This is a genomic window from Mesorhizobium sp., assembly GCF_024509055.1.
GTDB lineage: Bacteria > Pseudomonadota > Alphaproteobacteria > Rhizobiales > Rhizobiaceae > Mesorhizobium.
In genome coordinates this window covers 1-41,050 of the sequence record NZ_JANINM010000235.1, presented here as the reverse complement: position 1 = coordinate 41,050, position 41,050 = coordinate 1, and the positions used below count along the sequence as shown (strand labels likewise).

46 protein-coding genes and 1 pseudogene are annotated in these 41,050 nt (G+C 64.7%); 26 read left to right on the top strand and 21 right to left on the bottom strand.

Features of this window, described 5'->3' with window-relative positions:
- Window positions 1-140 precede the first annotated feature (140 nt).
- The 5 genes from Q0L57_RS11655 to Q0L57_RS11635 form a co-directional block, all read right to left on the bottom strand.
- The gene (locus tag Q0L57_RS11655; protein ID WP_296742756.1) at window positions 141-641 is read right to left on the bottom strand and encodes a porin; all 501 of its coding nucleotides are present in this window, start codon (window positions 639-641) and stop codon (window positions 141-143) included.
- Window positions 642-659: 18 nt separating this feature from the next.
- Window positions 660-1,160, bottom strand: a complete 501-nt coding sequence (locus Q0L57_RS11650; protein WP_296742754.1) for a porin — start codon at window positions 1,158-1,160, stop codon at window positions 660-662.
- A 341-nt stretch (window positions 1,161-1,501) separates the two neighbouring features.
- A complete protein-coding gene (locus Q0L57_RS11645) occupies window positions 1,502-1,756 on the bottom strand; it encodes a DUF2934 domain-containing protein (RefSeq protein WP_296742753.1) in 255 nt (84 codons plus the stop codon).
- 136 nt (window positions 1,757-1,892) lie between these two features.
- Window positions 1,893-2,102 carry a hypothetical protein gene (locus Q0L57_RS11640; protein WP_296742752.1) on the bottom strand — a complete coding sequence of 70 codons (210 nt, stop codon included), beginning with the start codon at window positions 2,100-2,102 and terminating at the stop codon, window positions 1,893-1,895.
- A gap of 127 nt (window positions 2,103-2,229) precedes the next feature.
- Complete coding sequence (locus Q0L57_RS11635; protein WP_296742749.1) at window positions 2,230-2,529, bottom strand: DUF1236 domain-containing protein; 300 nt, start codon at window positions 2,527-2,529, stop codon at window positions 2,230-2,232.
- Window positions 2,530-2,734: 205 nt separating this feature from the next.
- Between Q0L57_RS11635 and Q0L57_RS11630 the strand changes: the two genes are divergently transcribed.
- Window positions 2,735-3,073, top strand: coding sequence for a DUF982 domain-containing protein (locus Q0L57_RS11630; RefSeq protein ID WP_296742746.1), 339 nt, complete (start codon window positions 2,735-2,737; stop codon window positions 3,071-3,073).
- A 534-nt stretch (window positions 3,074-3,607) separates the two neighbouring features.
- Here Q0L57_RS11630 and Q0L57_RS11625 read toward each other — a convergent pair.
- The gene (locus Q0L57_RS11625; RefSeq protein WP_296742744.1) at window positions 3,608-3,829 is read right to left on the bottom strand and encodes a hypothetical protein; all 222 of its coding nucleotides are present in this window, start codon (window positions 3,827-3,829) and stop codon (window positions 3,608-3,610) included.
- A gap of 366 nt (window positions 3,830-4,195) precedes the next feature.
- Between Q0L57_RS11625 and Q0L57_RS11620 the strand changes: the two genes are divergently transcribed.
- The 3 genes from Q0L57_RS11620 (at window position 4,196) to Q0L57_RS11610 (ending at window position 6,691) form a co-directional block, all read left to right on the top strand.
- Window positions 4,196-5,017 carry a DUF1236 domain-containing protein gene (locus Q0L57_RS11620; protein ID WP_296742742.1) on the top strand — a complete coding sequence of 274 codons (822 nt, stop codon included), beginning with the start codon at window positions 4,196-4,198 and terminating at the stop codon, window positions 5,015-5,017.
- A 304-nt stretch (window positions 5,018-5,321) separates the two neighbouring features.
- The gene (locus Q0L57_RS11615) at window positions 5,322-5,612 is read left to right on the top strand and encodes a hypothetical protein (protein ID WP_296742741.1); all 291 of its coding nucleotides are present in this window, start codon (window positions 5,322-5,324) and stop codon (window positions 5,610-5,612) included.
- Between the two features lie 809 nt (window positions 5,613-6,421).
- Window positions 6,422-6,691: an exopolysaccharide production repressor protein gene (locus tag Q0L57_RS11610; RefSeq protein WP_296742739.1), complete on the top strand. Its 270-nt coding sequence runs from the start codon at window positions 6,422-6,424 to the stop codon at window positions 6,689-6,691.
- A 176-nt stretch (window positions 6,692-6,867) separates the two neighbouring features.
- Here the strand turns inward: Q0L57_RS11610 and Q0L57_RS11605 are convergent, their stop codons facing one another.
- From Q0L57_RS11605 to Q0L57_RS11585, 5 genes are all read right to left on the bottom strand, one after another.
- Window positions 6,868-7,275: a hypothetical protein gene (locus tag Q0L57_RS11605; RefSeq protein WP_296742737.1), complete on the bottom strand. Its 408-nt coding sequence runs from the start codon at window positions 7,273-7,275 to the stop codon at window positions 6,868-6,870.
- A gap of 403 nt (window positions 7,276-7,678) precedes the next feature.
- Complete coding sequence (locus Q0L57_RS11600; protein WP_296742736.1) at window positions 7,679-8,425, bottom strand: hypothetical protein; 747 nt, start codon at window positions 8,423-8,425, stop codon at window positions 7,679-7,681.
- A gap of 655 nt (window positions 8,426-9,080) precedes the next feature.
- A complete protein-coding gene (locus tag Q0L57_RS11595; RefSeq protein ID WP_296742734.1) occupies window positions 9,081-9,509 on the bottom strand; it encodes a TadE/TadG family type IV pilus assembly protein in 429 nt (142 codons plus the stop codon).
- A gap of 73 nt (window positions 9,510-9,582) precedes the next feature.
- Complete coding sequence (locus Q0L57_RS11590; RefSeq protein ID WP_296742732.1) at window positions 9,583-10,032, bottom strand: TadE/TadG family type IV pilus assembly protein; 450 nt, start codon at window positions 10,030-10,032, stop codon at window positions 9,583-9,585.
- Window positions 10,029-11,219, bottom strand: coding sequence for a pilus assembly protein TadG-related protein (locus Q0L57_RS11585; protein ID WP_296742758.1), 1,191 nt, complete (start codon window positions 11,217-11,219; stop codon window positions 10,029-10,031). Before Q0L57_RS11585 ends, Q0L57_RS11590 begins: the two co-directional genes overlap by 4 nt.
- Window positions 11,220-11,546: 327 nt before the next feature.
- Here Q0L57_RS11585 and Q0L57_RS11580 point away from each other — a divergent pair, with 327 nt between their 5' ends.
- A complete protein-coding gene (locus Q0L57_RS11580) occupies window positions 11,547-12,764 on the top strand; it encodes a pilus assembly protein TadG-related protein (protein ID WP_296742731.1) in 1,218 nt (405 codons plus the stop codon).
- Window positions 12,765-12,794: 30 nt separating this feature from the next.
- On the opposite strand, the gene Q0L57_RS11575 is transcribed toward Q0L57_RS11580, so the two are convergent.
- Together Q0L57_RS11575 and Q0L57_RS11570 are read right to left on the bottom strand one after the other, a co-directional pair.
- Entirely contained in the window at window positions 12,795-13,031 is a 237-nt protein-coding gene (locus tag Q0L57_RS11575) for a hypothetical protein (protein ID WP_296742729.1), read from the bottom strand.
- Window positions 13,032-13,060: 29 nt separating this feature from the next.
- Entirely contained in the window at window positions 13,061-13,372 is a 312-nt protein-coding gene (locus tag Q0L57_RS11570) for a hypothetical protein (RefSeq protein ID WP_296742727.1), read from the bottom strand.
- A 303-nt stretch (window positions 13,373-13,675) separates the two neighbouring features.
- Here Q0L57_RS11570 and Q0L57_RS11565 point away from each other — a divergent pair, with 303 nt between their 5' ends.
- On the top strand, window positions 13,676-13,960 hold the full coding sequence (locus Q0L57_RS11565; RefSeq protein WP_296742725.1) for a hypothetical protein: 285 nt from the start codon (window positions 13,676-13,678) through the stop codon (window positions 13,958-13,960).
- A 151-nt stretch (window positions 13,961-14,111) separates the two neighbouring features.
- Here Q0L57_RS11565 and Q0L57_RS11560 read toward each other — a convergent pair whose 3' ends face one another.
- Entirely contained in the window at window positions 14,112-14,303 is a 192-nt protein-coding gene (locus Q0L57_RS11560; RefSeq protein WP_296742723.1) for a hypothetical protein, read from the bottom strand.
- Between the two features lie 390 nt (window positions 14,304-14,693).
- Between Q0L57_RS11560 and Q0L57_RS11555 the strand changes: the two genes are divergently transcribed.
- On the top strand, window positions 14,694-14,891 hold the full coding sequence (locus tag Q0L57_RS11555; RefSeq protein ID WP_296742721.1) for a hypothetical protein: 198 nt from the start codon (window positions 14,694-14,696) through the stop codon (window positions 14,889-14,891).
- 75 nt (window positions 14,892-14,966) lie between these two features.
- Here Q0L57_RS11555 and Q0L57_RS11550 read toward each other — a convergent pair whose 3' ends face one another.
- Window positions 14,967-15,173: a hypothetical protein gene (locus Q0L57_RS11550; protein WP_296742719.1), complete on the bottom strand. Its 207-nt coding sequence runs from the start codon at window positions 15,171-15,173 to the stop codon at window positions 14,967-14,969.
- Window positions 15,174-15,566: 393 nt separating this feature from the next.
- Here Q0L57_RS11550 and Q0L57_RS11545 point away from each other — a divergent pair, with 393 nt between their 5' ends.
- The 3 genes from Q0L57_RS11545 (at window position 15,567) to Q0L57_RS11535 (ending at window position 18,051) form a co-directional block, all read left to right on the top strand.
- Window positions 15,567-15,947: a cupin domain-containing protein gene (locus tag Q0L57_RS11545; protein WP_296742717.1), complete on the top strand. Its 381-nt coding sequence runs from the start codon at window positions 15,567-15,569 to the stop codon at window positions 15,945-15,947.
- Window positions 15,948-16,124: 177 nt separating this feature from the next.
- Entirely contained in the window at window positions 16,125-17,384 is a 1,260-nt protein-coding gene (gene dinB / locus Q0L57_RS11540; protein ID WP_296742716.1) for a DNA polymerase IV, read from the top strand.
- Window positions 17,385-17,613: 229 nt separating this feature from the next.
- Window positions 17,614-18,051 carry a hypothetical protein gene (locus Q0L57_RS11535; RefSeq protein ID WP_296742714.1) on the top strand — a complete coding sequence of 146 codons (438 nt, stop codon included), beginning with the start codon at window positions 17,614-17,616 and terminating at the stop codon, window positions 18,049-18,051.
- Window positions 18,052-18,086: 35 nt separating this feature from the next.
- Here Q0L57_RS11535 and Q0L57_RS11530 read toward each other — a convergent pair whose 3' ends face one another.
- Window positions 18,087-18,782, bottom strand: a complete 696-nt coding sequence (locus Q0L57_RS11530) for an MBL fold metallo-hydrolase (protein ID WP_296742713.1) — start codon at window positions 18,780-18,782, stop codon at window positions 18,087-18,089.
- A gap of 72 nt (window positions 18,783-18,854) precedes the next feature.
- Here Q0L57_RS11530 and Q0L57_RS11525 point away from each other — a divergent pair, with 72 nt between their 5' ends.
- Window positions 18,855-19,403 carry a TetR/AcrR family transcriptional regulator gene (locus tag Q0L57_RS11525; protein ID WP_296742711.1) on the top strand — a complete coding sequence of 183 codons (549 nt, stop codon included), beginning with the start codon at window positions 18,855-18,857 and terminating at the stop codon, window positions 19,401-19,403.
- Window positions 19,404-19,694: 291 nt separating this feature from the next.
- On the top strand, window positions 19,695-20,138 hold the full coding sequence (locus Q0L57_RS11520; protein WP_296742708.1) for an SRPBCC family protein: 444 nt from the start codon (window positions 19,695-19,697) through the stop codon (window positions 20,136-20,138).
- A 281-nt stretch (window positions 20,139-20,419) separates the two neighbouring features.
- Here Q0L57_RS11520 and Q0L57_RS11515 read toward each other — a convergent pair whose 3' ends face one another.
- Window positions 20,420-22,492: a phospholipase D-like domain-containing protein gene (locus Q0L57_RS11515; RefSeq protein ID WP_296742707.1), complete on the bottom strand. Its 2,073-nt coding sequence runs from the start codon at window positions 22,490-22,492 to the stop codon at window positions 20,420-20,422.
- 420 nt (window positions 22,493-22,912) lie between these two features.
- Between Q0L57_RS11515 and Q0L57_RS11510 the strand changes: the two genes are divergently transcribed.
- A complete protein-coding gene (locus tag Q0L57_RS11510; RefSeq protein WP_296742704.1) occupies window positions 22,913-23,614 on the top strand; it encodes an SDR family oxidoreductase in 702 nt (233 codons plus the stop codon).
- A gap of 81 nt (window positions 23,615-23,695) precedes the next feature.
- Here Q0L57_RS11510 and Q0L57_RS11505 read toward each other — a convergent pair whose 3' ends face one another.
- Window positions 23,696-23,848 (bottom strand): hypothetical protein, encoded by a 153-nt coding sequence (locus Q0L57_RS11505; protein ID WP_296742702.1) that lies wholly within the window; start codon window positions 23,846-23,848, stop codon window positions 23,696-23,698.
- A gap of 249 nt (window positions 23,849-24,097) precedes the next feature.
- Between Q0L57_RS11505 and Q0L57_RS11500 the strand changes: the two genes are divergently transcribed.
- Window positions 24,098-24,295 (top strand): hypothetical protein, encoded by a 198-nt coding sequence (locus tag Q0L57_RS11500; RefSeq protein ID WP_296742699.1) that lies wholly within the window; start codon window positions 24,098-24,100, stop codon window positions 24,293-24,295.
- 200 nt (window positions 24,296-24,495) lie between these two features.
- Here Q0L57_RS11500 and Q0L57_RS11495 read toward each other — a convergent pair whose 3' ends face one another.
- A complete protein-coding gene (locus Q0L57_RS11495) occupies window positions 24,496-24,957 on the bottom strand; it encodes a hypothetical protein (protein ID WP_296742697.1) in 462 nt (153 codons plus the stop codon).
- 440 nt (window positions 24,958-25,397) lie between these two features.
- On the opposite strand from Q0L57_RS11495, the gene Q0L57_RS11490 reads away from it, so the two are divergent.
- From Q0L57_RS11490 to Q0L57_RS11455, 8 genes are all read left to right on the top strand, one after another.
- The gene (locus tag Q0L57_RS11490; RefSeq protein ID WP_296742695.1) at window positions 25,398-25,733 is read left to right on the top strand and encodes a hypothetical protein; all 336 of its coding nucleotides are present in this window, start codon (window positions 25,398-25,400) and stop codon (window positions 25,731-25,733) included.
- 298 nt (window positions 25,734-26,031) lie between these two features.
- Window positions 26,032-27,342 (top strand): NRAMP family divalent metal transporter, encoded by a 1,311-nt coding sequence (locus Q0L57_RS11485; RefSeq protein WP_296742693.1) that lies wholly within the window; start codon window positions 26,032-26,034, stop codon window positions 27,340-27,342.
- An 88-nt stretch (window positions 27,343-27,430) separates the two neighbouring features.
- A complete protein-coding gene (locus tag Q0L57_RS11480; protein ID WP_296742692.1) occupies window positions 27,431-28,222 on the top strand; it encodes a pyrroline-5-carboxylate reductase dimerization domain-containing protein in 792 nt (263 codons plus the stop codon).
- Between the two features lie 85 nt (window positions 28,223-28,307).
- Window positions 28,308-28,838 (top strand): Imm52 family immunity protein, encoded by a 531-nt coding sequence (locus tag Q0L57_RS11475; RefSeq protein WP_296742690.1) that lies wholly within the window; start codon window positions 28,308-28,310, stop codon window positions 28,836-28,838.
- Between the two features lie 371 nt (window positions 28,839-29,209).
- Window positions 29,210-30,673, top strand: a complete 1,464-nt coding sequence (locus Q0L57_RS11470; protein WP_296742688.1) for a family 16 glycosylhydrolase — start codon at window positions 29,210-29,212, stop codon at window positions 30,671-30,673.
- 32 nt (window positions 30,674-30,705) lie between these two features.
- A complete protein-coding gene (locus tag Q0L57_RS11465; RefSeq protein WP_296742686.1) occupies window positions 30,706-32,448 on the top strand; it encodes a type I secretion system permease/ATPase in 1,743 nt (580 codons plus the stop codon).
- 3 nt (window positions 32,449-32,451) lie between these two features.
- Window positions 32,452-33,765, top strand: coding sequence for an HlyD family type I secretion periplasmic adaptor subunit (locus Q0L57_RS11460; protein ID WP_296742684.1), 1,314 nt, complete (start codon window positions 32,452-32,454; stop codon window positions 33,763-33,765).
- A gap of 171 nt (window positions 33,766-33,936) precedes the next feature.
- Window positions 33,937-34,158, top strand: coding sequence for a hypothetical protein (locus Q0L57_RS11455; RefSeq protein WP_296742682.1), 222 nt, complete (start codon window positions 33,937-33,939; stop codon window positions 34,156-34,158).
- A 131-nt stretch (window positions 34,159-34,289) separates the two neighbouring features.
- On the opposite strand, the gene Q0L57_RS11450 is transcribed toward Q0L57_RS11455, so the two are convergent.
- Window positions 34,290-35,246, bottom strand: coding sequence for a magnesium transporter CorA family protein (locus tag Q0L57_RS11450; RefSeq protein ID WP_296742679.1), 957 nt, complete (start codon window positions 35,244-35,246; stop codon window positions 34,290-34,292).
- A 214-nt stretch (window positions 35,247-35,460) separates the two neighbouring features.
- Between Q0L57_RS11450 and Q0L57_RS11445 the strand changes: the two genes are divergently transcribed.
- Complete coding sequence (locus tag Q0L57_RS11445) at window positions 35,461-35,958, top strand: hypothetical protein (protein ID WP_296742677.1); 498 nt, start codon at window positions 35,461-35,463, stop codon at window positions 35,956-35,958.
- Window positions 35,959-36,228: 270 nt separating this feature from the next.
- On the opposite strand, the gene Q0L57_RS11440 is transcribed toward Q0L57_RS11445, so the two are convergent.
- Complete coding sequence (locus tag Q0L57_RS11440) at window positions 36,229-38,865, bottom strand: caspase family protein (RefSeq protein ID WP_296742676.1); 2,637 nt, start codon at window positions 38,863-38,865, stop codon at window positions 36,229-36,231.
- A gap of 499 nt (window positions 38,866-39,364) precedes the next feature.
- Here Q0L57_RS11440 and Q0L57_RS11435 point away from each other — a divergent pair, with 499 nt between their 5' ends.
- The 3 genes and pseudogenes from Q0L57_RS11435 to Q0L57_RS11425 all read left to right on the top strand — a co-directional run.
- Complete coding sequence (locus tag Q0L57_RS11435) at window positions 39,365-39,919, top strand: isoprenylcysteine carboxylmethyltransferase family protein (protein WP_296742674.1); 555 nt, start codon at window positions 39,365-39,367, stop codon at window positions 39,917-39,919.
- A 107-nt stretch (window positions 39,920-40,026) separates the two neighbouring features.
- Window positions 40,027-40,497, top strand: a complete 471-nt coding sequence (locus Q0L57_RS11430; RefSeq protein WP_296742673.1) for an RDD family protein — start codon at window positions 40,027-40,029, stop codon at window positions 40,495-40,497.
- Between the two features lie 148 nt (window positions 40,498-40,645).
- Window positions 40,646-41,050, top strand: a pseudogene (locus Q0L57_RS11425) (arginyltransferase); the annotation flags it as partial.

Below are 41,050 nucleotides of genomic sequence, written 5' to 3'. Positions count from 1 at the left end.
GCGGGACAGCGCCCCCCTCTGTCCTGCCGGACATCTCCCCCACGAGGGGGGAGATTAGCTGTACCGGCGCCGGCGCGCGCTCTGCAATGTTAGCGACTGGCGGGCAGAAGGAACGCGGCGCGGACGGTCGCGCGACCTGTCTACCAGTTGAACTGCAGCCCCGCATTGCCGCCGACGGCCTTTCCGGCAAAGGCGATGCCCAGCGTTCCCTCGAGCCGGTCGCCGGGGCCTTCGGTCAGCATGGCGGCTCCCGTCAGGCCGACGGCGTTGGCCTGGCCGGCATTGCCCCAGTTGATCCGCAGGCCGAAATGCTCGCCCTGGACAAGGTCTGGAGCGGCAAGGGCCGCGGCGATCGAGGCGTTCTGGAAGGCGCGCGTGATGCGGCCGTCGATGTCGTCGATCTGGCTCTTGAGCGCGGTCTCCCCGGTGACGGTGGTGGTGCCGCCATTGCCGTCGCTGACTTCCTGCTTGGTTATGCCGGTTTCGGCGTTGACGCAGGTATCGGTGCCGGGAATGTAATAATAGTTGGCGCCGTAGATGGAACATACCCTGGCGTAGGAGATCACCGCGGCCGCCGGCCCCGGCAGACCGCAGATCGCGCCGAGCAGCGCGCAGGCTAGGACATATCTCGCTTTGAACATGGCTCCCCCCGGCAGCTCTTACCAGGTGAGCTGCAGGCCGGCGTTGCCGCCGACGGTGCTGTCCGAGAAGGCGACGCCGGCGGCGCCCGCCAGCCGGCCCTTGCCGCCGGGGAAGAAGCCCTCGCCCAGCACGGCCGCGCCGGTGACGCCCATGGCGTTGGCCTGGCCGGCATTGCCCCAGTTGACCCGCACGCCGAAATGCTCGCCCTGCACCAGATTGGGGCCAGCCAGCGCCGAGGCCACCGAGGCGCTCTCGAAGGCGCGCTCGACGCGGTTGTCGATATCGTCCACCTGGCTCGCCAGCGCGGTCTTGCCGTACACGGTGCCATCGGCGCTGGGCGTCCTGGTCTCGCCGGTGTTGGCGTTGATGCAGGTATCGGTCCCCGGGCTGTAGTAATACTGCACGCCATAGAGCGTGCAGACCTTGACATACTCGACCGGCGCCGCCAGCGCCGAGCCTGAAAAGCCGCCAGCCGCGACCAGAAACGCAAACGAAACGATACGGTTGACGCCCCGCATTTTGTCCCTCCGGAATTTGGTGGTTAAGAACCCCCCTGCCGCGAGAGGCGCATGCGCCGGCGCGGCGAGTCAACGCACGCGCGCCGGCAATACCTGACTTTTACTGGGTGCATTCAAATAGCGCCGGAAGCGTTGCAGCAACGCCACATCGAATGACTTGCCAGCAAAGCAAGCCGCCCGGCACACCAAAGAAATATTTTAGAACATTCTAATGCTGGACGGAGATGAAATGCGCCAGCGGCGGCGGGCACCACCAGCCCCGCGCGCGTGCGCGTCGCGCCAGCCGCGGCCTGCGGCCAGACGCATTTCTTTGCGATCAAGCGGAACTCCGCCGAAGGATCTCAGCCCTTGGTTTTCGGCTTGGCGGCCTTGGCTGGTTTCTCGGCCTTGGCGGGCTTCTCCGCCTTTGCGGCCTTGGGCTTCTCTGCCTTGGCGGCAGCGACTTTCTTGGTGGCCTTGGCCTTCGGCTTCTTCTCGGCGTCGATCTCGGCAGTCGCCTGGTCCCAATGGTCCATATGCGCGCCTTCGGGCCGGCCGGCCTGTTCCCATATTTCATGCGCCCGCCGGCGAATGCGTTCCTGCCTGTCGTCCGTCACTGTCGCCTCCTAAGGTTGGGACCGATCCCCCGAAGAGCAAACATTAGCGGAATTTTCAGGCGGCGTCTCGGGGTGCCGGACGCGCGTTTTGAGCGGCCGGAGCGATGCCGGGAGAGGCAGGATGCGGCAACCTCTCTCAGTGAGCGTCCGAGACGACAGCCACTCCCAGATGCGCCGCCTTCTTGGCGATAAGTCCGGCCAGATCGGCATCGGAGCGGTCGGTTCCGCAGCGCTCGCGCAGCAGCGCGATCGCCTGCGTCATCGACAGCAGGCCGGTCCTGTGCTCGGCCAGCAGCCTATCGACATGCTGGGTTATATTGGGTGTTTCGACATGCGGATGATGCATGGCCGCGCCTCCTTCCGGGCGCCTTCTGCGTGCCGTCCGCAGTATATCACGCTTTACATGGACGGCACGCAGATAAGCCGACACCCTCCCGCCCACGGGCGGGAGGATCAGGCTCGCAAGCGCTGGCTTACTGGATCACCTGGATGACCCGACGCGTACCGGGATCGATCAGCACGGTGTGGTCGTTCACGACCGCGTAGCGGTACTTGACGTCCGGCACCTGCTGCAATTCGACGGTATCCGGCACCGTCGAGCCAACGCCGAGCTCGAGGCCGAGCACGTTGACCGAGGCGATCGGATGCTTGTGCACATATTCCTTCACGACTGTCTGCTGCTCGGGAGTGACGATCACTTCGTCAGCGGCCGCGAAACCAACGCCGGCGATCAGAGCCAGACCGGCGAGAGCGGGAATGAGAGTGGTCTTCATTGTAAGTCTCCTGTTTTGTTTTGCGAGCTCCGCCCTGCCTCCGCACAGCGGAAACAACGACAGGTCGAACTTGCGAGCTCCCGGGGCAAACGTCCGCGCCGTACACTTGTTCCGTCAGCATCGCCTAATTGATATTGCCCTGTGGGCGGAACACTTGCCGCGGCTTTGCATTGAAAGACTTTCGCAATGCAGAAAGAGTCCGCACATGAAGGAAGGTTTCGTCAGGAGCGATATCGAGCTCCGCGCCCCGGTGGCGATCGCCGTCGGCGCCGGTTTCAGGCGCGAGATCGCCTCGCTCGCCCAAATGCAGAATTTCCTCAAGGAGTGGCCGCGAGCCACGCGGGGCCAGCTCTATGGCGTTGCCTTGCGCACCTGCGAGGCCGCCCGCGCCGGCCGGATGGAGCCCGACGCGGCACGGCGCGCCTTCCTCAGCTTCGCCGTGGGCGCCGGCATCGCATGGACCGGGGTCGACCCGGTGGCAGCGTTGCGCGACGCCAGGATCAGACGCGTCAGAACCAGGCGCGACGGCCTGGTCCAGCACTGAAAAGATTCTCCGAACCTGAAAACGACAAAGCCCCCCGCGATGCGAGGGGCTTCGATCCCAGGCGGCCAATGGGCCGCAACGCTATGCAGATGAGATCAGCCGGATCTCAACGATTGATCCAACCCACAGCCTGACGTCGCCAACTGCGTTGCGCGCCCTGCCCCGGCGAGCCAGTCAACCATTGTCGACGTGAAGGACGGACTGTCGTCAGATCGGCCTCGTCGGCGCGCCGTCGACCCAAAGGTCGTCAGGCAGGCGGCTTCTGCTGCGACACCGGAACAGCCGCCGTCACCGTGCTCAGCTTCTGGCGCATGGCCAGCGCTGGCTTTTCGTAGACCTTCTTCATCCGAACGCCCCCTGTTGCCGGTTTCCCGTCGCGCAAGATCGGGCGGCGATCGAACCGTTGTCAATCGGCCAGCCCCCGGTCGCCAGGCTTGCGGACGCCGGTGTGTGGCCGATGCGCAACTTTCTTCGCCGCCGCCCGGAAGCGGGTACGGCGAAGGAGTGGGTATCGGATGACGGAGGAGGCCGCTGTCAGTTCAGCGACGATTCGCCGAGCGGTTCGGTGAGGAAGGACGCGGCGATCAAATCGTCCGCGTCAATGCGTAGGGAGCCCTCGCCGCCCCCCATGATGGCCGCGACCTTCTGGAAGGTCTTCATTTCGTGCTCGGTGATCCTGGCATCCTGCATCCTGGCTCTCAGATCGGCGACACGCATCCCGAGCGAACGGGATGTTCCGATTTCTCGTTTCGACATATTAGTTTGCCTCCTCCCCCTTGCCCTATTCGCCGCCGCCCGAAACCGCACCCTGCCCGCCGCTTGTGTCCTCGATGAGGCAGCCTCGACGAGGCGGGGCGGTTCCAGAGGCGGCAACGTCGGCTCGGGCGGAAGGTTCCGTTAGCATATGGTAACAAAATAATACTGCATCCACGCCCGCGACCGGACCCGCCGGCCGGCGAAGCCTGCCGATCCCAACGCCGTCGGGCCCAGGCTGGTTCCTCGAGAAAATGCCGGCGCGCCGACCCCGAAAACGTCCACGGCATTTCGCCAAACAATTTCGGAACAATGGCTTTCAAGCAGGGTTACCCCAGCGAAGGGACCGAATTTCCGAGGAGAAACGCAATGAAACATCTGCTGATCACAAGCATGCTCGCACTAAGCGTCGGTTGCGGCGCAGCAATGGCTCAGAGCGCCCAGACAGGCGGCGACAGCAACTGCGCGTCCGGCCAGACGGACTGCCAGAAGGGCGGCAAGGCCGGCGAACAGGTCCAGGGCAAGGCCAAGGCGGGCGTGCAGGCGCAGGGCAAGGCCGGCGCCAACACGCAGGAACAGGCCCAGGGCAAGGCCAAGGTCAAGACCGACCAGCAGGCCCAGGGCCAGGCGGGCACCGACCAGAACGCCCAGGACAACACCCAGCTGAAGAAGAAGCAGCAGGCCCAGGGCAAGGCCAAGAATGGCACTGAGCAGAATGCCCAGGGCAGCACCAAGATGCAGACCAACCAGCAGGCACAGGGCCAGGCGGGCACCGACCAGAATGCCCAGGACAACACCCAGCTCAAGAAGAAGCAGCAGGCGCAGGGCAGCACCAAGGCGCAGACCAATGAGCAGGCCCAGGGCAAGGCCGGCACCAACACCGAGCAGAACGCCCAGGGCAACGTCGACCAGAACAGCAAGACGGCGTCGATCAACAACGTGACCGTCGAGCAGAAGACCCAGGTCACGCAGATCATCCACGAGACCAAGGTCGAACCTGTTCGCGACGTGAACTTCGACATCTCGGTCGGCATCGAGGTGCCTCGTCAGAGGATCCACCTGCATCGCCTGCCGTCGCGCATCGTCAAGATCGTCCCGGCCTATGAGGGCTATGAATATTTCGTGCTGGCCGACGGGCGGATCGTCATCGTCGACCCGGACAGCTACAGGATCGTGCTGATCCTCACCTGATCGGGACAGCCTCGTAAGAAAAGGCCCGCATCGCTTCCGGCGATGCGGGCCTTTCTTTGCGAGACCCCGAGTCCAGGTTCCCGTGGAAGCAGCGGTTTTGGCGCAGCCCACATTCATCGGCTGGTTGTGGCTGGGGTCGCGGTAGTGGGAGCGCCGGTGGGCTCGCTAGAAGGATAGGGTGGCGGGTCATTCCCTCTCAACCGGCGCTCGTGGCGCTGTTGGGGTTTGGGGCGCCACAAGTACCGTATATGGGGCGAACCGACAGCACTCATCCCTCGATTGCATGACGGCGGGAACAAACCACATGTACTCCGCAGTGGCTGGTGCTAATATAGAATCGGGGAAATGGGGTATTGTTAGCGGGATGCCATATGCCGCCGACATCGAGCGGGTTGAGCAGCATATTCGCGATATCGAAGAGCGGATAACCCACCAGCTTGCGGTGATCGCGCAAGCGGACGAAAGCGGTCTGTCTACAGTCGGTCCAAAAGCTCTCCTGAACTTCCTGAGAGCATCGTTGAGCCTCAGCCGGGATCATCTGGCCCGCTTGATTACGGATGATGCCTTGGAAGGCCGGGCACACGACAACCCCTAATGACGGCTAAGCGCCTCCTGAAGGCGCACCGACGGAGCGAATAACCGACCGCTCACGCCAGGCGTTCTCCTTAGAACCTGATCAGGCCATGCGCCTGCAGGAGGTAAAGGACGCCGAGCCCGATTGCGATCAGCGCGACCCAAATCATCGTTCGGCTCATTTGACGGTCCGCCGCAAAAGAAAGCCCCGCGTTGGCAACTACCGGAACGCGAGGCTGAAAAACAAGACTTCTTAGCGAGCGGATTCGTAACGCACTTTGGCAAGGATGGCGACTTACGGATTTGTAAACCACGAGTCGTGGGCGTTCGCGAGGGTTTCGTGAGCCGGGTCCAGCAGGCAAAAACCGGCGGGAAACGAAGCTATGCATGAAAATCCAAACCCGCCGTCTTGGCGTGCAAGGCGGCGGGTCTGGCCCCCGCCGACGAAGGGACGATCTCGGCGGTAGTGGGAAAAAGCGGGCTTCAGCCGAGCAGGAAGCCGGCGGCGGCAACGACTGCGCCGAGACCGAGCAAAGGCCCGAGAAGCCACCGCGCCTGATACACGCTGCGGTCCATTAGTTCCTCCTGATCAATATTCGGGAAGGGAACGGATCGCCCGCCGCTTGGTTCCTCCAACAAAGGTCCCCCGACCTTAGGTCCCGCCCCGGGCGCGGCCAAAGGCCTACGCAACGGAGGCTACGGCCGCCTTGCGGTCCTCCTGGAAAAGGTGCATGGGTCAAGATGGGTAGAGAAATGGGTGCAATCGTCGACGACCGGCAACGGTCGCGGCGTTGGGTTGGGCAAATGTATTTTCCGCAGTTTCTTGTGGGAATGGCAGCAACGCTCCTGGTGGTGCTCGGCTGGACTTACGCGTCCACCGGATCGATGCTGGCAGCGTTGGGCTGGACGTTCCTGGCGGGCGTGGTGCTGCAGGCCGGCTACTTCGTCGCGGTGTTGTGGCTGGTGCACGGCGAGCGCCCCGCAACCGACGAGACCAAGGGCGACATCGGACCAGCGCCGGCGAAGCATCCCGCGCCATTCGAACGGGACGGCATCATCCACGCCCTGCTCGCGTGGCTGTTCCCGGGACTGATGTCCTAGAGCGTTTCAGCGTTTCACGGAAACGCCGAACCGCTCCACCTTTGTGTTTCACGCAATTCCGAACGGAAAACCGTTTCACACTTTTCCTGGAATTGCTCTGAGCCGGATGATCCCGGGTCACATCGACCTGAAATCCGGATCCGGCTCCAAATCAATACAGACAGCGCCCGAGGAACTCAGCGCGCCGCGGCGGACGTCGCCGAACGCTGTGCCTGCGAGGATGAGAAGACCACGACGGCAAAGACCAGCACGCCGGCGGCGACGATCAGCGAGCCGATGCCCAGCACCGGCTCCATGGCGTCGTTGCCATTGGCATATTTCAGGTAAAGCGCCGGCAGCATGACCACCAGGCCGAGCGTGTAGAGGCCGTAATGGATCATGGCGAGGCGACGCTCGGCCTTGGCCGGATTGAGCGCATAGTAGCCGCCGAAGATCGCGCTGGTCACCCAGCCCAGAAGATTGAAGTGGGCATGCGCCGGGAAGGCGCCGTGATCGCCCGAGATCCCCATCTTCAGCCCGATCGCGATGCCGAGGATCAAGAAGATGATGGCGGTCTTGAAGAAAAGTTCCGAAACGCGTGGCATGTTGTCCTCCCGATGCCCTCTGTAAACCCTGCGCACCAAGCCTACACCGCATAAGGCTTATTAGCCATCACGCAGCCGTGAAGGCAGTGGGTTTGGTGTGGATTTCGGGGTTCGGAGGTTCCGCGACGCCAGTCGTCAACGTCGGCGGGACAGCACCCCCCTCTGTCCTGCCGGACATCTCCCCCTCAAGGGGGGGAGATTGGCAGCATCGGCGCCTGCGCTCCCGCTGCGACCTTGGCGATTGGCGAAACCGATTGAGAGCATCATCTCCCCCCTTGAGGGGGAGATGTCCGGCAGGACAGAGGGGGGTGCGCCGGAACGCGGCTGCGGGATGCGTTGCGCCAAAACAAAACGCCGCCGGGAAACCCCGGCGGCGCTGCCGTTCACCCTCTTATGATTTCTGTTACGGCGACATCGCCGCCGCCTCGGCGTCGATCCTGCTGGCCAGCGTGCCCTTGGCCCAGGCGGTGACGGTGGCGTCGACCGGTTTGTTGGACATGGTGCCGAGCGCCTTGCCCAAAGAGGCGTCGTCGGTGCCGACCGCGGCAGCCGCCGCCGCGGCCTGAGCCGCGGCCGCGGCGGCGGTGTCGGTGGAGAGCGTGGCCTGCTCGGCGGTGATCTGGTTCTGGGTGTCGGTGATCTGCTGCGCGAGCGCCGCCTTCTGCGCGGCCGTAAAGCCGGTCTGGTCGGTCGCCTGCAGCGCGGCCAGCTGCGCGGTGAGCGTGCTGATCTTGGCCTGGTCGGCGGCCACCGTGGCGGCGGCAGCCGCGGCCGCGGCCGCGGCGACCTTGGCCTTCGCCGACAGCGTCACGAAGGCCTGGACGGCGGCGAACTTCTTGCTCTTGGAATGCATGTAGGCGTTGATGTTGCGCTGCAACGAGTTCAGCCGGCCGAGCTTGGCGTGGATGTTCCCGCCCGTCGAGGTGTCGGGCGTGGTGTCCGTGGTCGTGCTGGACGTGGTCGTGTTGTCGGCCGTGTCGTCAGCCTTGCTGACCTGCCCCGGAGCCGAGGACGACTTGCCGTGGTCGCCGCTGTTCCCGTTTCCGTTTCCGTTGCCGCCGCCGTTACCATTGCCGTGGCCGGCAAGAGCGGGCGCAGTCGCAAGCGCCACGATGGCAAGCGAGGCCAAGAGGGTTTTACGGATCGTCATAAGATATCTCCTGCGGTGAATCGCCACCTCTGCCCGACCGCTAGGCCGCCTCATATGAGAATTCCCTAATGGCGTGGAGTAACTTTTATGAAAATGCGGTCGCGATGCCGGGAGGAGCCGCGGCAATCCCCGCGAAAGGGCCGGCAATAAGCCTATAACGTTTTGAAAATATTAGTAAAAACAAAGGCCCGACCGGGTTTGGGCCGTTTGCGACAATGAAGACCCATGTCGCGCCGGACCATGGTCCCAATGCCCTGCGATAGAGACGCGAATCCGGACCCTGGCGGACCATGTCTCAATCCGGGACAGAAGCCTTGGCATCCATCTTGCAACGCCCGTCGTGCCGGCTGATCCCGGCCCCGGTCGCGTATCCTGATCGGGTTGTAGGCTCGTCGGGCTCGAGGTTGTTGTTGGGGGCCTCGCCCGGCGAGTTGAGCATTCCATCCGGTTCGAGGAAGCGAATGTTTAGCGACAAAGAAACCCGAGTGGTCGAGGCCTGCCTGCTGGTTGCCGTGCCATTGTCGATCGCGCTGGCGGCGGTTTTTGCCTGGCTCATTCCGTTCTGAGCGGCGCAATTCGCCCGCGAGCACGGCCCGGTCAACGGCGGCCTTCGCCAGATCCGACGAAACAGATCGCCAGCCTCGACCCGGGCCGCCTAGTTGACCAGCGGCACGTTCACGGTGGTCGAGTAGTTGATCGGGTAGTTGCTGAAATAGGGGAAGTTGATGACGTACGAGTAGGTCGCGGTCACATGCGCCATGCGGAAGCCGTTGCTCGCCGGATCGGTCGCGATGGTGACATTGATGTTCTGCAGGCCGAGCGACTGCAATTTCTGCGTGGCGATCGACTGGATGGCGGACTGGCTCAGCGTGTTGTTGAGCTGCAGCGAGCGCGCGGACGCCTCCAGCGTGTAGCGCACGCTGGAGTCCGCATTCATCGACCAGCCGAAGGCGAAGACGCCGAACAGCAGCATGATGAGGAGCGGCGCGACCAGCGCGAACTCCAGCGCGGCGCCGCCGGAGATGTTCCCGGCAAACGATCTTGCGGCTCTATCTCTTTGTTCCGGCGGAAAACCGCTGCGCACTCTTGCTGCAATTGCTCTCTTGCCTGTCGCAATTGCGGACGGAAAACCGCTGCGCACTTTTCCTGCAATTGCTTTAACGCACACGGACCACCTGCTGATGGCTGATCGCGGTGTTGCTCGGGAAGACGCCGAAGATGAAAGGCGGGGTCCATGTGCCCGACGCCTGGATCTGGACATAGACCGACGGGGACTTCAAGTTGGAGCAAATGGTCGTCGAGGTGACCACGGTGGTTCCGCATTGATAGATGCGGGTGATGGTCACCTGGGCGTCGGCGGGTGGGTTTTGCCAGCTCGACAGCCCCGCGGCCTGGGTGGCGCTGTCGTTGGTGGCGCCGGCCATGACCATGTTCGCCGCCGTCTTCACCCCGGCGCGCATCGACAGCGAACTGGTGACATAGGACCAGCCGTCCAGGATGCCGAGCAGCGCCGCGCACAGGACGGGCACAACCATCGCGAATTCCACCGCGGCGATGCCCGCCCGGTCGTACCAGAGCCGGATCAATCGGCGGGCCATTCGCGTCATTCGACGATCGCGACCGCCTGGGCCGCGGGAATATCCTTCATCCCGAGGCTCGAGCAGTTCTGGTTGATGGTGGAATTGCCGGACCACAGGATGGTGTCGGCCACGACCTGCGTGCAGCCGCTCTGGCCCGAGAAGTTGCCGAGATAGCTGACCTGCTGCGTCGGCAGATAGATCGCGCCGGTCAGCGAGGACGCCGCCGTGCCGTTGAAGGTGCTCGCGGCGCCGCTGCCGGTTCGGTCGCCATAGAACAGCACGCCGGAATAGGTGCCCGAGGTCGGCGCGCTAAGGTTGACCGTGGCGTTGCCGTTGATGCTGATCGACGTACTGCCGGCCATGAAGATGGTCACGCCGGTGCAGGGCGAGGCGCAGGTGACCACCGCGTTGGCGTTGATCTTCAGATTGCCTTGCAGGACATAAACACCGGAAGAAAGCGCGACATTGCCGCTTAGGCTCAAGCCGCTGCAGTAGGTGCCTGCAGTCAGTGTCGATTTGTTGGTGTTCTCGCACTTGCTGCCGGCCGCGGGCGTCGGCAGGCCGGCATAGGGATCGGCGGCGGGCAGCGCCTGGGTGATGGGAGCACTGCACACCATGGGCACCGGATTGCTCAGCGAAACGCCGCCGGCCGTGATGAGGCAGTCGGCCTGGAGCGACGCCGAGCCCTGCACCTTGATGGCGCTGGAGGAATTCGAATTCGCCATCACCGAGCAGCCGGTGAGCTTGACGCTGGTGTTGCCTGAGAACAGCGCCGCCTGCGAGGCGGTCGGGTCAAGCGCCAGCACGCAGGCCTTCGAGGCGTTGGTTATGAGCGCCACCGCCCTCGCCTGCTGCGGAACCTTGCCCTGCAGGAAGATCGAGGTGAAGACCCGGTCGAGGTTCTGGTTGAGGATGACCTCGACGGCGTTGTTGGCCGTGTTCGGGCCGCTGGTCGGCGGCACGTTGACGACGATGGTGCCAGACCCCAGGCCGTTGGTGGTGGCGGACTGCGTCGCCGTCGTCACGATGGTCGGCGTGTCGGAGCCGTTGATCTTTTCGATGGCGCCGGCATAGGCGGCGGCATCCGCGGTCGACTGCAGCTTCAGGCTCGAATAGTACCAATAAGACGTCTCGACGCCGAGCCCGGCGCCCCCGACCACGACCGGCAAGGTCATGGCAAAGATGATGGCGACGTTGCCGCCCTTGCCTTTCATCAGGCTGTTGACGGCAAGCCGTCGCAAGATACGGCCGAATAGTTCCATGGCGCAGCATGCCCAAGCTAACCCAACGCGCATGGAGCACTGGCGGAATAAACGAATGGCTAATTTTTTCGCTCGACTTGCGCTCTTCGGACCCAAGAGACGGCCTTGCCAGCCTTACGCCGGGAGCTATCGGACTTTAGGCCTATGCTACTTCTGACATTGGTCTTAATTCGCGGATAATGTTACTATTTTAGCATTTGCGAATCTTATTCTTTTTGGAAATGAGCCATAGAGGCGGCAGGCGTATCCCTTTGGCGATACCGGGTGAAGGGTGCCGCCATGATTGGACGCTTCTGGACTTCGACGCAGGGCAATTTCGCGATCGCGACGGCGGTCGCGGTGGTGCCGCTCGTGCTGGCCGTGGCCGGCGCCGTCGACCTCGTGGGCACCAGCGACGATGCCGCCCAGTTGCAGAACTCGCTCGATGCGGCAGGCCTCGCCATCGGGACCAAGTACCAGGCCAGCATGACTGCCAGCGACGTGCAGCAGCTCGGCCTCAATTTCTTCAGCGCCAACATGAGCGTCGGCAATGCACAGGAATATGCCGGCAGCGTCGCCGGCTTCCAGGCCACCGCCAGCGGCGACCCGAGCGGCTACACCGTTTCGGTGTCTTCCAGCGTCAACCGGGCGAGCTTCGTCGGCACTCTGGCCTCATGGCAGGCGACGCGCTCGTCCTCGGTAAAGGTCATGCCGGGCGCCGAGGCCTGCGTGCTCGCGCTCGACCCGAGCGCCAGCGCCGCCGTCAACCTGCAAGGCTCGACCAATGTCGCGATGACCGGCTGCGTCATCGCCGCCAATTCCAGCTCGTCCAGCGCCATCAGCCGGGGCGGCTCGGCACAGGTCAGCGCCGCATGCATGTCGACGGTCGGCTCGACCTCGGGCATCACCGCGCCTAACGCCACGCTCGCCTGCGGCGCGCCGCTCACCGGCCAGTATGCCTCCTTCGATCCGCTGGCCAATGTGGTGCCTCCCGCCTATGGCACCTGCCAGTCAATTCCCAACGGCAAGACCATCACGCTCTCGCCCGGCACTTATTGCGACAAGACCATCTCGGGAAACATCACGCTCAACCCGGGCATCTACATCATGCGCAACGTCACCATCAAGCCGGGCGGCAATGGCAGCCTGACCGGTATCGGCGTGACGATCTTCCTGATGGAAAGCTCGCAACTCTACATCAACGCCAACGAGGTGGTGAACCTGTCGCCGCCATCCAGCGGGCCCTATGCCGGCATCACCATTTTCCAGGACCACGGCAACACGTCGGCGCTGACGATCAATGGCGGATCCGGCTCGGTGGTCAGCGGCTTCATCTACGCCCCCGACGCGGCCATCACCTATGCCGGCAATTCCAACATGAGCGCGGCCGGCAGTTGCCTGCGGCTGGTGGCCGACACCGTGACGATGACCGGAAACTCCAACGTCAAATCGGATTGCGCCGCCGAGCTCGGCAGCCGTGAGATGTATGCCAGCCGGTCGATCACGCTGGTGAAGTAAGGAGTTGATCTCGCCCCTCGAGGGGCGAGATCAGATGGCGCTCACGATGTCGGCGCCCGGCTGCTCGTCGAAGAGCACGGCCCAGCCGCGCTCGAGCGCGACCTGGGTCAGCGCGTTGGCCGCAGCCTCGTCCGAAGAGACGAAGTCGCCAGTCAGGACACGCAATTCCTCGACGGCTTTAGACATTGAGACGACCGAGCCGGCGGCGCGACCGCTCGCGCAAGCCTCGACGGCACAAAGAAGATCGATGAGTTCGAAGTTGTCCACGGTGGCCTCCGCCAGCGCCATCCCTTCGTCTATTCAACGGCGCTGCCGGCCGGTTGGTTCCGCGCGACCGATCCCGGCCGCGGCCGCGCGGGCGCCAGCCTGAGGTTGAAGTGGTTCGGCAGGCAAGGCTCCAGGCAACTCCCGCCTATAGACCCCGTGATGGTCCGGTCGTGCGGCAGCGGGATCACCATCCGCGCCTCGCGGTGGGGAAAGAGCGGCCTGCCGAAGAGGAGGAAGATGCCGACGAGGACGGTTGCCAGCAGCAGGAAAGCGAAGATGTCCGCGATGATCTTGCCGGGCTGCATGCAGCGCTCCTTGGAAAGCAATTCCAGGAAGGCCATTCCGGGACTGCATCGAAACGAACGGGGCCCGGCGGAGCCGAGGCACCCAGGAGGTGCCCGCCACGTCGAAGGAAATGGCGGGCACTCCATTGGTGAACCGCCGATGAAGGGACTTTGCTCGACGGCATGTGTGCCAATGAACGGGAGCCGCGCTGGTTTCTAAAAAAATGCCCGGTCGGGCCTCTGCGCCGGGGGTACCGACTTCGGTCCCAAGGCTCGATCCGACCGTGGCCCGAGGGCGGGAACATTCGCGATCCGCCGCCGTTGGCCAGCGGTCGAAATCATCGAGAAGGAGAGGAAATCATGTCCGATGGACCAACCGTGGTGAACACCGGCGGCGGCGGTAGCGGCACCGCGATCGCGATCATCCTCGCGATCGTCGCGATCGTGGTGCTGCTGTTCTTTACCGGCATCATCAATATCGGCGGCGGCGGCGGCTCGAATGTCAACGTCAAGGTCGACGCGCCGAAGATCGAGGCCCCGAAGGCCAGCGCCCCGAAGGCGGACACGCCGCCGGCGCCGGCGAAGCCATCGGTGCCGGCGGCTCCGGCTCCAGGCCCCGCGCCGGCTCCCGCCAGCGGCGGCTGACGCAACAAGTCAAGGTGGAGGGTGTTGAAGGCCGCCCGTTCCACCTGGGCCCGCGCACGCCACGAAAGCGCGGGCCCCTTCTTGGAGCGGCTCCGCCTTTGCTGCAAAGCGTCGAGCCGCTCCAAGTATCTTCCCCCGCAAGCACGATCGATCAGTCGTCCAGTTCCATCGGCCGATGCTCGGGCTGCTGATGCCAGAGGACCTGACGGTAATCAGTCAGCTCGACCACCTGGCTGCAGACCGGGCAGAGATAGTGGTCGCAGCATTGCCGCAGCGCCGGAGGACCGCGGCGGACAGCCACGGCCGGCGGCGGCGCATCGGTCTTGGGATATTGTTGAAGCATGGGTTCCTCCCTGTTTTCGGTCGATTGCCCTTCGCCCTGAAAGCCTCCCCTTCCCGACGCGCGGCCCGACAGGCGGCGCGCGTCCGGCTGCGGGATCGTCGTGATGGGATTGCGGCTGCGGAAGCTGCGACGAGGTATCGCCCGGATCGGTTGCCGAGGGTGCATCGAATTCTCCCTTTCGGGCGAGAACGGATGGTCCCTCAACCATCGTCGTGCCAGCGCGGGAATAGGAAATCACCGGACGTGGCCGCGGCGCATTAACTTTCGATAAGACGCGGCAAAAATCCGCGCGCCTGGCAAGCCGAGGCGTATGCCTCCCGCGGCGTCCGCTTGAATGTATCGCAGGGATGCGCGAATATGGCGCGCGCCCGCCACGCGATATGAGCACCAATGAAGCCGACGAAAAAGGCACCGCCTTTCGTGCCGACCGAGTTTCACGTAAGCACGGTCGAGGATGACGAGGGCGCTCTTTGCATCCTCTCTATACAGACCGCGCAAGGGCTGTTGGATATCGCGCTGGATGGGCCAGCTGCCAATGCCATCCTGAAGGCGATAGGCTCGATCAAGACGAAGCTGGCAACGGCCTAAAGGAAAGCCCGGTCTCGCAAACCTGTGTTGGGAACGCGGGCCAATCGGGGAGGAATAGCCCCTCCCCGGCTTGCATCACTTCCGTGACGCTTTGGCGAAAACCTCGTTAGGCCAGACCAGCCTGTCGCCAAGCATCAACCGGTAGCGGTCATCCAGGCTCGGGATGATCGTCTGTGCCTCGCGCAGCGTATGGAAGACAGCGATTGCCACGGTTGATCCATCGTCTTCGATGCGCTCCAGCCGGTATGCGTCACGACGCTCCGGTTTGTTGTCCTCAATCACCCGATACTCCCCAGGGGAGTCACGCTAGCCGCCTTTGATGACGATTTCGTGATCAGCCGAGGCCCCAGGAGGTGTCCGGCTGCGGGATCGTCGTGATGGGATTGCGGCTGCGGAAGCTGAGACGAGGTATCGCCCGGATGGGTTGCCGAGGGTGCATCGGATTCTCCCGTTCGGGCGAGAACGGATGGTCCCTCAACCATCGTCATGCCAGCGCGGGAGCAGCAAATCACCGGTCGTTGCCGCGGCGCATTAACTTTCGATAAGACGCGGCAAAAATCCGCGAGCCTGGCAAGCCGATATTATATTAGTAATTACTCATAACAAGGCGTATGACTCCCACGGCGGTCGCCGACGATCGCAGCGTCAGGCTCCGCTTGAACAAGGGAGGATGACATGGCCGAAGCCGCGGTGAAGGTCACCAAATTCGAATCCAAGTCGCACAACAGCCCCGACGAGGTCCGCTCGCCGGCCAAGACGCGCGTCGAGATCGTGCGCCTGCCGGGATACACGCTGGGGCGAATGAACCTCGAGCCGGGCTGGAGATGGTCGGAATGCGTGAAGCCTGTGGTCAAGACCGACAGTTGCCAGGTCTCGCATGTCGGCTACGTCGTCTCGGGCCGGCTCACCGTCAAGCTCGAAGACGGCACGCAAAAGACATTCGAGTCCGGCATGTCCTACACCATCCCGCCCGGCCATGACGCCTGGGTCGAAGGCGGCCAGCCGTTCCAGTGCATAGAAGTGCTGAGCGCGGAAGAATACGCCAGGCCGGCTTAGGCAGGTCGTTCTCCCGAGGCTTGCGGTATGCAACCGGCGCTACAGTCACCGGTTGCGTACTCGCTCGTCCGGCTTGACAGCAGACCGCTTTTGTTCTCTTAATGTTCCGTAAACATCCCTTGCAACAGATACCGCTAATGCAGCAATGCCGCGAAGCGGATGGGAGCGGAGCGCGCGATGCTTGCCCCGGACGCTTCGGCCGCGACCATTCTGCATGCCGATCTCGACGCCTTCTACGCCTCGGTCGAGCAGCTGCTCGACCCTTCGCTGCGCGGCAAGCCGATCGCGGTCGGCGGCGGCGTGGTGCTGGCGGCCTCCTATGAAGCCAAGGCCTTCGGCGTGCGCGGCGGCATGCCGGGACGCAAGGCGCGCGAACTCTGCCCGCAGCTGATTTTCGTCGGCGGCCATTTTTCCGACTACCAGCGGCTCGGCGACGCCGCGATCCGCGTGCTCGACGATTTCACGCCGGTGGTCGAGCGCATTTCCATCGACGAAGCCTTCGCCGACGTCGCGGGCTGCACGCATCTGTTCGGGCCGCCGGACGAGATCGCCCGGACGATCCGCCATCGCGTCAAGGCCGAGCTCGGCCTGCCGATCTCGATCGGCGTGGCGCGCACCAAGCACCTCGCCAAGATCGCCTCGCAGGTGGCCAAGCCCGACGGGCTGGTGGTGGTCGCGCCCGGCACCGAGCTCGCCTTCCTGCACGATTTGCCGGTGTCGCTGATGTGGGGCGTCGGCCCGGCGACGAAGGCGCGGCTCGCCGAAATCGGCGTCGAGACCATCGGGCAGCTGGCGCGCACCCATAGCGGGGCGCTGGAGCGGCTGATTGGCCACGCCGCCGGCCAGAAGCTGGCGGCACTCGCCTGGAACCGCGACCCGCGAAGGCTGGAGACGCACCGCCGCGCGATCTCGGCCGGCGCGCAGTCGGCGCTCGGCCGCAAGCCGGCGCTGGCGCGCGTCTTCGTGCCGACGCTGCTGCACCTGGCCGACCGCGTCGCCAGCCGCCTGCGCGCCAAGGCGCGGCCGGGCCGCACGGTAACGGTGCGCGTGCGCTTCGCCGACATGCGCGCGGTCTCGCGCTCGGTGACGCTGGAGCAGCCGATTTCGGCCACCGCGATGCTGGCCGAAATCGCCGAGGAGCTGGTGCGCGGCGTGCTTGCCGCCAATCCCGGCGAACACGAAATCTCGCTGCTCGCCATCTCGGTCTCGCATCTGGAGGAAAGCGCCGCCCTGCAACTCGAACTGCCGCTCGGCCTCGCCGACGAGAAGCGCAAGCCCGGCAGCCGCAAGGGCCTCGCCCGCTTCGGCGCCGACCGCGCCATCGACAAGATCCGCGAACGCTTCGGCCGCGAGGCCGTAGGATACGGCACCGTGGCGCTGGAAGGCCCGCGCTCGGTGCCGGACGGGTTCAGGGAGTTGGCGGAGAAGGAGCTGTGAGGGCCCTCCTCTCGAGGGGGTCCCAATGGACCGCCAACAGTCCATAAGCTAACGTTTGCAAATTACAGCTCGCCAGAACAGGCCTCCCCAAATGGAGCTCCCGCTCGCCCAAGGTCTTCTCCCGGACTATCCATGCGGCGAACGGACAGTCGTTTTGTTCGTGGCAAGCGTTATTGGGCTCAGCTGCTTTTGCGCGCTTTTCTTCTGGCTCTCGCGGATGCTTCCGCCAATGACATGGGAGTCGAGCGGCCGCTTTGGGCGCGTGGCCTATTTGGACGACCTGCCCCAGAACCAGAACTCCTCATGGCATCCCGATCCCAAAACCGCAGGATCGGCGCCCGTTGGATTGTTCGCGCTTTCCATTCTCATAGCGTCGCTCGTTCCACCTTTTTCCCACTCCCTGCTCAGTATCGTCGCCACCGACACGTCGATCATCGGCACCAGCTGCTACATGGCGAGCACGGAGCGAGATGTCTTCGACCGCGCCGAGGCCCATATCACCTACCGGTATGACTACGGCAGGAACCACGGTCGGATCGACTGGCTGGAAGTGCGCCAAGGAAGCAACAGGCCGTTGATCGTATCGCTGAACCGAAACCGATACCTGAACAACTGGGCGCAAATCGCACCGGACGCGATCCGCGAATATCGCGCACAGCCGGATTGACAGAGGCCACATGACGGTCAGCCTGGACCGCCGAACTAGCGCGCCCTCGCCCATTTGCGCAGGCGCGCGGTCGCGTCGCGGGTGATGACGCCGCCATGGCCGAAGCCGACGGCGTCGAATGAAAGACCGGCGAGCCTGGCCTGGCTTGCGCGACCGTCCGCAAGGTTCTCGAAGCCGAGCGGGTCGCCGAGCCCCATGACGTTCATGAACACGTCGGCCGCGAACAGCATGCGTCCCGGCCGCCAGAGCAAGGCGACCTGCCCCGCGCAGTGGCCGGGAACGTGGATGACGTCGATGCCGCCGGCGATCGGCAAGGTTGTCCCGTCAACCAGGGGTTCGTCGATGGCGACGGGGGCCAGCCGTTCGTTGTGATCGTAGAGCACCCGGCACAAGACCCGCCGCAGCATGCCGGGCGCCGGCGCCATCGGCCGGAACGGGCCGCCCGTCTCGGCCAGCGGGATATCCGCCTCGTGCAAATAGGTCCGCGCGCCGGTTTCGCGCACGATCGCGGCGGCGCTGCCGATGTGATCGGGATGGCCGTGGGTGAGGATCAGATGCTTCAGCTGGTCCGGCGTGCGGCCGAGCGCGCGGATGGCCGTGAAGACGGCGGCCTCCTTGTCCGGGAAACCGGCGTCGATCAGCGCCAGCCCGTCCTCTGCCTCGATCAGGTAGGCGTTTGCATTTCCCATGGGGACGACATGCACGCCGTCGATAATGCGCTTGATAGCCATAGCCAACGCTCCCAGTTAGGTTTACACTGTACACATGGCAGGATGTTTACACTGTAAACGGAGACATGGCAAGTGGATGCGCAGGCAGGACTTCGAGAGACGCTGATCGTGGAAGCATTGAGGATGCTGGAGGCCGGAAGCGAGGAACCCACGCTGCGCGCGGTGGCTCGGGCCGCGGGCGTATCGGCCATGGCGCCCTACCGGCACTTTCCGGACAAGGCCGGCCTGATGGCCGCCGTCGCCAATCGCGGTTTCGAAATGCTGCGCGACATGCTGGCCGTCGCCGACGACAGGCCCGATCCCCGCGACGCCCTGTTCGCGCAGGGCATGGCCTTCATCGACTTCGCGCGGGCAAACCCGGCGCTGTTCCGGCTGATGTACAGCCATCAATACGGCCAGGCGGGCACAGATGCGGTCCGGGCTTCCTACGACGTCCTGGCCGCGCGCGTGGCCGGCATCGTGCCCGCCAACGCCGTCGCCGCCGCCACGCTTGCCTGCCGGTCGCTGGTGCAAGGCATGGCGACGATAGAACTGAGCGGCAGGCTGGCGCCGGCGAAACCCGACGATATTGCGGTTGCGCTAAGGCTGTTCGTGTCGGGATTGGGCGCGAGGTCGGCGTAAGGAGCTAAGGAACGCGGCCCTTCATTTCGTCATCCCTGGGCAAAGCAAGGAGCGAAGCGACGCGCACAGACCCTGGGATCCATGCCGTGCCCTGCGAGCGTTGCAACGGTGCAGAATTCTGACAAGCCGCATATTTCGGCCGCCGTCACGGCATGGATCCTCGGGTCAAGCCCGAGGATGACGAAGCGCTGGCGGCGCCTGCGCCTAAAAAACTTCCGCGCTCATGTCGGATCGGCCGTGGCCCGTTCGTCCTAGGCGTGTAAAAACGGCAACCACACGGAGAGAAACGATATGCCCGGCACCGTCCGCCTGCACCGCGTCCTGACGACCAAGCCCGAAAAGATCTACCGCGCCTTCATCGAGGCCGACGCGCTGGCCAAGTGGCTTCCGCCGAACGGTTTCACCTGCACGGTCCATCACCTGGAGGCCAAGGTCGGCGGCACGTTCAGGATGTCGTTCCGCAACTTCACCACGGGCGAAGGCCACGTCTTCGGCGGCGAATATGTCGAGCTCGCCCCTGGCGAGCGCATCCGCTACACCGACAAGTTCGACGACCCCAACCTGCCCGGCGAGATGCAGGTGACGGTGACGCTGAAGAAGGTCTCCGTCGGCACCGAGGTCGAGATCACCCAGGCCGGCATTCCCGACCTCATCCCGGTCGAGGCCTGCTATCTCGGCTGGCAGGAATCGCTGCGCAATCTCGCCAAGCTCGTCGAGCCGGAGATCAATCAGTAGGGCGTCGCGGCTGAGGAACGCGTCGGTCGAACGACGGCACCAGCGCACAGATGGCCAGTTTCCTTGACTCGGCCAACGCTTTCGTCATCCTCGGGCTTGACCCGAGGATCCATGCCGTGACGCCGGACGAGGTATGCGGCTTGTCAGAATTCCGCACCGTTGCAACGCTCATGGGTCACGGCATGGATCCTAGGGTCTGCGCGCGTCGCTCCGCTCCTTGCTTCGCCCTAGGATGACGAAGCGTTGTGCTGTGCTTCTCAACGCTTCGCTCCACCACTGCGCTATGAGAGAAAATAATCGCGGCTGGTCGGGATCGGGTTGGGCATGAACCAGCGTCCCTGCCAGTCCGGCGTCAGCTTGAGGAAGCCGCCAGAGTTGGCGACCGGGGGCTTGCCGGTGTCAATCAGCGACTGGCGCAGGCTGTCGGAGAGTTTCGCCCGCATCAGATAGTGGTCGTAGACGTCCAGCACATGGATCGCGTAGGCGATGGCGAGCGGCTGGTTGCCGCGGATGATGAGCAGGTTCTCGTCGTTCTGGTAGGACGCCTTGTAGCCGAAGTTGTGGCTGCCGGTGACGACCGTGCAGGCCTCGCTGTCCAGCGGATCGATGACGATGATCTTGTCGTGGATGATGGCCGGGCCGGCCGACAGCAGCTCCGGTTGCAGGGGGCCGGTCGGCACGGTGACGGCGGCGGCGCGGATGATCGCGATGCGGCTGGTGTCGCCGCCCGGCCACCAGACCGCCGGCGCCGGCAATTTCTGCGTCGTTCCGTCGGGCGCCGTGTAGGTGGTGGGCTGGCCGGCCTTGGCCGGCGGCGGCAGCGCCTTGGGGTCGCTGACCGCCCCCTGGACCAGGAGGTCGGAGCGCGCGGCGGCAAGCTTGGCCGCCTCGCCGATGATGTTCTGCACGCCGTTGTAGCCGGGCAGGAAAGCCAGGAACAGGATGGCGTGGCTGGCGTGCTCCATCAGCGAATAGACCCGGCTGAGGTCGACGGGCGTGGGCGAGTTGAGGTTCTTCGTCTTGGCCTTGGTGTTGGGCGAGAACAGCACTTCCACCGTGCCGCCGCCGGCAAGCGTGTCGGCCGGTGCCGGCGTCGCGTTCGCGGCGCGCAGCGTCGCGCCCTGCACGCCGCTGTTCGGGGCGAAGCCCTGCAGCGGCTTGTTGCGGTAGGTGATGTCCAGTTCCTCGCCGGCGGGCTGCGGATCGTCCAGCAGGCGCTTCCAATAGTCCAGATAATGCCCGGCGACCCGCTCGTCCTCGATGATGATGACGTTGTTGGACTGTGTGCAGAGACCCGTCGAGGTCCAGTTCGTGCTGCCGGCGAGGACGGATTTCGCAACGCCGCCCTCGACATAGACGGCGAACTTGTTGTGGCCGATATGCGCCGTGTTGTTGAACAGCCTGTCCTCTACATTAGCCGCCGAGGCCGCGTGTAGGCCGGCCCGCGCCGGGTGGTTCTCGGTGTCCCAGACGACGGGTTGCTTCTGTCCGGCGGGCGTCCCGCGCGGATTGGGATCGACATCGCCCGCCGTCGACAGGATGACATGCGCCTTTCCGGCCGCCGTCAGCTTGGTCAGCCGGTCGATGAGCTGCGGGTCATGCAGCTCGTAGAGCGCCAAATAGAGCTCGCCGTCGCCCTGTTCGGCGCGGTCGATCATCGACAGCAGGAAGCCGAGCACGTCGGCGGTGAGGAACATCCTGATCGGATCGTCCTGCGCGGGGATGTGGTCCTGCAGCGTCTTCAACAGGCCGGTGGTGTAGCTCGGGGCCGGCCCGGCGGCCAAGCCCTGCGACGCGCTCGCCTGCGCCGCTTTCAGCTGCTGCAACAGGTTCTGCGTGGACAGGATGCCGTTGGTGTAGGTGGCGCGCACGCCATCATAATCATGGGTGACGTCGATCGCCGGCGTCACAATTGCGTCGCCGAGCGCGGCCAGCGGATGCTGCGGCCCGCCATAGCGGGGATTGCCCTTGTCATCGAGATAGGGCGCCGTCGGCGAGGCCGGCAGCGCCGCGCGCCCTGGGCCGGCGAGGCCGACCGGCGTGATCTCGTAATGGACGCGGAAATCGATCGGCCGCACCTTGGCCGTGTCGCGCGAGCGGCGCAGCGTCAGGTCGCGCCATTCATATTGCTGGATCGGCCAGACCGAACTGTCCTGGTCCAGCCAGTCCGGATTCGTCTGGTCGGTGAAACCGATCCAGGTGGGCAGCAGCCGACGCTGCCCCGCGTCCTCGCCCGTCTCGTGCACGCGCGTGATCATGAAACCGAGGCAGTCGGGGATCGGCCCGTCCGCCTGCCATGAAAGATACGCCACCTCGCCATTGCACCACGCACCCGCGTTGATCAGCTTCGCCATGCTCCGCTCTCCCACAGCAAGAAACAGTCTTCTATGATTATTACTCTTTCAGGATAGTCTTATAATTTCGCCGGCAAAAATATTCATTCACCGGTCTTCAAATCATTCCACGTCAATTACTTCTGTTATTATGCTTGCAGTTTTCGCCAGCAACAACATGTGACCCACTTCACAGTTTGCTGATGAAATTTCCGCGCCCGCGGGCGAAGCGCTTCGCGTGAATCCATGCGAACGCGGTGTGTCTTCGGCGCGGCGGGACAGCACCCCCTCTGTCCTGCCGGACATCTCCCCCTCAAGAGGGGAGATCGGCAGTTCCGCCGCTTTCGCCACCCCTGCTTGGCGCAATCCAATCCGGTTCATGCCTTGCCCTGTCCATGCTAACAGAGGCGCCTTCAACAATTCCAACGAATGGATCGGGACATGGCGGACAAGGTAGCTCTGGTGACGGCGGGCGGCAGCGGCATGGGGGCGGCGGCGGCAAAGCGGCTGGCGGCGGACGGGTTCAAGGTCGGCGTGCTCTCCTCATCCGGCAAGGGCGAGGCGCTGGGCCAGGAGCTCGGCGGCTTCGGCGTCACCGGCTCCAACCAGTCGAATGACGACCTGAAGCGCCTGACCGATGGCGCGCTGGAGCGCTGGGGCCGCATCGACGTGCTGGTCAACAGCGCCGGCCACGGGCCGCGCGCGCAGATCATCGAGATCAGCGACGAGGACTGGCACAAGGGCATCGACACCTATTTCCTCAATGTGGTGCGCCCGACCCGGCTGGTGACGCCGGTGATGCAGAAGCAGAAGTCTGGCGCGATCATCAACATCTCGACCGCCTGGGTGTCGGAGCCGAGCGCAATGTTCCCGACCTCGGCCGTGGCTCGCGCGGGGCTCGCCGCCTTCACCAAGATCTTCGCCGACACCTACGCGGCCGACAACATCCGCATCAACAACGTGCTGCCGGGCTGGATCGACAGCCTGCCCAAGACCGAGGAGCGCCGCGACAGCGTGCCGATGAAGCGCTACGGCACTTCGGAAGAGGTCGCGGCGACGATTTCCTTCCTGGCCTCGGACGGCGCGGCCTACATCACGGGACAGAGCCTGCGCGTCGACGGCGGACTGATACGCAGCGTGTGAGCGGCGGCAACGCCGCGCCCGCGAAGCTGGAGCGGTTTGTCGTTTGCGCGAAACGATGAACCGCCCGGTTCCCGGACCTGCCTAGGATTGCGGGCAGCCGCAGACCTCGCGGTTATAGCCCGGCACGCAATGATACGAGCCGCCATGCGGGCAACCGAACAGCAATGAGTGGACGGCGGACGCCACGGCCGCCAGGAACAGCAGCGCCGCCGTCCCGAGAATGATTTTCTTCACGACCGCCTCCGACCCGCGAGCGGGTCGGATGATAGCACGTTGCGGCGGGCTCGCGAACCTGGACGCGAGCGCCGGTGGTGGGTCAGTTTGAAACTTCCATGCCGTTACGGCATCGGACTTCGGTTCCGCTGAATTGACTCGTGGCTGCACATTTTTGGGTGTATCGTTCCCGGGTCGCCCGTACCCAATAGAGGCAAGCGGACGCTTGGAAGCGAATAGCATGCTTTCGCCCCGATGAGGGAGACGAGCATGTCGGTTTACGGTGTGGCGGATTCCGCCCAACTTGCCGTTCTTGCAAAGGCTCTGAACGACTACTGCGCAAGGCATCCTGTCGAGTGCAAGGATCAAAACGGCCGGGAACGGATCGGACGCAGGATCATGTGCCTGTTCGGTCAGGGAATAATCGACCCGGTGGAACTTTCAAACCGGCTCAGGCGGGCAGGCTAGGCTGGCAACAACTAGCCATGCTGGGTAGTCCGGCCCGTGAATCCTGTGTCACCAGTTGATAAGCGAGCCGGGCTATTCAGCCGCCAGGCGAGTATGGCATGCGCTTCCGCCTGTCTCCGGACAGGGCATAGGCGAAAGCGGCTGTTGTGATCGGGGCGAGATTTCAAGCTGACCCGCTACCCGAGCGTCACCCAATTGCTCTAGTCGTCGGTTTCACCGGTCGTGGTGGTGGACGAACCGCCCTCGGTCTCGGTGTCGGACCCGCCGGTACCGGTCGTCCCCGTGCCAGTGCCAGTGCCGGTTGTGCCGCCATTGCCTTCGCCCTGGTCGTCGTTGTCGTCGCCCTGGTCGTCCTGGTGGCCGCCGGTGGTACCACCAGTCGTGCCACCGGTCGTGCCGCCGCTGCTGCCGTGGCTGTCGCCGCCATCGTGGTCGCCGCCATCATGGTCGCCGCCACCATTGCCGCCATTGCCACCTTCGCCGCCACCGCCGCCGCTACCGCCATTGCCGCCGTTTCCGCCCTCGGACTCCGCGTGGGCGGCCGCCGGCACCAGCTTGGCCGCGCCATCGAGCGTCAGGTGGTAGGGGGCGAAGGTGAGCACCAGTGCCGTGGAGGCGCGCAGCGCGAGCCAGGCAAGCCGATTGAAGGGAAGTCTGGTCATCGATCATCTCCTCGTCGTCGTGGCCGCGTCGTTCCGGCCAGTGGCGCGCCCTTGAATCGGCGCGGAAAGCGGCCGAACAATTGTCCTCTTGCTGCCTCGTCGGAAGCGGCCCACGACCCCTGCCCAGCACGGTCGGACCTTTTTGGCGCCGTGCGGGGACCATGGTCGCATGGATCGGCTCAGCCTTGGACCGGAGCCGGCGCGATTGCCGTGAAAAGCTTTACAAGCGCTTAACCAAGTGTTTGGAAATGTTTATGTTTCTTCGCTCTTGCCACGATGGATTCCAGCGCTGGAAGACACGCCGACGGGCGTTTCATCCTTCATGGCCGGCAAGCGGCGTCGCTTTGTTTGCGGTCGAAAAACAAAGTGATCCCGGCCTGCCTTCAAATCGCTGAGAGCATCGGGTTTGTTCCGCCGCGAACGAGATGATGGAGAGCTCGATGAAACCGTTCGCCCTTGCCCTAGCGGGCGCCATGCTGTTGCCCTTGTCCCCCGTGCAGGCCGCGCCGATGCTTGCCGCGCCTGCCACAGACAGCCTGGTGCACCAGGCCGACGTGCGCTGCGCCTACCTCACCGAGGACGGCTACTGCGTGCGGCCGCACAAGACGCATAAATACTGGAAGCACCGGCATCATTACCGGCCCGTCTACCGCACCTACGAGCCGCAACCGCCGCCGGACGAGTATGACTGGCGCTACGAGCGTCAGCGGCCGGTCATCCGGGTCATTCCCCGCTACCCGCAGGATGACGACAACTGGGACGACTGGAACAACTGAGCGTGCGTCGGGGCCTGGCGCATCGCGGGCCCCACCTAACTACCCGCGTGTGCGAAAAAGACCCGCCGGCATGACCGGCGGGCGACAGGGTCTGTAAACCAGGAGCCACCCTGGCAAAGCGATAACCGCGCCGGAGCGCGAAGGTTCCCGATCCAGCGGCGGGGCAGGATAGCCTCGCGCGACCGCGCGGAACCACAGCGGCGTGACGCCGTTGTTTGTTCACGATTTTCTTAAGTAAGCCGAAATCAACAGATACCGCGCCGACGCGCCTTGCGCGTCCGCCGTGGAGGGACAGGCCTTGACCGATGTGACTTCGGACGTTTCGCGGGAACAAAGCAACATTGTCGCGAAAGGGCCGTTCCAACGGTTCCTGCGGACCATCGGGCCGGGCTTCATCACCGGCGCGTCCGACGACGATCCCTCCGGCATCGGCACCTACAGCCAGGCCGGGGCGCAGCTTGGCTTCAACATCGGCTGGAGCATGGTGCTCGCCTTCCCGCTGATGGCGGCGATCCAGGAGATTTCGGCCCGCATCGGCCGCACCACGGGAAAAGGGATCTCGGGCAATTTGTCCCGCCATTACCCGGCCTCGCTGCTCTACTTCATCGTCCTGCTGCTCTTCGTCGCCAACGTCATCAACATCGGCGCCGACCTCAGCGCCATGGCCGACGCGCTGCAGCTCCTGGTGGGCGGGCCAAGCTCGCTTTATGTCGTGGCGTTCGCGCTGGTGTGCGTGGTGGCGATCGTCTTCCTGCACTACAGCCGCTACGTCACGATCCTCAAATGGACGACGCTCAGCCTGTTCGCCTATGTGGTGGCGATGTTCGCGGTGAAGATGCCCTGGGGCGAAGCGGCCAGGGGGCTCTTGATCCCGCATGTCGAATGGAGCGGCGCGTTCTTCACCACGCTGCTGGCCATCCTCGGCACGACGATATCGCCCTACCTGTTCTTCTGGCAGGCCTCGCAGGAAGTGGAGGACGAACAGCTCGACCCCGCTGCCAAGCCGCTGAGATGGGCGCCGTGGCAGGCTTCCAAAGCCTTCAAGCGCATCCGCGCCGACACGCTGATCGGCATGGCGCTATCGGACCTCATCGCCGTCGCCATCATCTTCACCACAGCCGCGACGCTGCACAAGGCAGGCGTGACCGACATCGCGTCGTCCACCGACGCGGCGAAGGCGCTTGAGCCGGTGGCCGGCAAGTTCGCCTTCATCGTCTTTGCCGCCGGCATCGTCGGCACCGGCCTGCTCGCCGTGCCGGTGCTGGCCGGCTCCGCCGCCTTCGCAGTAGGCGAGGCGATGCACTGGAAGGTCGGCCTGGCGCGCAAGCCCAAGGAGGCGGTGGCGTTCTACGGCACGCTGGCCGCCGCGACGGCGCTCGGCACCGGCATCATGTTCACGCCCATCGACCCGATCAAGGCGCTCTACTGGAGCGCCGTCATTAACGGCGTCTGCGCCGTGCCGGTGATGGTGGTCATGATGCTGATGGCCGGCCGGGGCGACATCATGGGCGAGTTTCCCGTGCAAGGCTGGCTGAGGTCGCTCGGCTGGCTGTCCACCATCGCGATGGCGCTGGCGGCGCTCGGCCTCGGCGTGCAGTGGTTCGTCTAGGCATCGATTGCTTCGACCGGTTTGTGCCTTGACGCTGGACAAGGCCCGCGGCCTCCCGCACGCTGGGAACAGCAAAGGGAGGCTGGGCATGAGCGCTCGACTAAAACTCGGCATCGTCGGCGGCGCGGGCTGGCTCGGCGGGGCCATCGCCGGCGCGGCGATCGAGGCGGGCGTCGTGCATCCGCAGGACCTCGCCCTGTCCTACCGCAGCGCGAAGCCCGACCGCTTTCCCGGCGCGTTCTGGACCGTAGACAACCAGGCGCTCGCCGACCGCTCGGACATCATCATGCTATCTGTGCGGCCGCAGGACTGGCCGCCGCTCGACATCGACGCCAAGGGCAAGCTGGTCATCTCGGTGATGGCCGGCATCCGCCTTGCCGAGGTCGGCGAGAAGCACGGCACGCGCCGCGTCGTGCGCTCGCTGCCAAACGCGGCCGCCGAGGTGGCGAGATCCTACACGCCGTGGATCGCGAGCATCGACACCACCGAGGCGGACCGCGCCGCGGTGCGCGCGATCTTCGACGCCTGCGGCTTGCAGGACGAGGTCGGCAGCGAACGCGACATCGACTACCTCACCGGGTTGACCGGTTCCGGCCCCGCCTTCCCTGCCCTGCTGGCGGCGGCGATGATGCGCGACGCGGTCCGCTTCGGCCTCGCGCCCGATGTCGCGCGGCGCGCCGTCAACACCGTGCTCGCCGGCACCGGCCGCATGCTGGAACGCAACGACGCCGAGCCGGACGACACCGTGGCAGCCTTCCTCGATTATCGCGGCACGACCGCCGCCGCGATCGAGACCATGCGCAAGGAAGGTTTCGACGAGGCCGTGGCCAAGGGGCTGGCGGCGGCGTTCGCGAAGTCGATCGCGATGGGCGAGAAGTGAGCGGAACGCGAAAACCGGCCGCAACGACCCATTGCAGACATGCGGCCGCGCGGTAGGGTCGCGGGCCAAACTGCGGAGTTTGCCGTTGCCGGAAACACTGATCGGCGTCTACTGGCCAGCGCGCGCTTGTGATCTGAATGCATGCGCGCGGTTGGCCCATACCCACTTCGAGGCCATCTCACATTTCGACAAAGGTCTGGCAAGTTGGTTCAAACTTGCGTCGCGGAAACCCAAAGTACCAGTAGCCGCGGATGTCGGGTCCCTTGATGCCTTGACTGGTCTACTGCGGAAGGGCGTTTCGCGAACGGACACTGATCGTTCGGTCATCGAGGAGCTTGGGTGGTCCATTCGCTTCTGGAATGGTGAGGTCGGTGGCTGCACCGCCAACACCAGCATCAAGTGCGGCTGCACATCGCCTTGGGTCAGCAATGCCGCTTATGTGAGTATAAGCCGCGAGGGAAGCGTTGGCATGGATGACGCAAAAGCCCTCAAGCTCATGGAAGCTCTCGTTGGCATCTGGAACCCAGAGAGCGGTGTTGTTCAGCAAAGCAGATGGAATGCCGAGACGCAGGCGCACGAGACCACGGAGGTCGCGACATTCAAACGCGAGAGGTAGGGCAGTTGCACTGCATGCCTTGGTTCCGCGAGATCGGCAAGGGGGCTGCTCCCCATGTCACCTTGGTCAATCTGCATTTATGAGTTCACTGCCTAGGTCGGCCGCGCTGCATCAAAATGCACCCACACGCGGCAGCCTGCATAATCTTTCGGCAGAAAATCTTGAAATATTAAGTAAAATCGGCAGCGCTTCACGCCATGATTGTATTAGGCGCAGCTTATTCTATTTGCCACAAAATATCGATAAAAATACAGGCGTTTTTTTTCTGTACTAATTGCTTGTTTTCGGGAACGATAGTCCGGGTTGCAAGTTGGGTTGCAGCGATCCTGCAAACAGCCATCCGGGCGGGGCCAGCGCGGAAGGATTGTCCAATGAGCTTCATCGTCAACGCCGTGGGCGTTCCTCTCTACTATAGCGGCGCTTCCACCCATTGGCTTTCGGCGGCTTCGTCGGGGCCGACCCTGTACGGAACATCCGGCAACGACTCCATGTGGGGTGCCAGCGGCGTCAACGTCACCATGTATGGCGGGCCGGGCGACGACATCTACTATCTCTACGGGCCGGGCAACAAGGTGGTCGAGAACCCTGGCGAGGGCATCGACACGATCAACACCTGGATGAACTACACGCTGCCCGACAATGTCGAGAACCTCATCGTCACCAACCCCAACAACTACGCCTTCGGCAATTCGCTGGACAACATCATCACCGCCACGGCCGGCTACCAGACGCTTGACGGCGGTGGCGGCAACGACGTGCTGATCGACGGCGGCGGCGGCAACGACACCTTCATCATATCGAAGGGCAACGGCAGCGACTCGATCGTCAATTTCGCCGCGACCGACACCGTGCGCCTCGACGGCTACAGCTTCGCCTCGTTCGACGCGGTCCACTCCGCCATGATCCAGGCGGGGCCGAACGTGGTCCTCAACCTCGGATCCGGCGAGATCCTGGAGTTCAAGAACACGACCATCGACAAGTTCCAACCCAGCCAGTTCGAGTTGCCGATCGACAAGTCGGGCATGACGCTGTCCTTCAACGACGACTTCAATTCGCTGAGCCTCTGGAACGGCCACAGCGGCACATGGGACTCCAACTTCTGGTGGGGAGCGGCAAACGGCAGCACGCTGACCGGCAACAACGAGCTGCAATGGTACATCAACACCAATTACGCGCCGACGAGCTCGGTGAACCCGTTCAGCATCTCGAACGGGATCCTCACCATCACCGCGGCGCAGGCGCCGGCCGACATCAAGCCCCTCATCAACAATTACGAGTACACATCCGGCATGCTCAACACGCACGAGTCCTTCTCGCAGACCTACGGCTATTTCGAAATGCGGGCCGAGCTGCCCCATAATGCCGGGGCATGGCCGGCCTTCTGGCTGCTGCCGGAAGACGGCTCTTGGCCGCCGGAACTGGACGTCATGGAAATGCGGGGCCAGGAGCCGAACAAGCTCTACATGACGGCGCATTCCAACGCGACCGGCACGCACACCGAGGTTTCGTCCACGGTGAACGTCATGGATACCGGGGGCTTCCATACCTATGGCGTGCTGTGGACGCCGGACGAGCTGGTCTGGACCTATGACGGCGTAGAGGTCGCCGAGAAGGCGACGCCGGCCGACATGCACAGCCCGATGTACATGCTGGTCAATCTCGCGGTCGGCGGCTTCGCCGGCGCGCCGCCCGATCACCTTGCCACGCCGGCCGAGATGAAGATCGACTATATCCGCGCCTATACGCTGAACGACCTGTCGAGCCACACGCTGGCGTCGGCCAGCCATACGACCACCAGCACGCATATCGGCATGACCAACGAGCATGCGGCCTGACGCGGGTGCCCAGGCCTCGGAGGGGTGCGGACATGACGGAGCAAACGGATCCGCGGCCCGTTCTACGTCGGGCGGTCGCCGATGTCGGGCTGTTCTCGCTGCTCATCAACGCCCTGCTGCTGGTGGTCCCGCTCTACCTCCTGCAGGTCTATGACCGGGTGCTGCCCTCCTCCAGTGTCGAGACGCTGCTTTACTTGTCGGCAATGGCGGTCGTCGCGCTGGCCTTCCTCGGCTTCCTCGACGCCGTGCGCGCCATCTACACGCAGCGCGTGGCGGCGACGCTGGACCGGCAGCTCGGCGCAAGGACGTTCGCCGCGGCGCTCGGCGCCGGACAAGCCGGCGGCATCCTGTCGCCGCTGCGCGACCTCGCCTCGGTCTGCGCCTTCATCCGCTCGCGCGGCGTGGCGGTGCTCTTCGACCTGCCTTTCGCCCCGCTCTTCCTCGCGCTGCTCTACCTCATCCATCCGCTGCTGTTCTGGCTGACGCTCGCGGGTGCGGTGGCGCTCTTCATGCTGGTGGTGGCGAACCAGCTCGCCATCGGCCGCAACGATGCGCTTTCCACGGAGCGCACGGCGCTGGCCAGCCAGGCCGAACAGGCCTTCATCCGCAACGCCGAAACGCTGCGCGCCATGGGCATGGTCCGGAACGCCGCCCGGCTATGGGGGCGCCATGTCGGCGAAGCGCTCGTCCTGCACGACCGCTCGGCCAGCGCCAATGCGGCGTTCAGTGGCGCCTCGCGGGCGCTGCGCATGGTTCTGCAGCTGGCGATACTGGGCGCCGGCGCGTGGCTGGTGCTGGGCGGCAAGATGACCGCCGGCATGATCTTCGCCTCCTCGCTGGTCTCCTCGCGCGCGCTGCAACCGCTCGACCAGCTGATCGGCTCCTGGCGGCAGATCGTCGATGCAAGGCGCGCCTGGCGGCGGCTGGGCGAAGCGCTTGCAGGGCAGCCGCAAGAGGGCGGCAAGCTGGCCCTGCCCGACCCGTCCGGCGCGATCGCCGTGCAGGACCTCGTCTTCACGGCGCCGAAGGCCCTGCCCGGGGCCGCGCCCATCATCAAGCGGCTGAACTTCGCGATTGCCGCCGGACAGGCGGTGGCGATCGTCGGCCCGAGCGGCGCCGGCAAATCGACGCTGGCGCGGCTGCTGGTCGGCGCCACGCAGCCGACCAGCGGCGCGGTCAGGATCGACGGCGCCGACCTCCGGACGTGGGACGAAAACCAGATCGGCAGGCATATCGGCTATCTGGCGCAGGAGGTGGAGCTCTTCCCTGGCACGATCGCGCAGAATGTCGCCCGGCTCGATCCCGACGCGGACGACGCCGCGATCGTCGAGGCGGCGAAACGCGCCGATGCGCATGAGCTCATCGTAGCGCAGCCGGACGGCTACCAGACCCGGATCGGCCCCTCGGACCGGACGCTGTCCGGCGGCGAGCGCCAGCGGATCGGGCTGGCGCGCGCGCTTTACGGCAAGCCGCGCATCCTGGTGCTGGACGAGCCGAGCACTCATCTCGACGGCACCGGCGAGGCTTCGCTGGAAGCGGTGCTTGCGGCCGCGCGCGCCGCGGGCGTCACGGTCATCGTGATCACGCACCGGCCGTCGATCGCCATGGCCTGCGACCGGGTGATGCTGCTGCGCGGCGGCATGATCGAAGCCTTCGGCCCGAGCACGGACGTGCTGCGGCAGTCCACGACGGCCAAGGGTCCGCAACAGAAGCCGGTCGCCACCGGATCGTTCACGCCAACGATCCGCGCGCCAGGCGTGCGCTTCGGGTCCTGAGCGATGTCCGCGCCAAGCCTCGACAGCCAGCCGCGCACCGATTTCCGCCGCGTCGCTTTCGCCGGCTATGCCGCGACCGCGCTCCTGGTCGGCGGCTTCGGTTATTGGGCGGCGAGCGCGCCGCTGGCCGGCGCGGTCATCACCCAGGGCACGATCTCGGCCACCGGCGGCAACATCCTGATCCAGCATGCCGAGGGCGGCATCGTCCAGCAGCTGCTGGTGCATGAGGGCGACCGCGTGCGGGAAGGACAGGACCTGATCGTCCTCGACAAGACGGCAGCGCAGGCCGAGCTCAACCGGCTGGCCAGGCAGTCGATCGCGCTCGAGGCGAGTGCGCTGCGGCTAGAGGCGGAGCGCGACGGGCTGGACAGGCTGGCGCCGGTCACCGAGGCGGCGCCGGCGGCGTTCCAGCACGATTTCGAGATGCTGATCGGCGAGCAGCAGAAGGAATTCGATGCAAGGCTTGCCCGCTTCCGCTCCGAGCAGTCGATCCTGGCGCAACGGGTCGCCATGCAGCGCGAGTCGCTGCAGGGCCTGAACGCGCAGAAGCTCGCCATCCAGCAGCAGGCCGACGTGGTGAAGAAGGAGCTCGACATCAAGTCGAGCCTGCTCGACCGGGGCCTCACCAACCGCAGCGAATATTCGCAGCTTCTGCGCAGCGAGGCCGACCTCGTCGGCCAGGCCGGCACGCTGGAGGCCGACTTCGCCTCGGTCAAGACGCAGATCATCGAGGCTGAGGACCAGACCGAGCGCCTGACGACGCAGCGCGTGGAGGACGCGCTGACTAAGCTCGACGATGTCCGCACCAAGCTCGCCGACATCGGCGAGCAGACGCGGGCGGCCGAGGCGGTGCTGGAACGCACGACGATCAGGGCGCCGGCCGACGGCATCGTCGTGTCCTCGACCTACAATTCGAAGGGCAGCGTGATCGGACCTGGCGAGAAGATCATGGAGATCCTGCCGACGGCGTCGGGCCTGATCGTCGACGCCAAGCTCAGGCCGGGCGACATCGACCGCGTGCGCGTCGGCCAGCCGGCGAGACTGAGGCTATCGGCGCTCAACATGCGGCTGACGCCCGAGGTGCCGGCCACGGTGACGCAGATTTCCGCCGACCGGCTGTTCGACCCGGCCACCCACGAGCCCTATTTCCGCGCCAGGCTGAAGATCGCCGACGCCCTGCCCCCCGAGGTGAAGGCCGGGCAGCTCTATCCTGGAACGCCTGTCGAGGCCTTCATCGGCACCGGCGACCGGACCTTCCTCGAATACCTTGCACGACCGCTGCTGGATTCCTTCGCGCGGGCGTTCAGGGAGCATTAGGCGGCGGCGGGGCCGCGACGCGCAGCTTACGGATTTGTAAATTGCCCTCTGTGGCAGGTTCGAGATACCGCTGACGCGCGGCCTGGTTTACGAGTCCAAGTTGATGGGCAACAGAACTGGATAAATGATCCGGGTCGCCCCAACAGCTATTGATTAATCTGGGAGAACACCATGATTCGCAAAGTTCTGGTTGCTGCTTCGATTGTGACGCTCGTCAGCATGCCTGCGTTCGCCGCTACCCAATACTGGGTGGGCAAGGACGCCACGACGAAGAAGTGCTCCGTGGTTTCCACGAAGCCCGACGGCAAGAAAGTGACTGACGCCGGAACGAAGGCTTACGATTCCCAAGCCAATGCCGAGAAGGCATTGAAGATGCTCAAAGACTGCAAATAAGGGAATAGAAGCTTCCGCCCGCTCCAGAACACCGGAGCGGGCTTTTTTGTATCTGGGCAGCCGTCAGCAGCGGCGATGCTTATCATGCCGCCGTTGGCGGTCGGTCGCCTTCGCAGCCTGGGTCCGGCCCGTCAGAACCAGCCGCGCCATTTGAACCACGCGAGCGGAATGACGGCGCTAAGAACGATCATCGCCAGCCCGTAGGGATAGCCATAGGCCCAGTCATATTCGGGCATGCCCTTGAAATTCATGCCGTAGATGCCGGCGATGAGCGTCGGCGGGATGCCGACGATCGAGACGATGGTGAGGATCTTGAAGATATCGTTCTGCGCCATGCCGATCAGCCCGACCATGGCGTCGAGCAGGAATTGCACCTTGTCGGCGAGGTGGACCTCGTAGTCGGCCAGCGAGGCCAGGTCCTGCTTGAGACCATCCATTCGCGACATCACCTGGCCGGCGTCCCAGTCGGTGGTCATCTCGATGCTGAAATTCACGGCGCGCGCCAGCGCCAGCAGGGCGTCCCGCTTCTCAGAAAGATAATCCCCCAGTCGACCGACATGGCGCAGCTGGCCCCGGATCACCCGGTTGGAGCGGATCGCCTTGCGGCCCGCGCTGTCGGGGACATGGAAGGAGGACGCGGACAGGCTGCGCAGCTCGGTCGCGACCTGCTCCAGGCTGTCGGCGAGGCGGTCGACGATCTCCTCGCAAAGATCGACGAACACCTCCAGGCTGCAGGTCGGGCTGCGGGCTGGATCGCCGAAGCGCCCGGCGACGTCGTCGAAGGCCGGCAGCGCGGCGAAGCGGACGGTGACGAGGCGGTCGCGCGAAAGCACGAAGCCGACGGGCGCGACCTGCGGCGGCCCGCCTTCGACACGGGTGATCATCGGCACGCTCATGGAAAGCACGCCGTCGCGCGCCTTGAGCCGGCTCGAATTCTCGATCTCGGCAAGGCTTTCGCGGCTCGGCACCGCAACGCCGATCAGCTTCTGGACTTCGGCGGCTTCCGCGGGAACGGGATCGCGCAGGTCCAGCCAGATGGCCTGCGCCATCGCTTCGGGGGACTTGCCTTGCGGATAGAAGCTCAACATCTGTGGGGCGCGGCCGATATGAGGAGGGATCGGGCGTCCTTAGCATGCCGTGGCTTCCCGGGCGAGCGCCGGACAGGCAGCGGCGGCCGCGCCTTCGCAACCGGAACGATGACACTGCCGTGATCGCCTGTCCCGCCCGTGGAGTCCGGGCGCGCGGCCATGCTAGCCTGCGCATCCATCGAGCCGCCTGAAGCTCGAGCCTGAGGGGCAATTCATGCTGGACCAGTGGAGCAATTTCTTCGTCATGGTGGGCGGCGGCGCGGCGGGCCTTGCCGGTCTGATCTTCGTCGCCATCTCGATCAACCCGGAACGCATCGTGCGCAACACCACGCACAAGAACCGCGCGATCAACATGCTGTCGGGCTTCAGCGCGATCTTCATGGCGTGCAGCCTTGCGCTGCTGGGCAACCAGTATCTTCCGGCGCTCGGCCTCGAATGGCTTTTCCTCTGGGTGATCGCGACGTTCATCTTCGTCAGGGGCTATGTCGTGGCCATCATGGAGGGGATGAGTTCCATCGGGCTGACCGGGCCGCGGCTCGCGGGCGGCACGGCGTGCTACCTCGCCGAGGTCCTGGGCGCGATCTTCCTCATTTTCGGGCGCAGCATAGGCCTTTACATCGCGGCCATCGGAACCATCGTGCTCTTCGCCTTCCTGATCTCGGGCGCCTGGCTGCTCATCATCGGCATCTACGAGGAGCCGGCCCAGGGGTGAGCCTATGCCCGGCTCTCCTGTCATCGACTGGCGACCGCCAGCCAGTGGCAACGTCGGGAGAATCCAAATGGCGCACTTTGGAGACGCCGCATTCGCGGCGGCGATGACGCCTGGCTTGTGCTCGACCGCAGCGTCGGCGGCCCAGAGGCAAATGCCCAGCTTTTTGGGACCGAGGCGCAGGCCCGACCCTCGATTTGTCAAAGGCGACTATGGGTGCGAAGGGTGTCGCGGTCCAACGCTCCTGGCGCCGTTCAGCCCGTTCTTGCCCGATCACTTGCCACAGGCCGGTTCGCCCGGCTTCCCGCAAGGTGGCCTCTTTTGTGATTCCTGCGGCTGCGGCCTGGGTTGCTGTTGCGGCGCGCGGCGCTCCTGCATCTGAGGCCTCGGCTGCTCCTGCGGCGCCCGACGTTCCTGCATCTGCGGCCTCGGCTGCTCCTGCGGCGACCGGCGCTCCTGCATCTGTGGCCTCGGCTGCTCCTGCGGCGCCCGGCGCTCCTGCATCTGTGGCCTCGGCTGCTCCACCTGCGGCAGACGGCGCTCCCGCACCTGAGGCCTCGGCTGCTCCACCTGCGGCACGCGGCGCTCCTGGATCTGAGGTCTCGGCTGCGCGTTGAACTGCGGTTTGCGCAGCCTCGGTTCCTGCGCGTTCGGTTGTGCCTGCTCGCGGCGTCGCTGCGCACTTGCATTAGGCTTGTTCGGCCTCAAGTTTCGCTGGACATTCAGTTCACCGCCCTGAGGCACGCCGCCGGCCTCGGGAAGCTTGCGCAGCTTCCGGTTCCTCTCGTTTGCATTCGGCGAGGCACCCTGCCCGCTTGGCCCTGCGGCAGCCTGGCCGGACGATTTGAGCTGGTTGCGCGGCAGCTTGTTTTGCTTGCCTTCCGGCGCGTTCTGGTTCGACGGCGGGTTGTTCTTGCCCAACCTCCGCTGCGCGTTCTGGCCACTTTGCGAAGGAGCGCCGTTGACGTTCGGAAGCTTGCGGAGGTTGCGCTTGCCCTGGCCTGTCGCGTTCTGCTCGCCGGTGACCGGGGCGCCCGCATTCCCGGTAGCCTGTTGGTTGTCGCCGCCAGCCGTCCCCTGCTTGCCCAGCGCCTTCCTCGACTTGTTGTCGTTCGGCAGGTTCTGGCCGTTGAGGACCGGCTTGCCGTTGACGGGCGGGAGCGTCTTGGCGTTCGGCAGGGCGTGATCGGTCGACAGCTTGCCCAGTGTCTTGGATTGCAGTGTCTTGGACTGCAGCGTCTTCGACTGCGGCGTCGCTCCGCCTGACTGCTGGCCTTGCGCCGTTCCTTGGCCACCCTGACTCTGATTGACCGGAGCCTGATGGGACGCCGCTCGCTTCTGCAGCAATGGGGGCAGCGCGACCCGGGCCGCCAGCGCGGCCGCGCCGGCGCCGACGGCCAACTTCTGGCCCGTGGTGAGGTTGCCCCCAGCATTGGCGTTCGGGTGTTCGGCCTGGCCGGCGCTCTCCTTGATCGTCGTGTTGTTGATGTTGTTGATGACGGTCGTGTTGTGGATGTTGTTGAAGATGACGTCGTTCGGCGGCGCCACGATGTCCGCCGGCGGGTTGAAGAATGCTGGTATCGGCACGAAGACCGGCGTCGGCAGGACGAAGACGTCGACCGGCGGCGGCGGCGCTTCCAGCTCGACGAAGTCCGGCGGCGGCGGCGGCAGGAAGATCACGTCGACCGGCGGCGGCGGCTCGAAGTCGAAATCGGGGTCGTCGAAATAGAGCACCGGACGGTCGACATAGACGATCTCTTCCGGCGGCGGCGGCGGCACGTCGTAGGCATAGACGGTGAACTCTTCGGGCGGCTCCAGGGCAGCGTCGAAATGCTCCAGCCGGCGGCGGGCGTCCCATGCATGCGGACCATGCGGGTATCGCCTCAGATAGGACCAGTAGGCATCCGGCGAGTCCTGCAGCCATGTCTCGCGCCAGGTGATCGCCTCACGCCGCGCGGCGATGATGGCACGTACCCGCTTGGCCATGGGATCGCGCGGATAGGCGACGAGGAAATCCTGATAGCCGTGCATCGTGTCGCGGTCGAGCGCCGCGACATAGGCATCGCGCGCGTTGAAATCGCGGATCGCCTTCGTTCGGTTGGCCCGGGATTCGGCCTCGGAAACCTTCGGCGCCGGCGCATCCGGAGCGCGGTCGAAGAAGACGAAAGGCGCGCTGACCTTGGAGGCGTTCCATGGCACCTGGGCGCCCTGCGTCACTTCGTTGACGCGCAGCCGCGTGCGGTCGAACACATCCTGCAGCGACAGGCCGCCTTCGCGCATCATCTCGGCGAGCGCCTGGGCGTAGGCGCCATACGGCCCCTTGCCTTCCGGCGCGACGGTTCCCGGCGCGGCATTGAAGGCAATCAGCATGTTCGGATCCGGATCGACCAAGGCAAGTCCCCCGGCCAGCGGCTGGTTCGACTGCGGCAGGCTATTCGGCCGCGCCGCGTCGAGCACGACCACCTTGACCTTCGCCGGCAATCCGGAAAGCGACTTGGTGACATCGGCAATCCGCATGGCCTGGAGCGGAACATCATTCGGATTGGCGATCTGGGCATCAACCGGGAGGAAGTAGTTCTCGCCCTCGAACTGCACGCCCTCGCCGGCCAGATAGACGAAAACGACCGCATCCGGACCCGCGGCGGAAACCTTGCCCGCAAAATCGCGGAACGCCCCGCGCAGCGAGTCCTGGTCCACGTCACGCGCGCCAACCACGTCGAAGCCCGCGGCCTGCAATGTCTGCGCTATGAGACCGGCATCGTTGGCCGCCGTGGCAAGCTCGCCCGTCTGGTAGGCGCCGTTGCCGATGACAAGCGCCAACCGCTTTTCACCTTCCGCCTGCGCCCCGGAATGGGCTGCGATGAAGAGGAGAACGACCGTGAGGCCGAGGATTTTCAAGAGCGCGCGCATCACAATCCGCTAGCAATATCCCACTCCGCAACGACAACGCCGGGGAGGCCGGAAGGTTTCCCGAGGCAGGCAGTTCAACCGCGCAAGAAGGCGGCTTTGCGGCGGAATTTCGTCGAAAAAACAGAGGCTTCGTAGTTGACTGCCAAGCGCCCTCTTGACCTGGACGCGCTCTGGACGGTGGAGCGGAGCTGATCGTAGCCATCATGTCCGAGGCCGCTCTTTTCAACGGATGAACGACAGCGTGCCCGACGACGGTGCACAGGTCGCCCTTGCCTGGATCGGCACGGCATCCCCCGGCCGCCTCCACAACATTACCAATTTGTAATGTTTGCGAAAGGCAACGGCAAAGTCAGTATGGCATTCATTCGAATCGGGACCGGTCGCGCGCAGAAATCGGACACGCGCATCCGGACGCGGGGGGTGCAAGCTGAAAGCCGACAACGTCGCTACGGACCTGCGCGAAGGGCTGTTCCGTTTCTTCGCGCTCGCCTTTGCCGCCTTGTTCGTCTATCGCGGCATCCATAACTTCCTCCTCGATCCAGGTCGTATCAACGTCCTGCTGCTGACGATTTCCGAAGGGCTCGACTTCCTCTGGCTCCTGCTGTCCAGACGCCCGTTGGTGCGTGACTGGAATCCGCTGACCGTGGTCGTCGCCTTAACGGCGGGCTTCGGCTCAGGTCTGATCTCATTCGAGCGCGGCATAGAGTTCATACCGATCTATGTCTGCGCGCCACTGCAGTTCATGGGGCTGCTGCTCGTCATTTGGGGCAAGGTCTCGCTCGGGCGTTCCTTCGCCATCCTGCCTGGCAACCGCGGCGTCGTGACGTGGGGCGCCTATCGATATCTGCGGCATCCGATCTATGCCGGCTACCTGGCGGGCCACATCCTGTTCCTGCTGTCGAGCTTCTCGGTCTACAATTTCACCGTCTACGCGGTCATCACCCTATTCCAGATCTATCGCATCCTGCGCGAGGAGCGCATCCTGGCGATGACGCAGGAATATCGCGACTATAAGGAGCGGGTTCGCTACAGGCTCTGCCCGGGAATCTTCTGACAGCGCGCCGGCCTCCGGCTCGCATGTTCCTTGAAATTCACACCGTCCTCACCATTTGAAAGGGCGGTAGGCATCCCCGTGGGAGGTGCCGCGATCGAGGAACGAAAATGAACACGCGCGTGCTTGACGGCGAAATCATCACCACGAGGTTCGAGGACACCCGCGCTTATCGCGGGGTGCGGACAAGGCGCATCTTTGCCTTCATCCTCGACTATCTCTTCGTCTTGCTGCTGACCATTCCTTTCGCCATTCTGGTAGCCATTTTCGGTCTGTTGACCTTCGGCCTCGGCTGGGCGCTGTTCTCCGTTCTGCTGCCGCTTGTCGCCATCCTGTATATCTGGAACACGCTGGGCAGCCGCGACCAGGCGACGACCGGCATGAAGATCATGGGCATCCGCCTGGAAAAACTCGACGGCAGCCGCATCGACGGCATGACGGCGGTCGTGCATTCCGTGCTGTTCTGGGCCGGCAACGTCATCCTGACGCCGCTGGTGCTCCTGGTCACGCTGTTCTCCGATCGCAAGCGGACGCTGCACGACCTGCTGCTCGGCACCGTGGTCACCCGCACCGACATCTGACGGTGCCCACGGCCGCGCTCATCGAACCGCCGCGCCGCCTGCGCTCAAATATGAACAGCTCGCGGCCGTCGCGGCACCACAATCCTGTTGAATTTTTCGCTGGCCGGGCCAAAGGTAGGGCGATTCGCAGGAGCGTTTCCAAGATTAGATGACGCAGCATCCGACACAGTCGCCGCAGTTCTTCCTGACCGCGCCGTCGCCGTGCCCCTATCTGGAGGGACAATTCGAGCGCAAGGTGTTCACCCACCTTGTCGCAACATGCGCCGCGTTATCCACCGCAATGCCGATCTCGTCGGCGCCATGCATGACGCCCAGCCCTCGACCGAACAATACTCGCTCTTCCGCTCCTATCTCGATGCCCGCCATCGCCGCGGCGGCATGTCGGACATGACCGTGCTCGACTATGCGATGATGGTGGAAGACACGCATGTCGACACCAAGATCATCGAATACCGGCGTCGCGGCCCGGACACGTTCATCACCGGCAAGGGCCAGGGCGAGTTGATCGCGGTGGCGCTCACCGACAAGATGGCCGACGGGCTGTCCATGGTCT

Excerpts from the sequence above, each read along its gene's own strand:
- Q0L57_RS11655 (WP_296742756.1), bottom strand. The coding sequence starts at position 641 with ATGTTCAAAGCGAGATATGTCCTAGCCTGCGCGCTGCTCGGCGCGATC.
- Q0L57_RS11650 (WP_296742754.1), bottom strand. The coding sequence starts at position 1,160 with ATGCGGGGCGTCAACCGTATCGTTTCGTTTGCGTTTCTGGTCGCGGCT.
- Q0L57_RS11640 (WP_296742752.1), bottom strand. The coding sequence starts at position 2,102 with ATGCATCATCCGCATGTCGAAACACCCAATATAACCCAGCATGTCGAT.
- Q0L57_RS11635 (WP_296742749.1), bottom strand. The coding sequence starts at position 2,529 with ATGAAGACCACTCTCATTCCCGCTCTCGCCGGTCTGGCTCTGATCGCC.
- Q0L57_RS11630 (WP_296742746.1), top strand. The coding sequence starts at position 2,735 with ATGAAGGAAGGTTTCGTCAGGAGCGATATCGAGCTCCGCGCCCCGGTG.
- Q0L57_RS11625 (WP_296742744.1), bottom strand. The coding sequence starts at position 3,829 with ATGTCGAAACGAGAAATCGGAACATCCCGTTCGCTCGGGATGCGTGTC.
- Q0L57_RS11620 (WP_296742742.1), top strand. The coding sequence starts at position 4,196 with ATGAAACATCTGCTGATCACAAGCATGCTCGCACTAAGCGTCGGTTGC.
- Q0L57_RS11615 (WP_296742741.1), top strand. The coding sequence starts at position 5,322 with ATGTACTCCGCAGTGGCTGGTGCTAATATAGAATCGGGGAAATGGGGT.
- Q0L57_RS11610 (WP_296742739.1), top strand. The coding sequence starts at position 6,422 with ATGGCAGCAACGCTCCTGGTGGTGCTCGGCTGGACTTACGCGTCCACC.
- Q0L57_RS11605 (WP_296742737.1), bottom strand. The coding sequence starts at position 7,275 with ATGCCACGCGTTTCGGAACTTTTCTTCAAGACCGCCATCATCTTCTTG.
- Q0L57_RS11600 (WP_296742736.1), bottom strand. The coding sequence starts at position 8,425 with ATGACGATCCGTAAAACCCTCTTGGCCTCGCTTGCCATCGTGGCGCTT.
- Q0L57_RS11590 (WP_296742732.1), bottom strand. The coding sequence starts at position 10,032 with ATGACGCGAATGGCCCGCCGATTGATCCGGCTCTGGTACGACCGGGCG.
- Q0L57_RS11585 (WP_296742758.1), bottom strand. The coding sequence starts at position 11,219 with ATGAAAGGCAAGGGCGGCAACGTCGCCATCATCTTTGCCATGACCTTG.
- Q0L57_RS11580 (WP_296742731.1), top strand. The coding sequence starts at position 11,547 with ATGATTGGACGCTTCTGGACTTCGACGCAGGGCAATTTCGCGATCGCG.
- Q0L57_RS11570 (WP_296742727.1), bottom strand. The coding sequence starts at position 13,372 with ATGGCCTTCCTGGAATTGCTTTCCAAGGAGCGCTGCATGCAGCCCGGC.
- Q0L57_RS11565 (WP_296742725.1), top strand. The coding sequence starts at position 13,676 with ATGTCCGATGGACCAACCGTGGTGAACACCGGCGGCGGCGGTAGCGGC.
- Q0L57_RS11560 (WP_296742723.1), bottom strand. The coding sequence starts at position 14,303 with ATGCTTCAACAATATCCCAAGACCGATGCGCCGCCGCCGGCCGTGGCT.
- Q0L57_RS11555 (WP_296742721.1), top strand. The coding sequence starts at position 14,694 with ATGAAGCCGACGAAAAAGGCACCGCCTTTCGTGCCGACCGAGTTTCAC.
- Q0L57_RS11545 (WP_296742717.1), top strand. The coding sequence starts at position 15,567 with ATGGCCGAAGCCGCGGTGAAGGTCACCAAATTCGAATCCAAGTCGCAC.
- dinB (WP_296742716.1), top strand. The coding sequence starts at position 16,125 with ATGCTTGCCCCGGACGCTTCGGCCGCGACCATTCTGCATGCCGATCTC.
- Q0L57_RS11535 (WP_296742714.1), top strand. The coding sequence starts at position 17,614 with ATGACATGGGAGTCGAGCGGCCGCTTTGGGCGCGTGGCCTATTTGGAC.
- Q0L57_RS11530 (WP_296742713.1), bottom strand. The coding sequence starts at position 18,782 with ATGGCTATCAAGCGCATTATCGACGGCGTGCATGTCGTCCCCATGGGA.
- Q0L57_RS11520 (WP_296742708.1), top strand. The coding sequence starts at position 19,695 with ATGCCCGGCACCGTCCGCCTGCACCGCGTCCTGACGACCAAGCCCGAA.
- Q0L57_RS11515 (WP_296742707.1), bottom strand. The coding sequence starts at position 22,492 with ATGGCGAAGCTGATCAACGCGGGTGCGTGGTGCAATGGCGAGGTGGCG.
- Q0L57_RS11510 (WP_296742704.1), top strand. The coding sequence starts at position 22,913 with ATGGCGGACAAGGTAGCTCTGGTGACGGCGGGCGGCAGCGGCATGGGG.
- Q0L57_RS11500 (WP_296742699.1), top strand. The coding sequence starts at position 24,098 with ATGTCGGTTTACGGTGTGGCGGATTCCGCCCAACTTGCCGTTCTTGCA.
- Q0L57_RS11495 (WP_296742697.1), bottom strand. The coding sequence starts at position 24,957 with ATGACCAGACTTCCCTTCAATCGGCTTGCCTGGCTCGCGCTGCGCGCC.
- Q0L57_RS11490 (WP_296742695.1), top strand. The coding sequence starts at position 25,398 with ATGAAACCGTTCGCCCTTGCCCTAGCGGGCGCCATGCTGTTGCCCTTG.
- Q0L57_RS11480 (WP_296742692.1), top strand. The coding sequence starts at position 27,431 with ATGAGCGCTCGACTAAAACTCGGCATCGTCGGCGGCGCGGGCTGGCTC.
- Q0L57_RS11470 (WP_296742688.1), top strand. The coding sequence starts at position 29,210 with ATGAGCTTCATCGTCAACGCCGTGGGCGTTCCTCTCTACTATAGCGGC.
- Q0L57_RS11465 (WP_296742686.1), top strand. The coding sequence starts at position 30,706 with ATGACGGAGCAAACGGATCCGCGGCCCGTTCTACGTCGGGCGGTCGCC.
- Q0L57_RS11460 (WP_296742684.1), top strand. The coding sequence starts at position 32,452 with ATGTCCGCGCCAAGCCTCGACAGCCAGCCGCGCACCGATTTCCGCCGC.
- Q0L57_RS11455 (WP_296742682.1), top strand. The coding sequence starts at position 33,937 with ATGATTCGCAAAGTTCTGGTTGCTGCTTCGATTGTGACGCTCGTCAGC.
- Q0L57_RS11450 (WP_296742679.1), bottom strand. The coding sequence starts at position 35,246 with ATGTTGAGCTTCTATCCGCAAGGCAAGTCCCCCGAAGCGATGGCGCAG.
- Q0L57_RS11445 (WP_296742677.1), top strand. The coding sequence starts at position 35,461 with ATGCTGGACCAGTGGAGCAATTTCTTCGTCATGGTGGGCGGCGGCGCG.
- Q0L57_RS11440 (WP_296742676.1), bottom strand. The coding sequence starts at position 38,865 with ATGCGCGCGCTCTTGAAAATCCTCGGCCTCACGGTCGTTCTCCTCTTC.
- Q0L57_RS11430 (WP_296742673.1), top strand. The coding sequence starts at position 40,027 with ATGAACACGCGCGTGCTTGACGGCGAAATCATCACCACGAGGTTCGAG.